The following is a 57443-nucleotide window of genomic DNA, read 5'->3' on the forward strand; positions in this document are numbered from 1 at the left end:
CTGAGATACGTAAGCGCACAACCCGTGTGGGAGCGGGCTTGCTCGCGAAGGCGGTGTGTCAGTCGACATCAATTCTGACTGTCCTGCCGCTATCGCGAGCAAGCTCGCTCCCACAGTGGATGTTGGTCGTGGGCTGGATTTGGTCGACACCAAACAAATGTGGGAGCGAGCTTGCTCGCGATAGCGGAGTGTCAGGCGCTATTGATGTTGGATGGAATGGCCTCTTTGCGAGCAAGCTCGCTCCCACAGTGGATGTTGGTCGTGGGCTGGATTTGGTCGACGCCAAACAAATGTGGGAGCGAGCTTGCTCGCGATAGCGGAGTGTCAGGCGCTATTGATGTTGGATGGAATGGCCTCTTCGCGAGCAGGCTCGCTCCCACAGTGGATGTTGGTCGTGGGCTGGATTTGGTCGACACCAAACAAATGTGGGAGCGAGCTTGCTCGCGATAGCGGAGTGTCAGGCGCTATTGATGTTGGATGGAATGGCCTCTTCGCGAGCAGGCTCGCTCCCACAGGGAAATTGCTATACATTTTCCGGCCGCCCCCTGCATGGTGAAACCGCTTCATGTCTCTCGCGCTCGAACGTCTAGTCGCTGGTACGCCCATCCCTTTCGCCGGCAATCGTGTCACCGTCGTCAGCCCCGAACTGGCGCAACGCTTCCAGCCCGGTGATCACCTGCTGGTGGAGCAGGTCAGCGGCGAGTTGTTGTTGATCCCCGTGGCGGACCAGCAAGCGGCCAACGTCGCGATCGAGCGCGCCCAGGCGGCGTTTACCGCGCTGTCGGCGGTGTCTGATCAAGCGATCAGCGCCTTCTTCGACCTGTTTGCCCAGCGCCTGGAAACCCCGGAATGCTGGACCTTGATCGAGGCCGCCAACCTGGCCGACATCGAGCGGGCCAAGGCGCGCGGCCGCTCGACCACCCGGTTGCTCGCCGATGAGCGCATGCGTCGCGACATGATCGCCGGCCTGCGCGCGTGGCGTGATGCGGCGGCCAGTCGGGGCAAGGTGATCAGCTGCGTCGAACACGATGGCTGGAAAGTCGAGCAAGTGGTCTCGCCGTTGGGCATTGTCGCGTTCGTCTTCGAAGGCCGGCCGAATGTGTTTGCCGATGCGGCCGGTGTGTTGCGCACTGGCAACACCGCCGTGCTGCGCATCGGCAGCGATGCGTTGGGCACGGCCCAGGCGATCGTTACCCATGCACTGAACCCGGCACTGAGCGACGCCGGCTTGCCGGCCGGTGCGGTGTCGCTGGTGGAAAGCGTCAACCACGCCGCCGGTTGGGCGATGTTCGCTGACCGCCGCCTGTCACTGGCGGTGGCTCGTGGTTCGGGGCGCGCCGTCAGCCAGTTGGGCAGCATCGCGCAGCAGGCCGGCACGGCGGTGAGCCTGCACGGTACTGGTGGCGCCTGGCTGATCGCCAACGCCGATGCCGACGCCCAGCGCTTTGCCGCCGTGGTGCGCAACTCCCTGGACCGCAAAGTCTGCAATACCCTGAACGTCTGCCTGATTCACCGCGACCGTGCCGCTGAACTGGTGCCGCTGTTCCTCGATGCACTCAAGCAGGCCGGCACCGCGCGGGGGCAGGGCTGCAAGCTGCACATCGTCGAAGGCAGCGAGTCGCACCTGGCGCAAGACTGGTTGACCGCAACGGTCGAGGTGTACCGCGCCGAAGGCTATCAGACCGAAGCCCAGGCCGAGCCGTTGCCGGAAGATCAATTGGGCCGCGAATGGGAGTGGGAAGAAACCCCGGAAGTCAGCCTGAAAATCGTCGACGACCTGGACAGTGCCATTGCCTTGTTCAATCGCTACAGCCCGCAGTTCACCGTGTCCTTGATCAGTGAAAGCGCCGAGGCCCAGGAGCGTTTCTACAACGCGGTCAACGCGCCTTTTGTCGGCAATGGCATCACCCGTTGGGTCGACGGCCAGTACGCGCTGAACAAGCCGGAACTGGGCCTTTCGAACTGGGAGAGCGGGCGCCTGTTTGCGCGCAGTGCGATTCTCTCGGGCGATGGCGTGTTCACCATCCGTAGCCGCATGACCCAGATCGATCTGGGCGTCAAACGCTGAGACAGTGGAACCGGTGACCGCTGCAAGGGCGGTCACTTTTTTCAACAACCGGTGGTTCCGGTCAAGCGGCTTTGATCGCCTTGGCCGATACCGCACAAGTGCCCGGATGCTCGACCAGCGACACGAAACTTCGGCTGTCGGCATCCAGCGCGTCGATCGAACCGGTCTCGATGTCGTAGACCCAGCCATGCAGGTTCAACAGGCCTTTTTCCTGGGCCAGGCGCACGCTCGGGTGTGTCTGGATGTTGGCCAGTTGGGCGATGACGTTTTCCCGCACCATCGAACTGACCTTGGCCGCTTCGCTGGCATGTGGCCGGGCTTCGTTGATCACTTTCGCCGACTCGGCGTGTTGCAGCCAGCCGCTGACGGCGGGCAGGTGATCCATGCAGGTGCACTTGGCCACCGCCGTCATGGCGCCGCAGTCCGAATGGCCGCAGATCACGATGTCGGTGACGCCGAGCACCGCGACGGCGTATTCGACCGTGGCCGATACGCCACCCGGATGCGGGCTGTAGGACGGCACGATGTTGCCGGCGTTGCGGATCACGAACAGTTCACCGGGCTCTTGCTGGGTCAGCAGTTCCGGCACGACACGGCTGTCGGAGCAGGTGATGAACAGCGTGCCCGGGTGCTGGGTGGTGGCCAGGTGTTTGAACAGGTCGGTACGTTGCGGAAAGGCTTCTTTCTGGAACTTCAAAAAACCGTCGATGAGCGCTTTCATGATCGCGTCCTCATGGGTGAGCAGGGAGTGGCCCGCACCGGTAATGCGGGCCGGTATCAACTTAGAAAGGGCGCAGCGGCAGGAACTTGCCGTCGAGGGTGATGACGGCGCGGGAGCCGCCTTCCGGATCTTCGACTTTCTTCATGTCGAGCTTGAAGTTGATCGCGCTGATGATGCCGTCGCCGAACTGCTCATGAACCAGGGCTTTGAGGGTGGTGCCGTAGATCTGGATCATTTCGTAGAAGCGGTAGATGGTCGGGTCGGTCGGCACACCCGAGAGGCTGCCGCGCAGCGGGATGATCTGCAACCGGGCCACGGCGTCGGCGTCCAGTTCGAGTTTGTCGCCGACCACTTTGGCGGCGCTTTCCGGCAGCGGGTGTTGACCGAGCAGGGCGGCTGTGACGTAGGCCAGGCTCAAGCCGGTGCCATCGGCGAGGTCCTGCCACGACAGGTTCTTGCGCGCCTTGGCATCAAGGACAGAAGTGGTCAGGGCCAGGCTTGGGTCGTTGTAGGCGTGGGACTGTTGCATGGTGATTCTCCTATCGGGAGTGGCGTTGCTTGGGTGTGGGGCCATCTTCTGCCGATCAATCCATAGCGTCCAAGACCGATATACAATGCAATGCATAAGCACTGCCTATAGATGGAGAGTCCAATGTTGCTTCGCCATTTGCGTTACCTGCTGGCGGTGGCCGACCAGGGTGGTTTCACCCGCGCCGCCGAGGTGCTGCATGTGTCCCAGCCGACCTTGTCGCAACAGATCCGCCAACTGGAGGAATCACTGGGTGTGAGCCTGTTCGACCGCACCTCGCGCTCGGTCAGGCCCACCGATGCCGGCCAGGCTTACATTGAATGCGCGCGGCGGGTACTGGTGGAGCTGGAGGCGGGCAGGCGTGCGTTGCATGACGTGAAGGATTTGTCCCGCGGCACCTTGCGCCTGGCCATGACACCGACCTTCATGGCTTATCTGGTAGGGCCGCTGGTGCGCGACTACGTGGCGCGCTACCCGAACATCCACCTGGAGATTTTCGAGTTGTCGATGGACGGGATCGAAGCCGGGCTGGCGGATGATTCGCTGGATATCGCGATTGCGTTTGATCAGGTGCGCAGCACCGACATCGAATCGATCCCGGCGTTTACCGAGACCCTGGGGTTGATGGTCGGGCGGGGTCATCCGCTTTACGAGCATCAGGACGCGTTGTCCGCGCAAGAGGTGGCTCAACTTGAGTTTGCGCTGCTGACCCCGGATTACATCACCCGCACATGCATCGATGAGTTTTTCGCCAAGGCGCAGATCACGCCCAAAGTGGTGATTGAAGTGAACTCGGTCAACACGCTGCTGGAAGTCATCCGGCACTCGACCATCGCCACCATCCTGCCGGAACCCATCGCCACGCAGGATCGGGCACTGCGCAAGCTTTCCATGCAGGGCACAGCGCCAGAGCGCGGGGCTGCGTTGCTGCGGCGCAAGAACAACTACCACAGTGCGGCGTCGGTGGCGTTTGTGGATCTGGTGTTGGGGGCGGATTTTTCATAACCACTACAAAACCCTGTGGGAGCGGGCTTGCTCGCGAATGCGGTGTATCAGTTGACATAGTGTTATCTGACACACCGCCTTCGCGAGCAAGCCCGCTCCCACAGTTGATCTTCGTACGGGCATAAAAAAAGCCTGCTCCTTATTGGGAGCAGGCCCTGTTTCTCAATAAGTCAGTGACGACTCATTCAATTAGTAGAACCGGTCAATCACCCGAACTTCGTTCTGATTCTGCATCGAGGCCCAGGCCTGTTTCAGGGTTTGCAGAACATTGCCGATGAAGTCCTTGTCGGCCGCGGCCTTCTTGCCGACATAGCCCTGGCCGCGACGGTACATCTTCAGTCGGGCAAGCAGGTTCTGGTTGTTCTGGTCGAACTCTGCTTCATGAGCGTGCGGCGACAGGGGGTCGATATGAACCTGGCCACACTTGCTGATCCAGAGAATATGGCTGTCGTGGCTGTCTTTCTTTGCAGCGAACATACGAGCCAGTTCATCGATAGTTGGTTGATTGTTCAGATTCATCATAAAGCCCCTTGACCAATTGGTGATCTTTCAAAGTTGATTCGCTAATACAGGTAGCCCATCGGTTAGTTGATCCCTGGCACCGAAACCAGGACGTCAGCGTTCGACCGCCTTATCGGGCGGGGTCCTGCGTCTGTTGCATGTAGTCGTGTTGAATAACTGCTACGCAATAGCGTCACAACGAAGAGAAGCGGCGAAAACCTTAAGGCCACTGCCGACATTTTCAGGGTCGGCCACAAGCATCATGAGGATTGCTCGCCAAGACTTCTCGCCCTTGTACTGGACGTTCAGGCCAGGTCAGCTTCTTCAATCTGCCTTGTGGGCAGCGTGTATCCGGGAAAAACAGCTCGGCGGTCAGACGAGCTTGCTCAAACGTGTTGCCTGTACTCCCGATCGGGGAGACGTCTGCATCATGCAAGGGCAAAACGGAGGCGTCAACGGTTTTGTAGTGATTATTTTCAGTCACTACATATTGTCGGACAAAGCTGTTCGGAATTAGCGAGGGGAGGCGAGGGTGTGTCGGTCAGGACGACAAAGGCGGACACTCAAAGCGGTAGAAAGTGCAGGCATGAGCGTCAACCACCTGCTGATGCAAGGTGAACGCGCCAACACCGAGCCCCGGCATCACGGTGGCCCAGAACAGGCGTGCCGGCTGATTCGCCTCGAGATGGAAAATCTGCCATTGACCGGGGAATTGACTCAAGAGGGTGGAAACGACAAATCGCGCGACACCCCGGCCACGAAAGCGTCGACTGACAAACAGATAGCCGATGTTGTAGTCGGCACCGGGGAGATGAGTCCGGTTATCCACGGTCACGAAGCCGGCCAGTTCCCCATCGACCTTGATCAGGAAAGGGCGGGTGGCCGGGTGTCGCCAGTACTCCGGCATGGGCAGGATGTTGAAGAATCCGGATTCACCCAGCTTTAGCGGCAACCATTCGCTGAAGTCGTAGGTGTAGAACTGCATCAGGTTTTCGATGGTTTCCAGTTCGTCGCGTTGGGCGGCGTGCAGTGCTATCGAAGACATACGGGGGTGGCTCCTGATCGGCCAAGGGACACCATCGATTATGGTCGGCATTGCACGAACTGTGGCGAGGGAGCTTGCTCCCGCTGGACTGCGCAGCAGGCCCATTCATTTTGTTAGGGAATGGGGCCGCTCTGCGGCCCAACGGGAGCAAGCTCCCTCGCCACAAAGGCTCAGTGTCAGGTTTACGTTTTGCCTGCCGGCTTTGCCCTGCGCTTGGTGCCACTCGATGCTTTGCGCGGGGCGCTCTTGCGCTTTTTCTTCCAGGGGGCTGCGGCGGATCCGCTGGGCGGTGGGCCGCTGATGGTCAGGCTCAGTCCGGCGCAACGGCTGACCTGCTTGCTCATCCACGCCGCCTGTTTGGTGACGAACTCCTCAAGGCTCATTTCCCCGCTTTGCACCATGTCCAGGGCCTGTTCCCAGATCGCCGTGGTGCCCGGGTCGGCAATGGCCCGCGGCACGGCGTCGATCAGGCTGAACGCGGCCGGCGTGGCGGCCAGGGCCTTGCCGTTCTTGACCAGATAGCCACGGTCGAGCAGGCCCTGGATGATCGACGCACGGGTCGCTTCGGTGCCGATGCCGGTGGTGTCCTTGAGCTTTTGCTTGAGCAGCGGGTCTTCCACCAGTTTGGCGACGTTCTTCATGGCCTTGATCAGATCGCCTTCGGTGAACGGCTTTGGCGGTTGCGTCCAGAGGTCCTTGAGTTGCACGCCGGCCACTGCGCAATCGATGCCTTCGGCCAGGTTGGGCAGTGTCTGTGGCGCTGGAGCTTCGCGTCCCTTGGTCGCAGCCAGTGCCTCGGGCAGGGCGCGTTTCCAGCCCTGCTCGATGATCTGCTTGCCGACAGCGCGCAAGGCTTGGCCTGCGCAATCGAAGTCGGCCTGGGTGCGGTCGTATTCGTGATTGGGCAGGAACTGCGCCAGATACCGCGCGCGGATCAGTGTGTAGACCGCGCGCTGCTTGCCCGCCAGCTTGTCGAGGTTCTTCGCCGCCGCGGTGGGGATGATGCCGTGGTGAGCGCTGACCTTGGCATCGTTCCAGGCCCGTGAGCGCCGTTGCGGATCAAGGTGATCGTGCAAGGTGTTCAACGCCGGGTCGGCCTGGCGCAGCGCCGCCAGAATGGCCGGTGCCTCGTTGTGCTGGCTGAGGGGCAAGTAGCCGCAATCGCTGCGCGGATAGGTGATGACCTTGTAGGTTTCGTACAGAGCCTGGGCGATGTCGAGGGTTTCCTGGGCGCCGAGGCCGAGTTTCTTTGAGCAGACCTCCTGCAGGGTGCCCAGGTCGAACGGCAGCGGGGCCACTTCGCGCATCCGTTCGGTGCGCAATTTGATCACCCGCGCACTGGCCGCGCCGCGCATGGCGTCTGCTGCTTGTTGGGCCAGCGCCTGATTCAGGCAGCGGTCCTGATCGTCGCAAACCTCGGATGCCGCGCGCCATTGCGCCGTGAATGCGGTGCCGTTGTGCAGCAGTTGCACATCGATGGCCCAATAGGGGACGGGCACAAAGTCGGCAATGCTGCGATCGCGATCCACTACCAGGCGCAAGGTCGGCGTTTGCACCCGGCCCACCGGCAGCACGCCTTGATAGCCGGACTGGCGCCCCAGCAAGGTGAACAGCCGGCTCATGTTCATGCCGATCAGCCAGTCGGCCCGGGAACGCCCCAGGGCCGAGTGATAGAGGCTGAACGTCTCGTTGCCCGGTTTCAGTGCCGCGAGGGCCTTGCGGATGGACGCATCATCCAGGGCCGACAACCAGAGGCGGCGGATCGGCCCGCGATAGCGGCAATGCTCCACCAGTTCCCGGGCGATCATCTCGCCCTCACGGTCGGCGTCCGTGGCAATGATCAGTTCGGATGCTTCACCGAGCAGGCGCTTGACCGCCTTGTACTGGCTGGCGGTGCGCGGCTTGACGGTCATTTTCCACTTTTCGGGAATGATCGGCAGGTCGGCCAGCACCCAGCGCTTGTAGCGCGCGTCGTAGGCATCCGGCGGTGCGGTCTCCAGCAGGTGGCCGATGCACCAGGTCACCGTGACGTCCGTGCCCAGCCAACAGCCATCGCCCCGGCGCCGGGCGCCGAGGACGGCCGCAATGTCTTTGGCCTGGGAAGGTTTTTCACAGAGGTACAGCCGCATAACCACCATCGTCGATCTATGTGTCAGGGGTGCACAGAATGGCGCTTGATGGGCGATGGAGCAATCTTTATCTGTATGGATGTACAGCTTGGTGTGTCGCTCCCGTTCGGCTGCGAAGCGGTCGCGAGGGTGAAACTTGGGTTATACCTGATAAACCGTGGTCACAGGTTTTGGGGCTGCTGCGCAGCCCATCGCGGGCAAGCCACGCTCCCACATCTTCGATTTGCAGGTCCATCACCGTCATGAGGAACGTTTTCCATGAAAAGCTCCGGTCCTAGCCCTGTCATCACCATCGCCGAGCAGCCTGGCTGTCTGCTGGTGAGGTTTCACGGCATTCAGGTCGCCGCTTCGGCGCGGGCCCTGGTGTTGCTGGAAGCCAACTACCCGCCGGTGTACTACGTGCCGCGGGAGGATATCGACGAGAAATATTTCGCCCGCACCGACCACACCAGCTATTGCCCGTACAAGGGCGATGCGAGTTATTTCAGTCTGCAGGTGCCGGGGCATGAGAGTGCCAATGCGGTGTGGAGTTATGAGAACCCCAAGATATCGGTGCAGCAGATACGCGAATACGTGGCGTTCTACCCGGATCAGGTGAAGTTTGAGTTGTTGGATGTGGAGGTTTGATGGGCGCCGTCAGCCAGCCGGGCGGATCAGTTTTTGTCGAGACCCACGTTACGCGTCTCTACGATCCAGGCAATGCGCTCTGGCTATACGGTTACAGCACTGCGTTGTGTTGCAAGCCGATGGCCGTTGGCTTGTAGGGGCCATGGTCGTTACAAACCTTCCGATAGAATCCGATCCACGCTGTCAGCGAAGTAGTCCACGCTTGCCCGTGTTGTGCACATCGCAGGCTTGATCTTCAGAATGTTCAGGTAGTCGCCGGTGGGCTGCATGAAGATTCCCCTCGGCCAGCGAGTGAAACGAGGGGGTGGCGAACGTTGCTGGTGCGTGGCATCGCCGATATCCCAGCCACGTTCGATGCGGGCTTCCAGTCTCAGTTGACAACGGTAATCGCGCCAATCGCGATGGCGGCCAACAGCATCACCAGAACTGTGCCGAGTGTCCATTTCAGGGAGACTCGCTGGTTATCGCCGTAATCGATATCAAGCAGGCCACATAACAAGTAGGTCGATGCAACCAGGGGGCTGAGTAGGTGAACGGGTTGGCCGATGAGCGAAGCAATCGCCATTTCGTTCGGGCTGATTCCATAGTGAGCCGCCGTTTCGGCGAGAATGGGTAGCACTCCAAAGTAAAATGCATCGTTTGTCAGTACATAAGTGAACGGCATGCTCAGCAGGGCGGTGACCAACGACATGTAATGGCCAGCCTGTTCCGGCAGGATTGTGATGATGTTATCCGAGATCGCCTTGATCATTCCGGTGCCACTCATGATGCCGACGAATATGCCTGCGGCGAAGATCAGCAGGGTGACCGCCATGACGTTGTCAGCATGACGAGCGATAACCTCTTTCTGCTGTTTCAGGCTTGGGTAATTGACAAGGCAAGCCAGGCCAAAAGCAAGCATGAACAGGATCGGCAGGGGCATCAGGCTGAGCATCATGCCGGTGATCAGCGTTAGCGTCAGCACGACGTTAAACAGGAACTTTGGGTCCTTGAGGCGAATATGTGCGTACCCCTCAAGCACGTCGTCTTCACTGACCGTTACCACACCCAGTCGGCGATATTCCATGCGCCCCAGCCACCAGGCGGCGAGGACAACCCAGGCCGCGCCGGCGATCATGATCGGTACCATCTCCAGAAACAGCTCAGTGATATCGACATGCATGGCGCTGGCTGCGCGAGAAAACGGTCCGGCCCATGGCAGGATGTTCATCACACCAATGGCCATCAGTAAAACGGTTGCCATCACCTGTAAGCGGATGCCGGTCAGTCGGTACAGCGGCAAGAAGGCAGCGGTGGCAATAATGTAAGTGGTCGCGCCGTCGCCATCGAGTCCGACACACAACCCCAGAACTGCAGTGCCCACGACGATCTTGCGAGGGTCGCCTTTTACCAGGCGCAACAGCACTTTGATCAGTGGATTGAACAGTCCAGCGTCAGTCATCAGGCAGAAATACAGAATCGCGAAGGTCAGCATGATGCCGGTGGGCGCCAGCATTTTCACGCCGTCGTACATCATGGCGCCGAGCTGAGTCGTAAAGCCGCCCAGGCATCCGAATACAACAGGGACGAGCAGTAGCGCGACCAGCGGTGACAGGCGCTTGCTCATGATCAAATACATGAAACAAGCGATCATGGCGTAGCTCAAGAAGATCAACATGGGTATCCCTTTTATTGGTGTTGTAGGGTACGGGCAGTGAGGGCGCGTTTTTTTCAGGCCGAACGAACCCCGTGCGCGATGCACACAGGCTTCAGCGCTTCATCGAGTTAGCTGTGGGAAAACATCGGCAGACCGGCGTGTTCGAGATCGGCAACCAATACGGTGCTGGTGGACGAGTCAGTGATGAATAATTGCTTGTTGCCCTCGCCACCAAACGCCAGATTGGTCAGGGTGCGTCCATCGGTACAGGACCGTATGCGATACAGCGGCACGGCGTGGGGATCGAATACCCAGACACAGGCGTTCCCGGCATCGCACACGTAAAGATTGCCGACGCAGTCCAATGCCATGCCATCGGCCCCACTGACACCCCCGGCCATTGCGGTGAAGATCCCCACTTTGCTGGTGCCTCCATCCTTCTGAATCGGTAGGCGCCAGATGGCATTTGCGCGCGTCATCGCGACGAACAGAGCACTCTGCTGGAGATCCATGACCAGTCCGTTCGGACTTGGGCCGTTGTCGATCAGTCGAGTCAGAATTTCCTTATCCATGTCGTAGGCGTACACCCTGCCAGTGGGATCCTGCTGGCCGGTCTGACCTTGATCGGTGAAGTAGAGCTTGCCGTTTCTATCAAAGAACAAGTCGTTTACACCCTTGAATCCTTCGCTACGGCTGTGGGTAAGAAACGGCGCGATCGAGCCGGTTTCAGGGTCGAGAACCAGTATTCCCTGCTTGTAGTCGGCGATGAAAATCCGACCATCGCGGTGGATCTTGAGTCCGTTGGGCCAGCCGTCATATTCAGTGACAAGGGTCCATTTGCCCTGTGGGTCTATTCGAAAAATACGCCCGTAGGGGATGTCCGTTACGTAGAGATTTCCCTGTACGTCGAAGGATGGCCCTTCCAGAAAGCTTTTGACCTTCTGCCCGGGTTTGTTGGCGCGCACCCAATCCGAGTCACCGTCCTTCCAAAAGGTTTCCGGCAACGTCGTAAACACTCGGGTCGATAAATCGCGCGGCGGGGCATACAGGCTCACAGGAGCAACTCCTACATAAGGCGGCGGAGAGAGCAGTCACCCGGTTGAAGGTGATTCGGCTTTTTCGCTGCATTGTTATTGTTCTGCCAGAAAGAACGCTGTTGTTTCTAGTAGAATAAATTTCGATGTAATTTTCATTCCTGTCAACCGCTTTTTCGCCGGAAGGCGCTATCAGCACTGCGCTTGAACTGGATGCTTTAAAGGAAGACAGGCCGTTTTTTCTGATTCGGAAGGAGGGATGTTGACACGTGAAATTGATGCGCTCATTATTTAAATCAGAACATCGTTCTGCACAGCAGAATATGCACAAATCAATACGCAGAGTACCGGCGATGAGTGACAAGAAGAACGTAGACATCCTGATCAGCGAGGTAGGCCCGCGTGATGGCCTGCAAAGTGTCAACGCGACGATGCCGACCGAGTTGAAGCTCAAGTGGCTGACAGCATTGGCGGATTCCGGACTCGGAGAAATCGAGGTGGGCTCATTTGTTTCGCCCAGGCTGTTACCGCAAATGGCGGACGCAGCCGAGTTGGTGGGTCACCTGCGTAAAAGACCTGATGTGTTCGTCACCGCCCTGGTGCCCAACCTCAAGGGGGCAGAGGCCGCCTTCAATTCCGGCGTGCAAAAAATCACGCTGCCCATTTCCGTCAGCGAGCCTCACTCACTGGCCAACATTCGAAAGACGCATGAGCAGGTTTACGAAGAGGTGCGCTCCATTGTCAGTCTTCGAAACGAGCGCTTTCCTCATGTAGAAATCGAGTCCGGTTTGTCGACGGTATTTGGTTGCACGATCCAGGGCGAAGTCCGCGAGCAGGACGTGATTGGCATGGCCTTGCGCATGGTCGAATTAGGCGTTGATGAGGTCGGGCTGGCCGATACCGTCGGCTACGCGAACCCCGCTCAAGTTCGCCGTCTGTTCAACCGGCTGCGCGGTGAGATAGGTGCAAAAGCGGGTAGCGCACATTTTCACAACACTCGTGGCCAAGGGTTGGCCAACGTGGTGGCCGCGCTGGAAGCAGGTGTCACCACCATTGATGCGTCGCAAGGCGGCCTCGGTGGCTGTCCCTACGCACCAGGTGCTTCGGGCAACATCGTGACTGAAGATCTGGTCTATTTGCTCGAATCCATGGGGCTGCGCACCGGTGTCGATATCGACAAACTCGTCGCCGCTCGTGAGTGGCTAAAACAGGGCCTGCCAGGAGAGCCGCTCTACGGCTTCATTCCTGACGCGGGTGTCGGTAAAAACTTTCACTATGCCGGGGGCGCGCGATGAGCAGGCAAAATCAGAACATCCAGACCTTGCCGTTGGCGGGTATCCGGGTTGTCGAGTTTGTGCACATGGTGATGGGCCCCGCCTGCGGTTTGGTTCTTGCCGATCTCGGCGCCGAGGTCATCAAGGTCGAGCCCACCCCAGAGGGCGATAACACCCGGCGCTTGACGGGTTCTGGCGCGGGTTACTGGATGACCTACAACCGGAACAAGAAGAGCTTTGCAGTCGATATCAAAACAACGGAAGGCATGGCCGCGGTCCGCAAGCTGATTGAAAGCGCGGACGTAGTCACAGAAAACTTTCGCCCAGGAGCGATGGAAAAACTCGGGCTGGGTTATGACGACGTAAAGGCTATCAAACCCGACATTATCTACAGCTCAATGAAAGGCTTTTTGCCTGGTCCATACGAACACCGCACGGCACTGGATGAAGTCGTGCAGATGATGACGGGGCTCGCTTACATGACCGGCCCTGAAGGTCGTCCGCTACGCGCCGGCGCTTCGGTCAACGATGTGATGGGCGGCATGTTCAGCGCCATCTCGATCCTTGCAGCACTTTGGCAGCGCAAGGCGACCGGTGAGGGGCAGTTTGTTCAGACCGGACTTTTTGAAAACTCGGCCTTTCTGGTCGGTCAGCACATGATGCAAATGGCGACCACCGGTAAGCCGGCAGCCCCGATGCCCAGCCGCCTTTCAGCGTGGGCTATCTATGACGTTTTCAGCACCCTTGATGATGATCAGGTCTTCATGGGCGTGGTGAGCGACAGTCAATGGGCCAGTTTCTGTCAGGCTTTTGGCTTTGAACAGTTGGGTCGTGACCCTGATCTCGCCAGGAACACACAGCGCGTTCAGGCTCGCTCGAAGATATTGCCTTTGGTCAAGGAGCGGCTCGCAACCCTTGGCAAGCAAGAGGTCATGGCGCTGTGCGAGCAGGCAGGCTTGCCGTTTTCGCCTATCCAGCGCCCGCAGGATCTATTCGAGGATCCGCACCTGAACGTGTCTGGAGGCCTGGCACATCTCGCCCTGGAAAACGGTGACGAAGTAAAGGTGCCCATGTTGCCGTTCGAGATGAATGGTCAGCGCATGGATGCTCGCCTGAATGTGCCTCGGTTAGGTAGCCATTCCGAGGCGCTACTCCAAGAGATGGGTTATGCGGCAGGGGACATTGAAGCCCTGCGCGGATGCGGCATCGTCCGCTGATTCTCCTGATCGACTGTGTAGCAAATTCGCTGATGGTTTTCTCGCCGTCCGCCATATAAAAATAAAGTTGAGGAACCCCGTCATGGCTATTGTCACGACATCTACCCAGCGGCCTAACGGCTTAACGGCGCAGCCGCTTGATGCGGAACAAACCCGCGTCCTTCACAAGGCCGCCTGGCGTCTGATCCCGTTACTTGCACTCGCCTACTTTTTCAATTATCTGGATCGCACCAGCGTCGGTTATGCGGCGTTGCAAATGACCGAAGAGTTGGGGCTGACGGCCACTCAATTCGGCCTTGGTGCAGGGATCATGTTTTTTGGCTACTGCTTGTGCGAGGTGCCCAGCAACCTGGCGATGTATCGATTTGGCGCCAAGCTGTGGATGGCCCGGATCATGATCACATGGGGCTTGGCCGCTGCCGCAACTGCATTGGTCGTCGGGCCTTACAGTTTCTATGTGGTGAGGCTGATCCTGGGTATCGCCGAGGCGGGTTTCTTTCCTGGCGTTATCTTCTTTCTGACGCTGTGGTTTCCGGCGCAGTACCGCACCAGGGTGCTTGCGTGGTTCACGGTGGCCACACCGATTTCATTCCTGGTAGGCGGGCCACTGTCCATTTGGCTCTTGCAAATGCATGGCTTCCTTGGCCTCGCAGGTTGGCAATGGATGTTCATCATCGAAGGGATGCCGGCCTGTATTCTGGGGCTGATCACGCTGAAGGTGCTGACCAACCACCCGGCAGAAGCCAAATGGCTGACACCCGGCGAGCGTGAGCTGATCGCGGGCATGCTGGCTGAAGAACAGAGCAAGGGCCATCACAGCCACGGTTTCAAGGCAGCGCTGAAGGATCCTCGCGTCTGGATTCTCAGCTCTATCACGTTCAGCTTCACGTTGGGTTCCTACGGGATCGGCATCTGGCTGCCGCAGATGCTCAAGGCGCATGGCGTCGAAGTCAGCATGATTGGTTGGGTAGCAGCGATTCCCTACTTTTTCGCAACCATTGGCCTTTTGATCTGGGCAAAACATGTCGATCGCACCGGTAAGGGCATTTTCAACCTCACGCTTGCGATGCTCCTTGCAGGCCTGGCGCTACTATTTGCGCTGCAGATGAATGCACTGGTTCCAGCACTGGCCGGTATCTCTCTGGCGTTGGTCGGTACGATCGCCGGCAAGACCATCTTTTACACGTTGCCAGGCAAGTTCCTTCGCGGCCAGGCAGCGGCGGGTGGTATCGCGTTGATCAACTCGATTGGTGCATTCGGTGGTTTCGTGGGGCCCTATCTGATGGGGTTTCTCAAGGATTACACCGGTTCATTCACCGCGGGGCTAATGGTGATGGGATGCATCATGTTTTTGGCCGCCGCGATGGTTGTGTCGTTACGCCTGTTCCTGCGAGAGGAGTGACACGCTGGCTCCATGGCTGTTCAGAAGGTATCTTAGGCCCACTAAAATTTTCTTGTGGGTGATCCAGCGGCTCCAGTGCTGCTGGATCGCCTGCGAGCTCAGACCTCACGTTGAGTGGCTATGAACACCGAATCCGACACAAGCCTTTCTAATCAGTCCAACAGTGCGGAAGGAGGCGGCGTCGCGGCTGTCGATCGCGCTTTTTCGATTCTCTCGGCCTTTCAAGCCGAGCAAGAAAGCCTGACGTTGGCCGAGCTCGCGAGGCGTACCGGGCTATATAAAAGTACGATCCTGCGATTGATTACTTCGTTGGAGAAGGCCGGATTTGTACGGCGCTTGAGCGATGGCAGTTACTCCGTCGGACCCGAGCCTCTTCGTCTGTCACAGCTGTACCAGGCATCCTTCCGTCTGCGCGATGTCATTTATCCATTACTGGAGTCCATTACCGAGGAGAGCGGTGAAACGTCCTCTTTCTATGTGCTCGAAAACGGTAGCAGAGTCGTGTTGTTTCGGGTTGAGCCTAAGCGAGCGGTGCGTGTTTCCGTACTCGAAGGCGCGCGCTTTCCATTGCAAGCAGGTGCATCAGGGAAGATTCTTCGTGCTTTTTCTCGACAGTCAGATCCCCTTTTGGCAGAGGTGCGTGAGCGCTTTTGGGCCTGTTCTTTTGGTGAAAGGGATCCGGAAACGACCGCTGTATCAGTACCGGTATTCTCCATGGGTTATGAGCTCAAGGGGGCGCTGACGCTGTCGGGTCCCTCAGACCGTCTCTTGCAAGAGCATATCCAGCATGCCGCGTCGATCCTTTTACGCAATGCTGCTATTGCAACGACCGCGTTAGGCGGCAGTGATACAGAATTGCGAAATGCGCTGAAAAAACTGAACCCGTAAGTGTCCTCCATTACTCAATGACCGCTTCACACCTGTGGATTCAACCGGTCGATGCCGCACACTAAATGTAAGCGTATGGCCAACACAGCTTGTGCGATTAACGGTCTGGTGAGCAGGTGTTAGGATCTGGGGGCCCAAGCCTGACCTGATGCAGGTGCGCGCGGGCGTTTTGCGACGTCAAATATCGAATCACCAGACGGGCCGGATGGTGCACTAATGTTTCTAAGTCTTGAAGTTCGCAGCTACGAGAGGGAAAACCCTAACCACCACCATCATGACCATACTCAATTGGTACTGCCGATTCATGGCCGAATGGAAATTGACGTAGACGGGCGCGGGGGCTGCATTGATCAGTCATTGGCAGCGCTTGTGACACCCGGCTCGGTGCATTCGCAGCTCACTAACGTCGATAGCCGCTTTTTGGTTTTGGATTGTGCGCCTACGACGTTGGAAACACTCCAGATCGGGCGTCTTGCTCAGAGAATATATGTGCCTATTCCCCCAGCGACACGTCGGCTTATCGAGTTCGCTGAGTTGATAGGCAACACGCAACTATCCATCGCGGCCTCACAGTTGGGCCCTCTGCTTTTGTCGTCCCTTAGCCCGGATACCTGCTGTTTATCAGACCCCATGGAGCAGTTGATCGCCCGTCTTCGGGCGAATCCTGGAGCTAACTGGAGCAACGAAGTGATGGCTCAAGTAACAAACATGAGCATGAGTCAACTGCACCAGCGATTCCGGCAATTGTTCGAGATGAGTCCTCAAGCGTGGCTGACTGATTTACGCATACAAGAAGCGCAGCGATGGTTGCGTGGAACCTCATTACCGATATCCGAGATTGCCTTGCGTGCAGGCTTCTCCGATCAGGCATCGCTGACCAGGACCATGCAACGTGTGAGCGCTACGACCCCGGCGGTTTATCGTAAAGCGCAAAAACAGTCTGGGTAAAAAATCCCACAGTTACCGACAATACTCCCCCGAGTCAGCTGCTCCAGACTTAATCCATTACGCTTTGGAGCGCGGGTGAAATGTTTGCTGATCGATCTCTGCTCAAGGGCATCGTCTACGGGGTTTGTGCGGGCCTGTGTTGGGGAGTGATTTTCCTCGGCCCCCAGCTAACCCCGGGGCTGAGTGGCCTGCAATTCGCCGTCCTGAGATTCCTCTGCTATGGCGCGATCTCGGCGGTCTTGCTTATGCCGCGCTGGAGGCGCGTTTGCGCCAATCTCACTATGGCCGATTGGAAGTCACTCTTCTGGCTTAGCCTGATAGGGAACCTCATCTACTACGCGTTGGTGGGCACCGGTGTGCAGTTGGTTGGCATTGCCACAACGTCCCTGATTGTCGGACTCATCCCGGTGCTCGTCACTTTGGCAGGTCGTCATGACGTCAACGCCGTTTCTTTGCGCAAGCTCGTCCCCTCGCTGTGCTGCGCTGTGGGTGGAGTCGTGCTTATCAGCTGGCATGCACTGATCAATGGAGACAGGCCCGATACATTGACAAACATCGCCGGGATTTTATGCGCGACGGGCGCATTAGTGACGTGGAGTTGGTTCGCAGTGAGCAACGCTCGTCGGTTGGTTCAGGTAGCAGGCGTTTCCTCGCATGACTGGGCACTGCTGACAGGGATCATGACTGGCGCTCAGTCACTGCTTTTGGCGGTGCCTGTCCTGGGTTTGCAGCCCGGGACGCATGGCAACTCCGAATGGCTGCATTTTTTCCTGGTGGCTGGTGGCGTAGCCCTTTTATCTTCGGTTGTGGGTGGCGCGTGCTGGAACCAGGCGAGCCGACTTCTACCGTTGGCACTTAGTGGGCAAGTGCTCGTGATTGAGACGTTAGCGGCGCTCGTTTTTGGATTTTTATGGGAATATCGGTTGCCCGAGTCATATGAAATGGTGGCGATTGCACTGCTGGTGACCGGTGTCGTCTGGTGCCTGAGTTGTCATCGTACTCCCCTTCATTCTCCGGTTGTTTAGCTCGGACAGTGACGCCAAGGCTTTTAGAGTAATGCTGACTGCCCCTGTCAATCCGATGCGGTGGCGTCCAGTGGTGCGGTAACAGCTCGGCGAGCTCACTTGCACGCTGCGTCGGCAGGCGTGTAAGACTTTCCTTCAAGTAAGCATACGGATCATGTCCGTTGAGCCGCGCCGACAGGATCAGACTCATGATCGCCGAGTCATTGGTTGGGCATTTTCGCTGGTCAATGACGCCTCGCCCGACAGCGTACTTTGGCCGCAAGCTCTATCTCTTTGACGTTGAGGTGTTTTTGTAACGCTCAGACTGTGGGGGCAATCGAAAGTAGTCAGCGCTCGTCAAATCACAGGACCGGAGCACGCAGAGGGCGGCATGCTCCGTCTATGCATCACGTTACTCAGGGTGATTCCAATTCATCATCAGAGAGAACGTATCGAGGTGCTGATTGCGCGGGCACACTTTATAACCGCTGGAGCTATCCGTCGCTGCGCCTCCTCTGAAGTCCATCGGCTGGTCGGCGCAACCACGTGCACCGAGGCCACTGGTTTATGCTGACTGTTGATGATAGGTGCTGCAATGGTCATATCTCCGAGGTAAAGCTCCTCCAGATTAACGGCATAGCCTTTATCTCTGATCGTCTGAATCTCGCTCACTATCTCGTCCACCCTTGTCAGGGTGTGTTGGGTATGACGCTTCAGATCACTGGCAGCCAGCACCTCACTAACCCCCTCATCGCTCAAGGCGCTTAGGTAAGCCCTGCCAGAAGCCGTGCAGTACATCGGTATACGACTGCCGATAGGCAGGTGGATCGGAATGAACTTGGGGGCTACGAAACGAGCCACGTAGATCATTTCCAGGTCGACCGGTTCGGTGAGGTTCGTGGATTCCCCCGTGAGCTCAGCCAATTCGGCGAGAAAAGGGTTGGCGACGTCCACCAGCGTATCTGCTGCCAGATAGTTGTAACCAATTTCCATGACGCGTGGAGTGAGCTGGAATCGCTTGGACTGAGGGTTTTTACACACGTACCCCAACGCCTCCAAGGTGAAAATCATGCGCTGTGCAGAGCTCTTGTTGATGCCGGCTGCCTCGGCAATTTCTGCCAGATTCATTGTCCGCTGGCGTGCGTTGAATGCACGCAGTACGGCTAGACCCTTCTCTAGAGACTGATTGAAGAGGCTGTTTTCGTTCTCGCTCATGGCGCCATCTCTTTTGCTGATTTTGATTTGAGTATCGATATGCGATATTTATAAATCTCTTTACGATTTTTGTAAATCGTATATATTTAATTCAAGGCCTTTTTTTGATGCGCAAAGGCTGTCCACCACTCACAACTACAAGAACCGCGTCAAATTGGAGTGTTCAACATGTATCCTCGCCTTCGTGTGTTCACCTGTGCCATTGCTCTGGTCGCTGGCTGTGCCGCTTCTCTCGTTGCTCAAGCCGAGACGTTCAAGGTCGGCGCCACCGCTACCGGAGCACCCTTCACCTTCCTGGATGTGAAAAGCAACAGTATCCAGGGCATGATGATCGACACCGTCGAAGCCGTCTCCAAGGCTGCTGGCTTCGAGGTGGATATTGCGCAAACCACCTTCGCTTCGCTTATCCCGTCCCTGACAGCCAGCAAAATTGACATCATCTCCGCAGCGATGGTGCGCACCCCGGAGCGTGAGAAAGTCGTGCAGTTCTCCGATCCGGTGTTCGAGTACGGCGAGGGCTTGGTGGTGCGGGCTGACGACAATACGTCGTACACCGGCATGGATGACTTCAAGGGTGAGGTGGTGGGTGCCCAGGTCGGCACCATCTTCCTCGATGCGCTCAATAAGCGCGGCATCTTCAAGGAAGTCCGTGGCTATGACTCGATCGCGGACCTCACCCGCGACCTATCTCTGGGACGGATCAAGGCCGGATTCGGCGACCGTCCCATCCTGGCGTACCAGATGTCTTTAGGCTCCCTGCAGAAGGTGCGGCTGGTTGACACCTATCAGCCTCAGATCAAGGGTGAGGTCTGCCTGATTCTGCGCAAGGGCGATGAGCAGGCGCTCGCTGAAGTGAATAAGGGCATTGCCAAGATCAAGGCAGATGGCACCCTCGCGCGCATTGTCGAGAAGTGGAAGCTTAACTAAGCGCCTTTTTTGGCTTGGTGCCCCCACCAGGCCTTGGTTGAACTCGCCTCATGGATAATCCTATGTTTCTCCAGAATGCTCTGGACTTCCTTCCCATTCTTTTGAGCGGGGCGGTGGTCACTTTGCAGGTTACGGTTGCATCCTTCCTGCTCAGTTCGGTCATCGGCCTGGTTTTGGCCTTGATGATGGTGTCAAAGGTCCGCACCATTTCGTTGTTCGCGATCACCGTGGTCAACTTGATCCGCGGTCTTCCAATCATCGTTCAGCTGTTCTACATCTATTTCGTACTACCTGAATTCGGCATTCAACTGACCGCAATGCAAGCCGGCATCATCGGTCTCGGTATCGCCTACTCGGCTTATCAGGCTGAGAACTTCAGGGCCGGCATACAGGCCATTCAGCAAGGGCAAATCGAAGCCGCGGAATCGCTAGGCATGCGCGGCTTCATGGTGATGCGCCGCGTTGTACTTCCGCAGGCTTTCCGTATCGCTTTGCCACCCTACGGCAACACCTTGGTCATGATGCTCAAGGACTCGTCGCTGGTGTCCACCATTACCGTTGTGGAGATGACCCGTGCAGGTCAACTGATCGCTTCATCCACATTCGAAAACATGACGATCTATACCCTGGTAGCGCTGCTCTACCTCTCTTTGAGCCTGCCGCTGTCCTTCGCGTTACGCCGCCTTGAGAAGCGGCTTGGAATGAGGAAAACGTCATGATCGAGATCAAAGCGCTGCGCAAGAGTTACGGCAATACCTGCGTGCTCGAAGGAATCGACTTACAAGTTAATAGCGGTGAGGTGGTTTGCCTGATCGGGCCGTCAGGCTCTGGTAAATCCACGCTTCTTCGGTGCATCAATGGCCTGGAGACATACGAGGGCGGGGACATCCTGGTGTCCTCCGAACGTGTTGATCGTCACGCGAAAAGCATCCACGAGATCCGCACTCAGGTTGCCATGGTTTTCCAGCGTTTCAATCTGTTCCCTCATCGCACCGCCCTGGAGAACGTGATGGAGGGCCCGATCTATGTGAAAAAGGAAAACCCTCAAGAGGCTCGCGAGCACGCTCGCCAGTTATTGGAGAAGGTTGGCCTTTCGCATCGTATCAATGCGTTCCCGGACGAACTTTCGGGCGGTCAGCAGCAGCGGGTAGCGATCGCGCGCGCATTGGCCATGCGCCCAAAGGCCATCCTTTTCGACGAACCGACCTCTGCGCTCGACCCTGAACTGGTGGGCGAAGTCCTGGCGGTAATGCGCAAACTGGCCGACGAAGGCATGACCATGGTGGTGGTGACTCATGAGATGGGATTTGCTCGCGAGGTCGCTGATAAGGTCTGCTTCCTTTATGGCGGTCGTATCGTGGAAGAAGGTCCTGCCCATGAAGTTCTGGGTGCACCCAAGCATGCGCGTACTCAAGATTTTTTGCGCCGTCTGCTCAACACCGATGAGGTGTCGGCATGACTGGACAGCAGTTGGCATTACCTCCTTCTCTCTGGGCATCTACGGCCGCTGCCGGGCCGGCGACACCGCAGCTGTGTGAAGACAAGCAGGTAGACGTTGCTATCGTCGGGGCTGGTTATACCGGCCTGGTAACGGCCCTGCACCTGGCAGCAGGTGGCGCGAAGGTGTGCGTTCTGGACGCAGCCGAGCCAGGCTGGGGAGCGTCGGGACGCAATGGAGGCCAGGTAATTCCGGGGCTTAAGCACGATCCGGATGATTTGCTAAAGATGTTTGGTAGTGAGCGCGCCGAGGCCCTGATCGATGTGGTAGGCAACGCGGCTGACGAGGTGTTCGAACTGATCGATCGCTACGGTATTGAGTGCGATGCCACCCGTAAAGGTTGGATACAACCCGCGGTATCCGCTACGGCAATGCGCAATATCGAGAGCCGGGCCGAGCAATGGCAACGACGCGGTGTGTCCGTGGAGATGCTTGATAAAGCCAGCGTGACCAAGCGAATTGGTAGCGATGATTACTTGGGTGCCTGGGTCGATCCACGCGCCGGTAGCGTGCACCCGTTGAACTATGCCCGTGGACTGGCTCGCGTCGCTCTCAACCATGGTGCTGAAATTCATGGTCGCAGCCCGGTCGTTAAGCTGGAGTCCAGGGACGGCCACTGGAATTTGACGACGGGCCAAGGTTGTAAGGTCCGGGCTCAGCAGGTGGTGCTGGCGACTAATGGGTACACCGACAACCTCTGGCCAGGTTTGCGGCAGACGGTTCTTGCCGCCAACAGCTTCATTATCGCGACCCGGCCTCTGCCCAAAAACCTTAGGGAAACGGTGTTGCCTGGTGGCGAAGTATGCTCCGACGCCCGTCGGCTGCTGATGTATTTTAAGCAAGATGCTCAAGGTCGAGTTTTGTTCGGTGGGCGTGGGCCATTCTCAGAGCCGACTTCAAACAGTGACTGGGCTCATCTGGAGCAAGCATTGGCAGGCGTCTTCCCGCAACTGGAGGGTGTGCCTTTGGAATATCGCTGGAGCGGTCGCGTAGCACTGACAAAGGATTTCCTGCCTCATGTCCATCAGCCCAAGCCGGGCTTGAGCATGTTGCTAGGCTACAACGGACGCGGTATTGCACTTTCAACAAGCCTGGGCCGCCATTTAGCCATGAACCTTCTCGGTAACAGGCAGGAGTTCCCTTTCCCGATCACCGGTATCAAGCCGATTCCGTTTCATGGCCTGCAGCGCGTTTATGTCGGCCTGGGTATCGCTTGGTACCGTATGCTCGACGCTTTGACCTGACGACCTGCTGGCGCCCCAGCTTCCTCAACATCTGGAGGGGGAGGGGCGCTAACCGATGTCGATCAAAATCCCCCTGCACCCTGCTCGACGTAAAACATCAAGGAGACCAGCATGTCAGTCGTCCGCATCCGTTTGCATGACCAAAGCACATTTTCCCCCCCAACTCCGGTCGGGCAGCCTATTGGAGAGCCCGTCGCGATGACCCGTACAGCCGAACACATGCCTCTGGAAGGCTACAACGCAGTTACAGGTTTCTGGGAGTGCAGCCCGGGGCAGTTCCGCCGTCAAGTGGCAGGCGCCGAGTACAGCTACATTGTCAGTGGTGAGGGCACGTTCACGCCGGATAATGGAGAAACCATCCAATTCAAGCCGGGCGATGCACTCTTCTTCGAGGCCAACTCCCACGGTACCTGGGATATTCGCGAAGCTGTGCGCAAGACTTATCTAATACTCAAATGATCGCCAATCCTACATAGAGACGTAAGCAATGGGATGGACGCCCCCGCCCATAATCGTATCGCTGTGCCAGAGTGAGTGGTGTCGCCATCCACTTGTGCAAAGGGGTAGTCAGCCATGGAAATCAAAACCGTTGGTATCGACTTAGCCAAAAACGTGTTCCAGATCCATGGCATGAACGAGCGAGGCAAGCCGATATTGCGCAAGCAACTGAAGCGCGATCAGGTAGTGGTATTTTTTGCTAATTTACCGCCCTGCCTGATCGGCATGGAAGCTTGTAGTAGCGCTCACTATTGGGCCCGCAAGCTTGAGGAACTGGGCCATACCGTGCGACTCATGGCTCCCCAATTCGTCAAACCCTATGTCAAGAGCAACAAAAATGACGCAGCAGATGCCGAGGCCATCTGCGAGGCTGTGACTCGGCCAACCATGCGGTTTGTGCCAATCAAGAATGTTGAACAGCAGTCTGTGTTGGCCCTGCACCGTGCGCGTCAGGGATTCGTGAAGGCGCGCACAGCTCAAGCCAATCCGTCCTCCGATGGCTATTGCTATGTCAATGCCGGCAAGGTGCGAGCCCGGGGCTTCGAAGCGGAAATCAGCGGTGAAGTCATTGAGCGCCTGCAACTGCCGACGGGCTACACCTACACCCAGACCAAGACCCTGGATGACATCGACGCCAGCCTGAACGGCGCTGCGCTCAACGGCAACAACCTGTTCGACAAGCGTTACTACACCACTATCGGAACCGAGTCGTTTGGCAATTACTACGGTGATCCACGCAACTTCATGGTGTCGGTCAAGGCCAGTTTCTGAGCCGGTCTTTGTAGGAGCGAGCTTGCTCGCGATGGACCTGAGAGCGACGCGTTTATCCAGAAAACACGCGTTATCGTTAACGTCCATCGCGAGCAAGCTCGCTCCTGCAAAGGTGGGGGGATCTTAGTTTTTGTCGAGATCCACGTTACGCGTCTCACGCAGGCAAATCATCCCCACCACCAGGCTCACCCCGGTGATCACCACCGGATACCACAGCCCGTAGAAGATGTCTCCGGTGTACACCACCAGCGCGAACGACACCGTCGGCAGGAAGCCGCCGAACCAGCCGTTGCCGATGTGGTAGGGCAGGGACATCGAGGTGTAGCGAATGCGGGTCGGGAACAGTTCGACCATCAACGCCGCCAACGGGCCGTAGCACATGGCCGAGATGATGATCAGCGCGACAATCAGTGCCACGATCATCGGTTTGTTGATCTGCTGCATGTCCGCCTGTTGTGGGTAACCGGCGAGAGTCACGGCACCGCGCAAGGCGGCTTCGTCGAAGCCATCGATCTTCACGTCACCGACGCTTACCTGCACGTCACTGCCGGCCGGGGCCGCTGCGCTCTGGTAGGGCAGGCCCTGCTTGACCAGGAAGGTCTTGACCTTGTCGCAGGGGCTGTCGAATTTCGCCTTGCCCACCGGGTCGAACTGGAAGGTGCAGGTGGCCGGGTCGGCCATCACGGTGATCGGTGCCTGGCGGCTGGCCTGGTCGATGGCCGGGTTGGCGTAGTGGGCCAGGGTCTTGAAGATCGGGAAGTACAGCGCGGTGGCCAGCAGCAGGCCGATCATCAGCACCGGTTTGCGCCCGACCTTGTCCGACAGCCAGCCAAAGAAAATGAAGAAGGGGGCGCCAATGGTCACGCTGACAATCAGCAAGCCGTTGGCCACGGCCGGGTCCATTTTCAGGAACTGGGTGAGGAAGAACAGCACATAGAATTGCGCAGCGTAGAAGGTCACCGCTTGCCCGGCATTGATGCTGAACAGCGCGATCAGCACCACCTTGAGGTTTTCCCATTTGCCGAAGGAGTCGCGAATCGGCTGTTTGCACAGCTTGCCTTCCTCTTTCATTTTCACGAAGGCCGGCGACTCGTGCAGGCTCAGGCGAATCCAGGTCGAGATGCCCAGCAGCACGATGGAAAACAGGAACGGAATGCGCCAGCCCCAGACTTCGAACTGGTCACCGGTGAAGTAGCGGCAGCCCAGCACCACCAGCAGCGAGAGCAGCAGGCCCAGGGTCGCGGTGGATTGAATCCAGCTGGTGTGGAAGCCGCGTTTGCCCATGGGCGCGTGCTCGGCGACATAGGTCGCGGCGCCACCGTATTCACCGCCCAGGGCCAGGCCCTGGAGCATGCGCAGCACCACCAGGATGATCGGCGCGGCGATGCCGATGCTGGCGTAGGTCGGCAGCAGCCCGACACAGAACGTCGCCAGGCCCATGAGGACGATGGTGGCGAGGAAGGTGTACTTGCGCCCGATCATGTCCCCCAATCGACCGAACACCAGCGCGCCGAACGGCCGGACGATGAAGCCGGCGGCGAAGGCCATCAGCGCAAAGATGAACGCCGTGGTGTCGTTGACCCCGGCGAAGAACTGTTTGCTGATGACCGCCGCGAGGGCGCCATAGAGGAAAAAGTCGTACCACTCGAAGACGGTCCCGAGGGACGACGCGAAGATGACTTTCTGGGTTTCCTGGCTGGTGCCCGCGCTGCGCACGGCTTCCAGGGTTTGAACATTTTCTGACATACCGGTATCCCTCACAGTGATTGTTTTTGTTGTTCCACTGTCGGCGCCAGTCTTGAGGGCTGGTGCCGCTGTTGCGATGTATCGGGCGTACTCGTTACTTGTAGGAGCGAGCTTGCTCGCGATGAACCTGAGAGCGCACGTGGGTGTCAGGTTTACAGCGTTATCGTTGACGACCATCGCGAGCAAGCTCGCTCCTACAGGGGGCGCGCAGGATTCAGAGGTGTGCGATCAGTTCCATTGTCGGTGTGGTGCTCCTTGTGGCGGAGTTGAGGATCAGTTGTGCCGCCTTCTCGGCAATCATCAGCGTCGGCGAGCAGGTGTTGCCCGAGGTGATGCGCGGCATGATCGAGGCATCGGCTATACGCAAGCCGGGGATGCCATGGACCTTGAGTTGCGCATCGACCACGGCGTCGGCGTCATTGCCCATGCGGCAGGTGCCCACGGGGTGGAAGATCGTGGTGCCGATGCGCGCGGCGGCTTCGTGCAGTTGTTCCTCGCTTTGAAGACTGGCGCCGGGCAGGTATTCCACTGGATTGAAGGCGCGCAGGGCCGGCGCGGCGACGATGCGCCGGGTCAGGCGAATGGCGTCGGCGGCGACCCGCAGGTCTTCCGGGTGGCTCAGATAATTGGGCTGGATCAGTGGGGCTTGTTGCGGATCGGCCGAGCGGATATCGACCCGACCACGGCTTTGCGGGCGTAGATCGCAGACCGATGCGGTGAACGCCGGAAAGGCATGCAACGGTTCGCCAAAGCGCTCCAGCGACAGCGGTTGCACGTGGTATTCAAGGTTGGCTGAAGTCTGTTCCGGCCCCGAGCGGGCAAAGGCGCCCAACTGGCTCGGCGCCATGGACAGCGGGCCGCTGCGGTCATACAGGTAGCGCAGGCCCATGCCCAGCTTGCCCCACAGGCTGCCGGCCATCTGGTTCAGGGTGCGGGCATTGTCCAGCTGGTAGATCAGCCGCAGTTGCAGGTGATCCTGCAGATTGCCGCCGACACCGGGCAGTTCATGGGCGACGCCAATGCCCAGCCGTTCCAGCAGTGGACGCGGGCCGATGCCGGAGCGTTGCAGGATGCCTGGCGACCCGACCGAACCGGCACAGAGGACGATTTCCTTGCGCGCCTTGAAGGTCTTCACCTCGCCTTGCCAGCGGGCGCTGACGGCAGAGGCGCGGCCATTGTCCAGCCGCACGCGGTCGACTTCGACCCCGGTCAGCACAGTGAGATTGGAGCGTTGGCGAATCGGTTTGAGAAACGCCTTGGCCGCGTTCCAGCGGATGCCGGCCTTCTGATTGACCTGGAAATAGCCGCAACCTTCGTTGTCGCCCTGGTTGAAGTCATCGATGCTGGCGATGCCGCTTTGTTCGGCGGCACTGCGGAAGGCGTCGAGAATCGGCCACGACAGGCGCTGGCGTTCGACTCGCCATTCACCCGCGTCGCCGTGAAATTCGGCGGCGCCGGCGAAGTGGTTTTCACTCTGCTTGAACAGCGGCAACACGTCTTGCCAGCTCCAGCCGGGGTTGCCGTCGGCGGCCCAGCGGTCGTAGTCACCGGCCTGGCCGCGCATGTAGATCATGCCGTTGATGGATGAGCAGCCGCCCAGTACCTTGCCGCGCGGATAGCTCAGGGCGCGACCTTGCAGGCCGGGTTGCGCTTCGGTCTTGAAGCACCAGTCGGTGCGCGGGTTGCCGATGCAGTACAGGTAACCCACGGGGATGTGAATCCACGCATAGTTGTCGCGGCCGCCGGCTTCGAGCAACAACACGCGATGTTGCGGGTTGGCCGACAGTCGATTGGCCAGCAGACACCCGGCTGGGCCGGCCCCGACCACGATGTAGTCGTATTCATCAACGGAAGGCTGCATCCCTGACCTCGTTTTGTTGTTCTTGTTGTCTGTCATCCTAGTTGTTAGCTTTCGTCAAAAGAATGTTAGTTTTTGCGCAGCCGCTGTGCGTTTTTAAACAGCATCCCGAACGGCAAAGAACAAGGACGCTTCATGTTCGACTGGAATGACCTGCGGTTTTTTCTCGAATTGCAGCGCAGCGGGCGTTTGCTGACGGCCGCCCGCCGCCTGAACACCACCCATGCCACCGTGGCGCGGCACATCGAGGCCATCGAAAAGAGCCTCGGTACGGCGTTGTTCGTTCAGCATGCCCAGGGCTATGAGATGACCCCGGCGGGCGAGGCGTTGCTTAAACACGCCGAGGCGATGGAGAACGTGGCGCTGCTGGCCCAGGAGGAAATCACCCAATCCACCGCGCCGCTGGGCAAGATCCGCGTCGGGGTGACCGAAGGCCTGGGCATCATGTTCCTCGCCAGTCGCATGAACGGCTTGTTCGAACGTTATCCGGGGCTGGAAGTGGAGCTGGTGGCGGTGCCGCGGTTTGTCAGCATTCTCAACCGCGAGGCGGAAATCAGCATCCACCTCGAACGCCCGGCCGCCGACATGCTGGTCACCCGCAAACTCACTGACTATCGCCTGGCGTTGTATGCCAGCCAGGACTACCTTGATCATTCGCCGCCGTTGCGCAGTCGCGAGGACCTGGGGCGTCACGCGTGGATCGGCTACGTCGATGATTTGCTGTTCAGCCAGGAATTGATGTTCCTCAACAGCTTCTGCCGCAACCCGCAGGTGGTGTTTCACAGCACCAGCGTGATCGCCCAGCAGCAGGCTGCGCGCTCGGGCCTGGGGATCGCGGTGTTGCCGTGCTACATGGCCAGTGCCGATCCGGGGCTGGTGCCGCTGTTGCCGGATGAAAGCATCCAGCGCAGTTACTGGATCAGTACCCGCCGGGAGTTGCACAAGTCGGTGCGGTTGCGGGTGCTTTGGGATTATGTGGTGGAGTTGTGTGAGCGGGAGCAGGGGTTGCTACTGGGTGGCTGACCTGACGCCATCGCGGGCAAGCCCGCTCCCACAGTGGTTCATGTCGTACGCAAGTGTTGTGTACACCCAAGATACCTGTGGGAGCGGGCTTGCCCGCGAAGGCGGCGGAACATCCATTATCCATCTTGAGGTTTAAACAACAATCTCAAATGCCGTGCTGGCCAGCCTCTCGCCATTGACCACGACATGCACCGCATGGCGCCCCGCATAATGCCGGCGTGTTGTCAGCTCCTTGATCTGCTGCCCACGGCTGACGGCCTCGCTGGCGTTGCCGGGCAGTGTCAGCGCCTTGAGCTTGAAGACCTTCGCCGAGGTGCTGCCGTTGGCCTTGACGTAATCGATGGCGTAGTCGATCACCAGGCGCTGGCTGCTTTCAACGGTGGATCTGATGGCAAACGACAGGGTGATCTTTTCTCCCAGGCCAATCACCGGCGGTTCGACTTTCACATCGACGATCTCGACTTCAGGCTTGCCGCCCGCGCCGATGATCGCCAGTGCCCGCTGGTTGCCCTGTTTGATCAGGCTGCGCAGGGCGTGCCTGGCGATCCAGGCGGTGTGCCGGTTGTCCAGCGACCAGCCTTCGATCCTGTCCAGCACCCAGTCGGGATGATCCTTGGTGATGTCGTTGAGGTGATTGGCCACGGATTTGCGCACGTACAGGCTGGTGTCGGCCTTGAGGTTGTCGAGGATTTTCGCGGCGAGTGTCGGGTCGGCCTGGACGGGTTCCAGGCGGAACGACCAGGGCAGGCGTGGCCGGCAGCCTTCACTGGCCAGGCGTCGTACGTGCTCGTTGTCATCCAGTGACCAGTCGTGCATCAGCTCGAGCGAACGTTCGAGGTCGCTGCGCAGAAAGTGGCGGATCGCGAATTCCGAAGAGCCGAAAGCGGTGAAGTACTTCAGCGCGTCCATCGACTGCTCGAACGCATGGGCGCCGTAGCGGGCGACGTAGTGCGGCAGGCACATGCTGACGAAACCGCTGTTCAGGCGCGGGGCGAGGGCGCGCAGCACCTGCAGCGATGCTTCATAGTCCAGCGGCAACACCGCGTGCAGGCATTCGCTGACCCGGGCCATGCGCTGCATGACGCTGAGGTCTGCCAGGCCGGATTGCGCCAGCTTGAGGAATTTCTTGCCGTCAAAATCGGGGTACACCGCCGTCATCTCTGTGGCGATGTGCTTTAGGCGCTCGGTGTTGAAGATTTCCTTGAGGGCGGGGGCAGGTTGGTCAGCCATGGTGGTTCCTTTGAAGTTGTGGTTATTCCGTCACACCGCGTTAGCGTTCTTCGCGAGCAAGCCCGCTCCCACACTGGATCTGAGGTGCTCACAAATATTGAGCCTGGCAGAGACCCCTGGTGGGAGCGGGCTTGCTCGCGAAGGGGCCCTCAAGTCCGCCTCATTTCTTGCCCGCTTGCTCCTGCAGGTGATCCGACTCGAACAACCTGGCCAGTTCCGCCCGGGCTTCCTGCGCCGTCTGCATCACTTTCACTGCGTCGTCATACACCGCGTGCTGGGCTTCGAGCACCACTTCGTCGTGCTGCTTGAAGCGCTTGATCCGCGCATCGGCCTGGGCCTGGGTCAATCCCAGTCCGATCAGGGTCTGCCGGCTCATTTCCAGGCTCGAAAAAAAGGTCTCGCGCACGGCGTGAGCACCGACGTCCATCAGCCGGTGCACATGCTGACGGTTACGGGCGCGGGCGATGATGTTCATATGCGGATAGAGCTTGCGCACCAGCTCGGCGGTCTTGATGTTGGTGTCCGGGTCGTCGGTGGCGATCACAAAAAACTCGGCTTCGCCGACCTTGGCCGCGCTGAGGATTTCCGGGCGCATCGGGTCGCCGTAGAACACCGGCACGCCACCGAAGCTGCGGGACAGTTCGATGGTTTCCACCGAGGTGTCCAGGGCCACGAACTTGATGTTCTGCGCGCGCAGAATCCGCGCAACGATCTGGCCCATGCGGCCCATCCCGGCGATCACCACCCGTGGTGCGTCGGTGTCGATTTCACGGAACTTCTCCGGTACTTCCACCGGTTGCACTTTCGGGCTGACCAGGCGTGCGCAAATCAACAGCAATAGCGGCGTCACGGCCATGGACAGGGTGATGGTCAACACCAGCAAGTCATACAGCCCGGCGGCGAACAGCCCATGGTCGCGACCGATCTTGAACACCACAAAGGCAAATTCACCACCGGCCGCCAACACGATTCCCAGGCGGATGGCACTGACGTTCTTCAAACCTCCGGCCAGGCGGCCGACAATAAACAGCAGCGGCAGTTTGATCGCGATCAGCAGCAGGGTCAGGCCCAGCACCGCGACCGGCATGCTCAGCAACAGGCTCAGGTTCGCGCCCATGCCGACGCTGATGAAAAACAACCCCAGCAGCAGGCCCTTGAACGGTTCGATCTGGGCTTCCAGTTCATGGCGATACTCGGAGTCCGCCAACAGCAGGCCGGCGAGGAAGGCGCCAAGGGCCATGGAAATACCCACCAGTTCCATCAACCAGGCCGTGCCGATCACCACCAGCAACGCAGTGGCGGTGGAGACCTCCGGCAACGCGGTCTTGGTCACCACGCGGAACACCGGCCGCAGCAGGTAACGCCCGCCGATCACCACCACGGCGATGCTGGCCAGCACTTGCAGGCCATGGTTCAGGTTTTCGCTGACGCTGGTGCTGTGATCGCCACCGGCCAGCAACGGCACCATGGCAATCAAGGGGATCGCGGCGATGTCCTGGAACAACAGGATTGCGAACGCCAATCGCCCGTGGGGGCTGGTCAATTCCTTGCGTTCAGCCAGGCTTTGCAGGCCGAACGCCGTGGATGACAGCGCCAGGCCCAGGCCCAGGACGATCGCGGTGTTCAACGGCTGGCCAAACAACCACAAAGCCACCACGCCAATCACCGTGCCGGTCAGCAACACTTGCGCCAGACCCACGCCGAACACTGATTTGCGCATCACCCACAAGCGTCGCGGCGACAGCTCCAGGCCGATGATGAACAGCAGCAACACCACGCCAAGTTCGGAAATGTTCGCGACGCTTTGCGGGTTGTCGATCAACCCCAGCACCGACGGGCCGATGATCACCCCGGCGAACAGATAGCCCAGGACCGCCCCCAGTTGCAGACGCTTGGCTAACGGAACGATGAGCACGGCCGCCATCAGGAACACGACAGCGGCTTGTAGCAGGTTGCTTTCATGGGGCATGGGCGAAATTCCAGGACTCGGGGCAGCGGGGGGTGTCAAGGATAAAGGTTGGGTTCTGTGAAGATCCACTGCGGGAGTGGTCTGTCATGGAGATTGATGGCGAATCTTGCCGGCCTCGCAGGAGCTGGGGGGTGATCGGGTTCTCATAAATCCGGAAAGAATCGGCGAATGACCTGTGCTGGAGTTTCGGGGCAAGGTCAGGCTGCGGCAACACGCCCGGCGTGTTGCCGCAGTCCTCAGTCGCCAGTGGACAGCCCATGCTTGTGTGCATAAGCGTACAGATCTACGCGGTTTGTCAGGCCTAGCTTGCTGTAGATCGATGTCAAATGGTTGCGCAGCGTGTGCTCGCTGATGTGCAGTTTCTCGGCCACCAACTTGCCTGGCGCTGAGGGGTCGCGGGCCAGCGATGCAATGGTTTGCTGCTCGCGGCGCGTTAGCTTGGCGATTTTTTGTTGCTCCGGGTCTATTTCGCGCTCGGCTTTCTTGCGCGCCAGTTCAAGAAAGATACGGCTGGTGGCATTGCGGTCAATCCAGAGTTCGCCGTCATGCACTTTTTCTATGGCTTTGAGCAATGTTGATGCGGAGGCCGACTCCCGCTTATCCACCACGCCACGTGCGCCCGCCAGCACCGCACTGTCATGCAGCGCCACGTCGCTCGACCCTGTCACGACCAGAATCCTGGCTTTGGTCTGGTTGTGCAAGTCGGCCAGCGACTCGATACAGCCCTCGCTGTCCAGGTCCAGCACCACCACATCCGGCGCGTATTGGTGCGGCGAAAGCAGGTATTGCGCCACCGACGACACCGAACCCGCCAGCGCCAATCTTGGTCGAGCGCTTTCCACCAGACGCTCAAGGCCCCAGGCCACGAGCGGTAGAGCTACTAACAGAACTTGAATTGGCATGCGTGTCGCTGCCCCTTTAGGCGGGTTGTGTTAGCTGATCATGATAGCAATCGTTGCAGTCCTTAGTGTTTTCAATAGCGCTGCAGTCCCCCCCCTCCCATGACATTTGTCCCGTAAAACACTGTTTTGATGGGTGATTGACTCCCAGAAAAAAAGGGATAGCGCGCTCATGTAATAAACAGCGGTGGTTTTTAGACTGCCGACATGAAAGACACACACCGCATTGAGCCCCGTGAACAAGTCACCCTGTCGCTGCAACTGATCGGCGGGGGCAACGGTGTCACCCGTGACATCAGCGCCTCCGGTTTGTATTTCGAAACCGATAGCGAGCAGCAGGTGGGTAGCTTGATTGACTTCGAGATCGAGCTCGACACTCCCGGCGGCCCCATGAAGTTCAAGGCGCGAGGACAAATCGTGCGCATTGAGCCGCTGGGCGGCAGGGCCGGGGTGGGCGTGAAGCTACTGGCCAGCCGGCTGGTAGCGGTGGAGTGAAGTGTTTGTGGAGTGAGCAAGAATCGGCTTGCGGCTGTTGGCGGCCCACAGCGGTTTTTTGCTCTGAGTGACATTCTTGGGAGAAAGACATGGCTAGCACCACCACTACCAGCGGCGGAACCGTTACCTCGTTTTCCAACACGCCACAGGCGAAGGATGACGTCTTTACCACCACTGAAAATCTGCTGGGGGTCATGTATTGGGACGTCATGTCCAATGACCTCGGCGGTAACGCGAAGACACTCTGGTCACTCGACAACGCGGAAAGTTCTTCTACTACCACCAAGGTTTCTGCTCCGGCCGACCTCCTGACCCAGGATACGGCGAGGGCTGAGGGGACGAGTTCTGACACCAGTGCGAATGGTGCAAAGATCTGGATCACCCTGGACGGCAAGGTCGGCTACGACGCCGCTACTTTCACCCCTGCTTTCAAGGCACAACTCCAGGCGCTTGCTGCTGGCGAGGTCCTGACGGACAGCTTTACCTATGCGATGCGTCTGGGCAACGGCACGCTCAGTTGGGCCACCGCGACAGTGCAGTTCTCGGGCATGAATGATGGTGTGACGATCAGCCTCGGCGAGCAGGCCGGCATGGTGACCGAAGACGCCGACACCACTGCGAGCGCGACCGACTCGCTGACGGCCAGCGGCACCATTGTCTTTAACGACGTCGACCTGAGTGACACGCACATGGCGACGTTCGCACCGGCGGCGGGCAACGCTACTCATCTTGGTACGTTCGTGCTCTCACCGGTAAGCGAAGCCGCGAACGCGGCCAACGGTTCGGTGCAATGGACGTACAACCTGAGCAATGGGGCGGCGCAGTACCTGGCCCAGGGACAGACAGTTACCGAAACCTACCTGGTCACCATCAGCGATGGTCATGGTTCGTCGGCAACGCAGAATGTGACTATCACCATCACCGGCACCAACGATGGACCGACGGTGACGGCGGCAGAAGTTGAAAGCGGTGCGGTGACCGAAGACGGCACCACGCAGGCCAGCGGCAGCTTCGCCTTCGGCGACGTGGACCTGGCCGATGACGCCCATGTGGCCACCGTGAGCGCGCCGGTCGGTGCGCTGGGTACGCTGGTGGCCACTGTGAACGACGAGAGCACGGGCGACGCGGCGGGCAGCGTGGGCTGGAGCTATACGCTGAACAACAGCGCGGCGCAGTACCTGGCCGAGGGTCAGACCAAGACCGAAGTGTTCACGGTGACGCTGACCGACGACTTCGGGGCGACGGTGACCAAGGATGTGACGATCACCCTGACCGGCAGCAATGACGCGCCGGTGCTCAGTTTCGCGACGGGCAATGATGCCGGTGCGGTGCAGGAAGACATCAAACTCAGCGTCAGCGGCCAGTTCAGCTCGGCCGACATCGATCACGACGCGACGGCGACCTGGAGCATCAATGGCTCGCCAACCGGCACCTACGGCTCGATCTCCGTCGACAACAGCGGCCAGTGGACCTACACGCTGGCCAACGGCACCGATGGCGTTGCCAGTGCGGTGCAGTCACTGAAGGCGGGCGAGAGTCACAACGAAGTGTTCAGCGTGCAGGTCAGCGATGGCCTCGGCGGTGTCGACACCCAACTGGTGACTATCACCGTCACCGGCAGCAACGACGCCGCCGTGCTGTCCTCGGCCAGCGTTACGCTGAGCGAAACCAATGCTCCGCTAACCACCGGCGGCAGCCTGACCATTAGCGATATTGACAGCCCGCAAAGCTTCCAGGCGCAGTCCAACACCGCCGGCAGCTACGGCCTGTTCTCCATCGGCACCGGCGGTGCCTGGACCTACGTCGCCGACTCCGCGCACAACGAGTTCGCCGCCGGCACCACCTACACCGACACCTTCGCGGTGAGCAGTGCCGATGGCACCCTCACTTCGGTCACCGTGAATATCCTCGGCACCAACGATGCGGCCGTGCTGTCCGCCGACATCGCCCACCTCACCGAGACCAATGCCGCCGTCGACATTTCCACCACCGGCACCCTGACCATCAGCGACGTCGACAGCGCCACAACCTTCGTCGCCCAAACCAACACCGCCGGCAGCTACGGCCAGTTCTCCATCGACACCGACGGTGCCTGGACCTACGTCGCCAGCTCCGCGCACAACGAGTTCGCCGCCGGCACCACCTACACCGACACCTTCGCGGTGAGCAGTGCCGATGGCACCCTCACTTCGGTCACCGTGAATATCCTCGGCACCAATGATGCGGCCGTGCTGTCCGCCGACATCGCCCACCTCACCGAGACTAATGCCGCCGTCGACATTTCCACCACCGGCACCCTGACCATCAGCGACGTCGACAGCGCCACCACCTTCGTCGCCCAAACCAACACCGCCGGCAGCTACGGCCTGTTCTCCATCGGCACCGGCGGTGCCTGGACCTACGTCGCCAGCTCCGCCCACAACGAATTCGCCGCCGGCACCACCTACACCGACACCTTCGCGGTGAGCAGTGCCGACGGCACCCTCACTTCGGTCACCGTGAATATCCTCGGTACCAATGATGCGGCCGTGCTGTCCGCCGACATCGCCCACCTCACCGAGACTAATGCCGCCGTCGACATTTCCACCACCGGTACCCTGACCATCAGCGACGTCGACAGCGCCGCCACCTTCGTCGCCCAAACCAACACCGCCGGCAGCTACGGCCAGTTCTCCATCGGCACCGACGGTGCCTGGACCTACGTCGCCAGCTCCGCCCACAACGAGTTCGCCGCCGGCACCACCTACACCGACACCTTCGCGGTGAGCAGTGCCGATGGCACCCTCACTTCGGTCACCGTGAATATCCTCGGCACCAATGATGCGGCCGTGCTGTCCGCCGACATCGCCCACCTCACCGAGGCTAATGCCGCCGTCGACATTTCCACCGCCGGTACCCTGACCATCAGCGACGTCGACAGCGCCACCACCTTCGTCGCCCAAACCAACACCGCCGGCAGCTACGGCCAGTTCTCCATCGGCACCGGCGGTGCCTGGACCTACGTCGCCGACTCCGCCCACAACGAGTTCGCCGCCGGCACCACCTACACCGACACCTTCGCGGTGAGCAGTGCCGATGGCACCCTCACTTCGGTCACCGTGCATATCGCCGGCAGCAACGACTCACCGACGATCACCTCCAACGGTGGCGGTGCGACGGCTTCGATCAATGTGGCGGAGAACACCACGGCGGTCTCGACAGTGGCGGCGACCGATGCTGATCTACCAGCGCAGACGCTGAGCTACTCGATCCTGAATACGGCCGGGACGGACTTCAGCAAGTTCTCGATCAGTTCGAGTGGGGTGCTGACGTTCAATTCGGCGCCCGATTACGAGAGTCCCCAGGATGTCGGTGGTACCGATGGCGACAACGCCTACGTTGTGGATGTTCAGGTGGCCGACGCCAGTGGCGGAATCGATACGCAGACGATTACGGTAAACGTGCAGAACGTCGTTGAAACTCCGATTGATACAACACCGCCAGCTTCACCGACTGGGCTGACTTACAACAACTCCGGTACAAACCATAAGCTTTCAGGGAGCGCCGAAGCCAATTCATTCATTAAGGTTTACCTGGACAATGGCAATGGCGTGTTTGGCGCCGGCGACACAGAAATTGGGACCGGAACGACCAATACCGGCGGTCAATTCGCCAATATTGATTTGGCTGGCAAGTTTACGGGTACCAAGACGCTATTTGTCACGGCTATGGACGCGGCAGGCAACGTTAGTGCTGCAACAAGCATTAGCCTGACTTACCCTGCGGGAGTGTCCGGAGAAGCAATTAACCTTGCGATTGCTGATCCATCGGCAGGCCTGAGCGATAGCTTTGTTGTCACAATTGCCGACGTTCCGTCAAATTGGACTCTAAACGCCGGAATCAACAACGGCGACGGCACCTGGACCGTGCAGACCAGCGATCCCGGAGCATTGACCGTGACAACACCAGAAGGCTTCGCGGGCGCTGCGGTACTCCACATCAACATGACCTGGACTAACGCCGACGGCAGTGTGGGCAGTTCCTATGTATTCAATAACGTCGAGGCCTTTGCCCCCGACACGCCGATCTTCGCCCTGTCCGCTGACGACAACCTGACCGGTTCGTCCGGTACCGACACCTTCGTCTTCGCCCAGCCGATCGGCAACAATCAGATCTACAGTTTCGATGCCACGGCAGACAAGATCGACATGATCGGCTTCACGGGCGTCACCGGCTTTGCTGACTTGAGTATCACTAACGACGCCAATGGCAATGCATTGGTCAGCATAAGCTCGGGTCAGACGGTCACCCTGAAAGGTGTCGATGCCGCGAACTTGAGCGAAGCGAACTTCCAGTTCGATGTCGATCCGCTCACCAACAACGCCGGCACCCTCACCATTGCCGACGGCGCGATCATGCCGTTCGGTGGCAGCATCCATAACAGCGGCACCATCGAGCTCGGCTCCAGCGGCAACGAGACCAGCCTTGAGATTCTGTTCCGTGGCGCGACCTTGACCGGTGGCGGCCAGGTGCTGCTATCCGACAACGCGCAAAACGTGATTTTCGGCGGCAGCGCCGACACGGTACTCACCAATGCCGACAACACCATCTCGGGCGCCGGTCAGTTGGGGGCGGGGCAGATGATGCTGGTCAACTCGGGCCTGATCCTTGCCGGCGGCGTCAATGCGCTGGTGATCGATACCGGCAGTAGCGCCGTCACCAACACGGGGGTGCTGCAAGCCAGTGGCAGCGGCGGATTGGTGATTGAAAGTGCGCTGGTCAACAGCGGTAGCCTGTGGGCGAACGATGGCAATATCACCATCCACGGAGATGCCCAAGGCGCGGGAAGCGCGACTATCAGCGGTTCGGCGATGCTGGAATTCGGTGCTGCCTCCGATCAGCATGTGACGTTTGACAGCGGCGCGGCAGGCACGCTCAAGCTTGATGTGTCGACGGCGTTCAGTGGCAGCGTCAGCGGTTTTGCCGCAGGTGACAAGCTGGACTTTGGCGATATTGCGTTCGGCGCCGATACGCAGATCACTTATGCAGCGAATGACACAGGCACCGGCGGCCTGCTGATGGTGAGTGACGGCGCACATGCGGCGCAGATCGCGCTGAATGGCCAATACGCAGCGGCCGGTTTGCAGGCGAACGCCGAGGGCAGCGGCAGTGAGCTGGCCTACGATGCCGCGGCGGCAAACCACAGGATGCTGGGCGGTCTGGCCAACGACACACTGGTCGGCGGTGCGGGTGACGATCTGTTCCTTGGCGGGCAGGGCAACGACACGCTCTACGGCGGCCTCGGCAACGATACCTTCATGTTTGCTGCGGCAGGCTTCGGCAACGACTCGATCCAGGACTTCGACATCAATTCGAGCGGAGAGCAGGACTTGCTCAATATTGCGGGGACGGGGATCAACAGCGAGACGTTCGCTGCCAACGTGAGCATTGCCGCTGACGGGGCGGACACGGTGATCGGGATCGGCGTGGACTCTATTCGCCTTGTCGGGGTCAGCAGTGCAGGTATCGATCAGGCGGACTTTATCCTGGCGGTATAATGCTTTTGCTGCCGGCCGCTCGTTGCTACGCGGTTGCAGGCCCCATCGCGGTTAAATCCACGACGGGGTCTGTAGGAGGTATTTTCAAGAACCTCGATGTGCGTTGACTGACTTGCTCAGCGCGTGAAGCGGCCATCCCATTGACGTCGGCAAAGGGGTTTCGATAACCCCCTCACTTTGGGGCAGCTCGTAATTTGGCACGACTACGTCGTCACCCCCTGTTGCAGTAGTCTGAATAAGGCTGTGATCCGGGGGCACGCTTGGCGATTACCCGGTCCTACAGACAGTACTGGCTGGTAGGCAGCACGTCGATCTTGTCGAAATCGATGAATCGGCTGCAGCTGTCCATCATCGTCGCCAGGTTACGCTGGAATTTCGCTTCGTCGCCCACTGCATCGAAAAAGGCCCGGGGATCGGTCATGGCAGCGGGTGGGAAACATTCTTCGACTATGGCATCGATCCTTGGCGCACCGTGCGACAGCGCCAACACCACCAGGTTTTGCACGTATTGGAAGTTGTCCTGCGTGTCTACGGCCACCTCAGTGTGATGGTTGCGCCAGATGTCCAGCCAGGCTTCGGGCGTCAGACGCGGAGGTCGGGTCAGCAGGGCCAACTGGGCGAACCCGTGAGTACGTTCACCGGGCGTTGAAGGGAAGCGAGTATTGGCGATGGCTACCGACTCGCATACCAGGTAGGCAGCCATGCGTGCCGTTGCGGCCGTGATGACGCTGTCGAAAGGACGACGGGCGGGCCCGTTGGCACTGTCCAGCCACAGCGACAGGCTGGCATCGGGCAGTGGTCGGTTGTTTTCCTGGCGCAGTCCGGCTGCGGGCTGCACATCGGCATCGGACAGGTTCAATTGCACACCACAGGCACCGAGTGCCAACAATTGCCCGGCGACTTCACTGCGCAGGCGATGGGTGAAGGTATCAGGACTGACTTGAGTATCACGCCACAGCAGATAGATGACTTTTTCCATAGCTATCAAGCGCCTCGTTGGGATTGTTGGATGAAGCAACCGTGCAGACACGTGGGGAAAATACGGGCTTCATGGTTGATCAAACTCAGCCCTCGGTAATACCTCAAACAGACTATTCAACAAAAAAACAGGCGGGGAGATGCCGGCGCTTTGGGTTCGGGCGCACGTTCGACTGTCCGCTTCTGGCTGTGGATTCAATCGATCGAGCTTCTGCTGCGCGTCATGTGTACCCAGTGAACATGACCGGCTCAGCCCATAAAGCTTTGCATCAATTGGTTACATTCATAGAATAAGCTGATCAATCTGCCTCGTTTCCGGGTAACGCCATGGCGATCAACTTCGACCTCAATGACCTGCAAGCCTTCCGTGCCGTGGTCGAGCAGGGCAGCTTTCGCAAGGCCGCCGATGCAGTGCGCATTTCCCAGCCCGCCTTGAGCCGGCGGATCGAAAAACTCGAAGATGCCCTTGGCGTGCGCCTGTTCGAGCGCACCACGCGCAAGGTCAGCCTGACCCAGGCCGGACGGGGTTTCATGCCCAGCGTCGAGCGCCTGCTGGACGATCTGGACGTGGCATTGCTGGGCATCAGCGAAGTCGCTTCGACCCGGCTCGGCCATGTCACGGTCGCCTGTGTACCCTCGGCGGCTTATTACTTCATGCCGCGGGTGATCGCGCACTATCACCGGCAGTTTCCGCGGATCAAGGTCAAGGTGCTGGACTCCAGCGCCCACGACGTCTTGAGCGCGGTGGTCAATGGCGAAGCGGATTTCGGCCTGAGCTTCATGGGCACGCTGGAGGCCGAAGTGGATTTCGAGCCCCTGGTGCAGGAAGGGTATGTCGTGGCGTGCCGGCGCGATCATCCGCTGGCGGGGCGAAGCAGTGTCACTTGGGATGAGTTCTATCGGCAGGATTACATCTCCCTGGATAAAACCTCGGGCAACCGCTTTCTGCTGGATCAGGCACTGACTGGCGTGGTGCCGCAGCGGTCGAGTATTTGTGAAACCCGTCATGTGACCACCATGATCGGTCTGGTGGAGGCCGGGTTGGGCGTGGCGGCGGTGCCGTTGATGGCGATGCCGGCGGCGGATCATCCGATCCTGACGCGGGTGCCGCTGACCGATCCGCAAGTGATGCGCAGCGTCGGTCTGATCAAGCGCCGGGGTCGAACCCTGACCCCGGCGGCATTGGAGCTGGAACGGCTGGTGGTGGAGATGAAAGTCCTGCAGCCGTCGGTCAACGACTGACAGAGTCCAGTCCGGTCGCCTTCACATCCGGTTGAGCCTGGGTCGAGGCCAGGTATTCCAGCAAGGCCTTGGCTTCGGCCGGGTGCTGTGCCCCTACCGGGATGCCGGCGGCAAACCGGGTCACCGATTGCACGGACTCCGGAATCTTCGCCACGAAACTGACCCCCGGCACCGGCAACAATTCGCTGACCTGCTGAAAGCCCAGTTGATAGTCGCCGGTGGCAACCACGGAGCCCACGGGGATTTTCGCCACCATGGTCGATTTGCGCTTGAGCTGGTCTTCGATCCCCAGGCGCTTGAACAGCTGCTGCTCGATGTACACGCCGCTGGCACTGTCGGAGTAGGCCACCGATTTCGCCTCGAGCAATGTCTTTTTCAGGCCCTCGACAGTGCTGATGTCCGGTTTCGGTGCACCTTCGCGCACGACCAGGCCAATGCGCGAATCCGCCAGTTCGACCCGTGAAGCAGGGTCGACCTTGCCTTGTTTGATCAGGTCGTCCAGTGCGTAGCCGACCATGATCACCACGTCCGCTTGCTCACCCCGGGCCAGGCGATTGGGAATCGCTTCCGGCGCCTTGCCCATGGAGGGACCGAGCGCGGTGTCGAGCGTGTTGCCGGTGGCGGCGGCGAACTTCGGGCCGAGGATCTTGTAGGCCGCCGTGAAGCCGCCGGAGGTCATCACACGGATCTCTTCGGCCCGAGCCAGGTTGCTCAGGCTAAAGGTGGCGACCAACACTAGGGCAGCGAATTTGAACGGTTTTTTCATGCTCAGGTTCTCGATAAAGGGCAGGTTCACGACGCCACTGGTTGCAGATGATTCGAGGCGCGGCGATAGAGCATGAGCGTCGCGCACAGCGCGCACAGTGCTGCAAAGCTCATCCAGTAGCCTGGCGCCGCCTTGTCGCCGGTGTACTGGATCAGCAAGGTCGACATCGCTGGCGTGAACCCGCCGAACACGGCCGTGGCCAGGCTATAGGCGAGGGAGAAACCGGCCACCCGGACCTCCACGGGCATGATCTCCGTCAGCGCCGGGATCATCGCGCCGTTGTACAGGCCGTAGATGAACGACAGCCACAACAGCACCAGCAGCATGTGGATGAAGCTGGGCGCGTTCACCAGGTAGGTCAGCACCGGGTAAGTGGTGGCGATGGCCAGCAAGGCCATGGCGATCAACACCGGGCGTCGACCGATGCGGTCCGAGAGTGCGCCGCCAATCGGCAGCCAGATGAAATTCGAAACACCCACCAGCAATGTCACCAGCAGCGCATCGGACGTGCTCAGGTGCAGGACGGTTTTACCGAAGGTCGGTGCGTACACCGTGATCAGGTAGAAGGCGGTGGTGGTCAGGGCGACCATCATCATGCCGGCGAACACGATCAGCCAGTTTTGCCCCAGGGTGCGGAACACCTCACCCATGCTCGGGCGGTGTTTACGGGTGGCGAACTCTTCGGTTTCTTCCAGGTTGCGGCGCAGCAGGAAGATGAAGGGCACGATCATGCAGCCGACGAAGAACGGAATCCGCCAGCCCCAATCGGCAATCACACTCGGCGCCATCCACTGGTTCAAGGCATAACCCAGTGCGGCGGCGACGATGATCGCCACTTGCTGGCTGCCCGACTGCCAACTGGTGAAAAAGCCCTTGTGGCCGGGTGTGGCGATCTCGGCGAGATACACCGACACACCGCCCAGTTCAGCACCGGCGGAAAAGCCCTGCAGCAGCCGCCCGATCAGCACAAGGACCGGGGCGAACAAACCGATGGTCTCGTAACCGGGCACCAGCACAATCAGGATGGTGCCGCTGGCCATGATCGACAGGGTCACGATCAAGCCTTTGCGTCGACCCACATCATCGATGTAGGCACCCAGCACCACGGCGCCCAATGGACGCATCAGGAAGCCTGCACCGAACACGGCGAAGGTCATCATCAGCGAGGCGAATTCGCTGCTGGCCGGAAAGAACACGGCAGCGATCTGCGTGGCATAGAAACCAAAAAGGAAGAAGTCGAACTGTTCGAGGAAGTTGCCCGAGGTGACCCGGAAAATCGCGCTGGCCCGGGAGCGACCGGCAGTCGCGGGCTGTTGGATTGATGCTGTCATTGACCTGTACTCCACCGCTTTTATGACGTGCGCCGGCTGGACGCGGCGCACGGTTGTTATTGGGGCGGATAGTGGAGCAGGGGCATCGATATGTTAATTGCATTGTTGGCATGCATTGATGTGCAAAGCGGATCAATGCATGCCAGGAGCAAACGCTATTCGCTGTGTGCCCGCACAATGCTCTCGGTGCCCAACCGATATTGATTGTTCCCGCTGCGCTTGGCTTCATACATCGCCAGGTCGGCAATGTGCAGCAAGCGGTCGATGCTTGACGCATGATCGGGGAACACGGCGACGCCCAGGCTGGTGCCGATGTGGCGCTGGTCGTTGCCGATGGTGACGGGCGGGGAGAGTTCGACGAGGATTTTCTGGCAGAGGGTGCGCACTTCGTCCTGCAGATTTTCGCCTTGGGGCAAGTCCTGGAGGATGACCACGAATTCGTCGCCACCGATCCGCGCGACGGTGTCGGTGCCGCGCAGAATGCGCTTGAGCCGGGTGGCGGTGGTGACCAGCACGCGGTCGCCGGCCGCATGGCCATAGCGGTCATTGATGGCCTTGAAACCATTAAGATCGACAAACACCAGCGCCACCCGCGTGGCGCTGGCGCGCGCCTGCTCCAGCGCTTCGCACAGGCGCTCTTCGAGCACCAGGCGATTGGGCAGACCGGTCAGCGGGTCGTAATGGGCCAGGTGCTTGAGGTAGTTGGCCGAGGCCTTTTCTTCGGTGATGTCGCGTACCACGCCCATCATCTTGATCGTTTCGTCGTGGTCATTCTTGACCACGTTGCCGGTTTCCCGCAGCCAGCGGATCGTGCCGTCGGGCCAGACCACGCGGTATTCCTCATCATGGTTTTCGCCGGTTTCCAGGCAACGCAGTTCGCCGGCCCGGACCCTCAGCCGGTCGTCAGGATGCACGCAGGAGCAGAACAGGGCGTAGGAGGGCGTCACTTCGCCGATCTTGAACCCGAACATGCCGAAAATCGCGTCGGACCAGTACAGGTGGTCGGTGTCGACATCCCAATCCCAGGTGCCGATGCGAGCGAAATACTGGCTGCGCTTGAAGCGCTCGGCGTCGCCAGCCTGATGGATGTTCCGGCCTTCGGACAGGCTGTTGATGATCGCGCGGTACTGCGCCAGTTGCTTGTGCTGCGAGCGTTCGCGCCAGACCAGCGCGACGATCAGGGTGAGCGTCATTGAACCAAGGATGACGCTGGTCCAGAGCAGGATCATTCGGGCATGGCCATCAGGGCGTTGAACCGTACGGGTAATCGTTGATTATTTTAGTTCAGCAAACCGCTTTAAACGCAGCGCGCGGAGACGGCAAGGGTTGCCAATCACGGGCAAATCTGGGAAAACGGCGCCCATCAGGCCCTTGAGGGCGAGTGAGCATACGAGTGAATTCAATGAATGACGAGCTTCAGATAATCGATCTGCAGTTGGGTGACGGAAAAGCCGCGGTAAAAGGCGCGTTGATCACCACCCAGTACCGTGGCTGGCTGGAGGACGGAACCGAATTCGATTCGTCCTACAGCCGGGGCAAACCCTTCCAGTGCGTGATCGGCACCGGGCGGGTCATCAAGGGCTGGGACCAGGGCATCCTGGGCATGCAGGTCAGTGGCAAGCGCAAGTTGCTGGTACCGGCGCACCTGGCCTATGGCGAACGCAGCATGGGCAAGATCACGCCGAATTCGAACCTGATCTTCGAAATTGAATTGCTGGAAGTGCTGACGCGGGATGATTGACCGGTGGGGGCGGGGAGATCTACAGCAACTGCCCCGTGTCCCAAAGATGGACCAGCTCTCCCGGTGCCTGGTCCTCCGGCACTTTAAGCACCATCCGGTCTTCCTGCTCGCCTGACCGATAGTTCACCTCTATCTGGTAAAAGCGCTGGTCGCCACGCCCGGATACCGTGCTGTCCAGGGTCAGGCAACCCTCCAGTACCGAACAGATGCGGGTGCGCTGGCTGATGTCGCATTGCGCAAACTCAATTTCCCGAGGGCGGCTCAAGGCGTGGATCGCCGCGAAACCACCCTGGCGGGAGAGGCGAACCCGGGCGTCTTCGCCCAATGCAGGCAGGGTTTTCATAGGGTCTCCGTGATTTCGATGCCCGTTTGAGCCCAGCCCTGGCGCACGGCCTCGACTTCTCGCGCACCGAAGCGTTGGGCGGCATGGTCGACGGTCAGCCGGGCGAAGGCATCGAAATCGGCGTCCGGATTCAGGCGTTTGTCGCACAGGGCGTCGTACCAGATCACCCCGGCTTTCTTCCAGGCGAACCCGCCAAGCGCTCTGGCCGCCAGATAAAACGCGCGATTGGGGATGCCGGAATTAATGTGCACACCACCATTGTCCTCCTGGGTGATGACGAATTCACGCATGTGATCCGGTTGCGGATCCTTGCCCAACAGCGGATCGTCGTAGGCCGTGCCCGGGTGGGACATCGAGCGCAGGCCTCTGCCATTGATCTTTGGCGTCAGCAAGTCAGCCCCGATCAGCCAGTCCGCCTGCTCGACGGTGTGGCCAAGGACGAACTGCTTGGTGAGGATGCCGAACACATCCGACAGCGACTCGTTCAAGGCCCCGGACTGGTTGGCGTAGATCAGCCCGGCCGTGCTTTCGGTCACGCCATGGGCCAGTTCATGGGCGACCACATCCAGCGAGCGGGTGAAGCGCTGGAAAATTTCCCCGTCACCATCACCAAAGACCATTTGCGCACCATTCCAGAAGGCGTTTTCATATCCCTGGCCATAATGCACGCTGCCGACCAAGGCAAATCCCTTGTTATCGATCGAGTCGCGGCGCAGCACCTTCCAGAAGAAATCATAGCTGGCTCCCAGTGCGTCGTAAGCTTCATCGACGGCCGCATCGCCTGTGGCCGGCTGGCCTTCCATTCGCACCGGCATACCCGGCAACAGCATTTTGTTCTGGGCGTCGTGCAGGCTGCGCTGGACCACTCCCGGCTTTCCGGGCGGCGGCAGAATCGCCCGCTCCGGCGGCCGCGAAGGTGGCCCGGGATTGGGCAGCAGGTTTTGCACATGATGCAGGGTGATCATCGCCGCCGTGCGCTGCGGTTCTGAGCCGTGGGCGATGATGCGGTTGAGAATGTAGGGCGGGATAAAACTGCGCAGTGCTGGTGAGTCGTTCATCCGTGCATCCCTGGCGTGACAGCGGTCGATACTGATGTGATCCGGGCACCGCGCGTTCGGTTCCGTACCGGGTCCATGTGCGAGCGGGTTCGCGATATCGACACGTCAGTCAACAATGATGTTGAATAGCACGCCATCGTCGCGAGCCCGCTCGCTCACACAGGTTTTGTGTTTGAACTCACCCGCCGTACAGGAAGCCCATGTCGCCAGCCAATGAATTTCTGGAGATGGTTCAACAGCTGGATGTCGCTTACCGGCACTGGACCGGTGCGCGCTTGCCGGCTCCGCAATCGCTGAGCGAAGACGAGCGCCTGGCCTGGCTGCATGCTCACGCGCCTTTTGCTTTGCTGGCCCATGGCACCGAGGCCGATCCGCTGTTTTATTACGCCAACGAGCAGGCCCTCGCCAGTTTCAAGTACCCGCGCGAGCAGTTCATCGGCATGCCTTCGCGTTTCAGTGCATCACCGCTGGACCGGGACATGCGCCAGGCGCTTCTGGAGCAGGTCACGGCCCATGGCATTGCCCATGGCTACAGTGGCTATCGGGTGGATCGGCAGGGCAATGCCTTCATGATTCATGAAGGCAAGGTGTGGACGCTGGTTGATCAGCAGGGTGTGCGTTTGGGGCAGGCGGCGTTGTTCTGGCCGGATGCTGCACGGGTTGGGCAGTTGGACTGATCGTCGATCAAGCCACTGGCCAATCCCTGAACAGCGGAATTCGTCCATTCGCGGACGGGCGGTAGTCCCAGGTCAGGCGGTCCAGTCCCGGCTTCAGCACCAGAATGTGCCGGATGGTAGCGCCGGCAATGCTCAACGCCAGAGTCTGTCCCGGACATTGATGGCGCCCCGCACCAAAAGTGAAGCTGCGCCGGTTCGGGCGGCCGAGCAGGAGCGCGTCGGGGTTGTCGTTGAGCTGTGGGTCGCGATTGGCCGAGGCCAGCAGCACCAGGATCATGTCCCCGGCATTCAGCCTTGCGCCGTCGATTTCGCAGGGGGCGGCGACGAAGCGGCGGGTGCTCTGTACCGGCGGGTCAAAGCGCTGCACTTCGGCCAGCAGATCTTCGACATGGGGTGATTGGCTGAGTAACGTCGGGTGTTGAATCAATGCCAGCACAGCGTTGCCGATCAGCCCGGCCGTGGCGTCGAACGTCTGGGAAAACAGGCCGATCAGGTTGGCGATCAGCATTTGCGGTGCACCGCCGGTGAAGCGCTGGCGGATGCCTGCAAGCAGACGGCTGTGGTTGTCCGGGTCAGCCAAAAGCTCGACACAATAACCGCTCAGTTGTTCGGCGGCGGCATGGGCGGCGGACAGCTGTGCCGAGGTACTCAAGGGCGACAGGCAAGCCACGAAGTCCGCCGTCAGTTCACTGATGATTCGGCCCTGAGCCGGAGTGAATCCCAGCAACGCCGCCACCACGCACACTGGCCCACGGAACATGGCGTTGTACAGGCCGACGGCGTCGGCGGAGATCAACCGGGCGCTGACCAGACTCTCGACTTCCCGCGTATCGATCAACTCCAGCCCCGGCGCAATCGCCGACCGTGGGTATTGCTGGCGCTCACCCTCATTCATGCGCATCAACTGGCCGAACACCTGGCCGGTCAGGCCATCGGCAATCGCCCTGGGGACTGGCTCCTGCGCGGGGCGAACCTGGCAATCGGCATGCGCCAGCACGGCAGCCACCGCCCGGGCGCTGCTGGCCACCCACATGTTCAGCTGCGGATGAAAAGCGAGCCCGCCCTCGGCACGCAGTTGTGCGTAGTAGGGATAAGGATCGGCATGGGTCGCAGCGATGATCGGGTCCATGGTTACAGCCTTTTGTTGTTGGAAAGTGTTGCTACTATCTCCAGTCCGAAAGAGCGTTGATTCGTCCGGGAGCGAAATATGAGCGCAGAACAGCACGACATCGGTGTCTCGCAAGTGGCGGCCGCTATCGCGGAGCCTGCACGGACGAAAATCCTTTGCTCGCTGATGGACGGTCACGCTCGCACCAGCACCGAACTCGCGGCCGTGGCCGAAGTCAGCGCGTCGACTGCCAGTGCCCACCTGGGCAAACTCAAGGAGATGGCGCTGATACGGCTGCACGTTCAGGGGCGTCACCACTATTACAGCCTGGCGGACAAACGTGTGGCCCAGGTCCTGGAAGCGCTGATGGTGATCGGCCAGAACAGCGCGCCGAGCTTCCAGTCGCGTACCCCGGATCGCCTGCAGTTTGCCCGCACCTGCTACGACCATATGGCGGGAACCCTGGCCGTGCTGTTGCATGACCGGATGCTCGAAGCGGGCTGGCTGGAGGAAACCGACGAACAGGCCTATCGCTTGAGTGACAGTGGTTCGGCAATGTTTCAGGGGCTAGGCATTGAAGTGCAGGATCTGAGTACGCTGCGCCGCCGTTTTGCCTGCCCGTGCCTGGACTGGAGCATGCGCCGGCCGCACCTGGGTGGATCACTAGGGGCGGCGTTGTTGCAAACGGCGCTCAAGCGCAAATGGGTGACCCAGGATCTGGACAGTCGGGCGTTGGCGTTGACGGCGTTGGGGCGCAAGGAGATGGCGGGGCGGTTTGGGCTTGAGTTGCCGCTGCTGGTTGAAGGCAATGGCAAAAGATTACCAATCGCGGCAGCGCCGACCACACCAGGTGCATCCATTAACGATCAATAGCATTTTTCCGGTTGCTTCTGTGGTGACTGACATACTGCCTTCGCGGGCAAGCCCGCTCCCACAGGGATTTTCAGTGTGCACAAGATCTGCGAACGACACAAAACCAGTGTGGGAGCGGGCTTGCTCGCGAAAGCGGTGTGTCAGGCAATGATGATGTCGAATCTGACGGCCCCTTCGCGAGCAAGCCCGCTCCCACAGGGGGGGACTCGTCAGTACGATGCAAACAAAAAGCCCCCCGTCGGTCACCCGATGGGGGGCTTTTGTGCTTCTGGCGTCAGGTCAGACCTTGACGATCCAGCCCACTGGCGCTTCGATGTCGCCGGTTTGCACGCCGGTCAGCTCTTTGTAGAGCTTCTGGGTGACCGGGCCGACTTCGGTTTCGCTGTGGAACACGTGCAGGTGGTCGTTGTAGTCGATGCCGCCAATCGGTGTGATCACCGCCGCAGTACCGCAAGCACCGGCTTCCTTGAAGTCGGAGAGCTTGTCGATGAACACGTCGCCTTCAACCACTTCCATACCCAGACGGGTCCTGGCCAGCTCGATCAGCGACAGACGGGTGATGCCCGGCAGTACCGATGGCGAGTTCGGGGTCACGAACTTGTTGTCGTGGGTGATCCCGAAGAAGTTGGCCGAACCGACTTCCTCGATCTTGGTGTGGGTCATCGGATCCAGGTAGATGGCGTCGGCAAAGTGGGCTTTCTTGGCCTTGGAGCCCGGCATCAGGCTGGCGGCATAGTTGCCACCGACCTTGGCCGCACCGGTGCCTTGCGGCGCAGCGCGGTCGTAGCTGGAGATCTGGAAGTTGTGCGGGGTCAGGCCACCCTTGAAGTAGGCGCCGACCGGGATGCAGAAGATCGAGAAGATGAACTCGGGGGCGGTACGCACGCCGATGTTGTCACCCACGCCGATCACGAACGGGCGCAGGTACAGCGCGCCGCCGGTGCCGTACGGCGGAATGAAACGCTCGTTGGCGCGGACCACGGCCTTGCAGGCTTCGATGAATTGCTCGGTGTCGACTTGCGGCATCAGCAGACGGGCGCAACTGCGCTGCATGCGCAGGGCGTTCTGGTCCGGGCGGAACAGGTTGATCGAGCCGTCCTTGCAACGATAGGCCTTCATGCCTTCGAAGCATTGCTGGCCATAGTGAAGGGCAGTGGAGCCTTCGCTGATGTGCAGCACGTTATCTTCGGTCAGGGTGCCCTTGTCCCATTCGCCATTGCGAAAGTACGACAGATAGCGCTTGTCAGTCTTGATGTAGTCAAAACCCAGCTTGTCCCAATTGATGCTTTCGTTACCCATGACACCCTCTATCACTTAACAACCGCCGAAACGGTTCAAGGCTTCTGACGTTTTTTGGATGGGGACAACAATACTTCATTCCGGGCCAATTTCGCAGCCCAGACTATCGGCTGATCGGCTGATCGGCTGATCGGCAGATAATTCGCGTTGACCTTGAGAATTCGCGAGCAAGCCCGCTCCCACATTTGAAATGCATTCCCCTGTGGGAGCGGGCTTGCTCGCGAAGAGGCCATCCCTGCCATCATCCCTCGCCCTGATTTACAGGTGCAACGCATGCCCCAGCGCACGCAACGCCGCTTCCTGCACAGCCTCGCCGAGCGTCGGATGCGCATGGATGGTGCCGCCGATGTCTTCCAGCCGCGCACCCATCTCCAGGCTTTGCGCGAACGCCGTGGACAATTCGGACACGCCGACACCCACCGCCTGCCAGCCGACAATCACATGATTGTCCCGACGGGCGACCACACGCACGAAGCCGCTTTTCGACTCAAGGGTCATCGCCCGGCCGTTGGCGGCGAACGGGAAGCTCGACACGATGCAGTCCAGACCCGTGGTCTTGGCCTCGTCCGGGGTCTTGCCGACCACCACCAGTTCCGGGTCGGTGAAGCACACGGCGGCGATGGCGGTCGGGTTGAACTCGCGGGATTTACCGCTGATCAGCTCGGCGACCATCTCGCCCTGGGCCATGGCCCGGTGCGCGAGCATCGGTTCGCCGCTCAGGTCGCCGATGGCATAGACGTTGCGCATGCTGGTCTGGCAGCGGTTGTCGATCTTGATCGACGAACCGTTCATGTCCAGGTTCAGCGCTTCGAGGTTCCAGCCCTGGGTGTTCGGCTTGCGACCGACGGCCACCAGCACCTGATCGGTTTCCAGGTTCAGGGTCGCGCCGTTCGGGGCTAGAACTTGCAAGGTATTTTCTTTCGAATCAAAGCCTTGCACGCTGTGTTTCAAGTAAAGCTTCACGCCGAGCTTTCTCAGTTCGTCGTGCACAGGCTGGGTCAGTTCGGCGTCGTAGGCCGGCAGGATGCGCTCCTGCGCTTCCACCACGCTGACCTCGACACCGAGCTTGCGATAGGCAATGCCCAGCTCCAGACCGATGTAGCCACCGCCGACCACAATCAAGCGCTTGGGCACGGATGTCGGCGCCAGGGCTTCGGTGGACGAGATGATCGGCCCGCCAATCGGCAACATCGGCAAGTTCACGCTTTTCGAACCGGTGGCCAGCACCAGGTGCTCGCACAGAATGCGTGTGTCGCCGACCTCGACGGTTTTACCGTCAACCACTTTGGCCCAGCCTTGAATGACCTGGACCTTGTTCTTTTTCAGCAGCGCGGCAACGCCGGTGGTCAGGCGATCGACGATGCCGTCTTTCCATTCGACGCTCTTGGTGATGTCGAGGGTCGGCGCCGAAACGCTGATGCCCAGGGCCGAAAGCTGATGGTGCTGCTGCGTCTGATGAAACTGCTCAGCGACGTGAATCAGTGCCTTGGACGGAATGCAGCCGATGTTCAGGCAGGTGCCGCCCAGGGATTGGCCTTCCACCAGGATGGTCGGGATGCCCAGCTGGCCGGCACGGATCGCCGTCACATAACCGCCAGGACCGCCGCCGATGATCAGCAGCGTGGTGTTCAGTGTCTGCATGACTTTCTCCACAAATGCTTAATCGACAAAGAGCGTGGCGGGTTGTTCGAGCAAGCCACGAATGGCCTGGATGAAGAGCGCCGCGTCCATGCCGTCGACCACGCGGTGATCGAAGGAGCTGGAGAGGTTCATCATCTTGCGGACCACGATCTGGCCTTTGATCACCATCGGCCGTTCGACGATCTTGTTCACGCCGACAATCGCCACTTCCGGCAGGTTCAGCACCGGCGTGCTGACGATGCCGCCCAAGGCGCCGAGGCTGGTCAGGGTGATGCTCGAGCCGGACAGCTCATCGCGGCTGGCCTTGCCGTTGCGCGCGGCGGTGGCCAAACGCGAGATTTCCGCTGCGCTGTCCCACAGGCTGCGGGCTTCGGCGTGACGCACCACCGGCACCATCAGGCCAATATCGGCTTGCGTGGCAATGCCGACATGCACGGCACCGAGGCGGGTGATGACCTGTGCCTCATCGTCATAACGAGCGTTGATCTGCGGGAAATCACGCAGGGCGACGACCATGGCGCGGACCAGGAACGGCAGCAAGGTCAGCTTGCCGCGAGTCGCGCCGTGTTTTTCGTTGAGGTGCGCGCGCAGCTCTTCCACGGCGGTGACGTCGATTTCCTCGACGTAGCTGAAGTGGGCGGCGCGCTGGGTGGCGTCCTGCATGCGCTGGGCGATCTTGCGGCGCATGCCGATCACCGGGATCTGCTGTTCGTCGGTGCGCTGGGTGTAAGCACTGCTGACCGTCGATGCATTCGACTGACCCTGAGCCAGGTAGGCGTCCAGGTCTTCATGCAGCACACGACCGGCCGGGCCGGTGCCACGCACCAGGCGCAACTGAATGCCCAGGTCCAGCGCATGCTTGCGCACGGCCGGGGAGGCCAGCGGACGTTCATCGGCCGCGCGAGCCACCATAGGGCCCTGGCATACAGCAACTTTCGGCGCTGGGGCAGCGACCGGTTTGCTTTCAACCACGGCTTCAACTTTTGGTGCGACCACCGGGGCTTCTTTAACGGGAGCCGGTTGCGCCGACTCCTTAACGTTGCCCGCGCCTTCGACTTCAATGCTGATCAGCACACTGCCAACCGCCATGACTTCGCCCGGCTGGCCACCGAGGGCAATCACCTTGCCATGCACCGGCGACGGGATATCGACCATCGCCTTGTCGGTCATGACATCGGCCAGCACCTGATCTTCGACGACCATGTCGCCGACCTTGACGTGCCAGACCGACAATTCAACTTCTGCAATGCCTTCACCAATGTCCGGCATTTTAATGACGTGCGTGCCCATTCAGACCTCCATGACCCGTTTCAACGCCGCGCCCACTCGGGACGGCCCTGGGAAATACGCCCACTCTTGCGCGTGCGGGTAAGGGGTGTCCCAACCAGTGACGCGTTCGATCGGCGCTTCCAGGTGGTGGAAGCAATGCTCTTGCACCAGCGATACCAGTTCGGCACCAAAGCCGCAGGTACGGGTCGCTTCGTGCACCACCACGCAACGGCCGGTCTTTTTCACCGATTTGACGATGGTTTCCAGGTCCAGCGGCCACAGGCTGCGCAGGTCGATGACTTCGGCGTCAACGCCGCTTTCTTCAGCAGCGACTTGCGATACGTACACGGTGGTGCCGTAGGTCAGCACGGTGACGTCCTTGCCCGGACGGGTGATCGCAGCGACGTCCAGCGGCACGGTGTAGTAACCGTCCGGGACTTGCGCGGCAGGGTGTTTCGACCACGGGGTTACCGGACGGTCGTGGTGGCCGTCGAACGGACCGTTGTACAGGCGTTTTGGCTCGAGGAAGATCACCGGGTCATCGTTTTCGATGGAGGCGATCAACAGGCCCTTGGCGTCGTACGGGTTGGACGGCATCACCGTGCGCAAACCGCAGACCTGGGTGAACATCGCCTCGATGCTCTGGCTGTGGGTCTGGCCGCCGTAGATACCGCCGCCGCAAGGCATGCGCAGGGTCATCGGTGCGGTGAACTCGCCTGCCGAGCGATAACGCAGGCGGGCGGCTTCGGAAATGATCTGGTCGGACGCCGGGTAGACATAGTCGGCGAACTGGATCTCGGCCACCGGGCGCAGACCGTAGGCGCCCATGCCCACGGCGACACCGACGATGCCGCTTTCGGAGATCGGCGCGTCGAACACCCGGGAGGTGCCGTATTTGTTCTGCAGGCCTTCGGTGCAGCGGAACACGCCGCCGAAGTAGCCAACGTCCTGGCCGAAGACCACGACGTTGTCGTCACGTTCAAGCATCACATCCATGGCCGAGCGCAGGGCCTGGATCATGGTCATGGTGGTCGTGGTCATGGCGGTTTCCAGCTCGATATTGTTGTTGTGATCGTTCATGTCAGATCCCCAACTCTTGGCGCTGGCGCTTCAAGTGCTCCGGCATCTCTTTGTAGACGTCTTCGAACATGGTCGCAGCGCTTGGAATCTGGCCGCCGGCGAGGGTGCCGTACTGTTCGGCTTCTTTCTGAGCGGCGATCACTTGGGCTTCCAGTTCGGCGCTGACCGCGGCGTGTTCCTCTTCGGACCACTGGCCGACCTTGATCAGGTGCTGCTTGAGGCGCGCAATCGGATCGCCGAGCGGGAAGTGGCTCCAGTCATCGGCAGGGCGGTATTTGGACGGATCATCGGAGGTCGAGTGCGGGCCGGCGCGGTAGGTGACCCATTCGATCATGGTCGGGCCGAGGCCGCGGCGCGCACGTTCGGCGGCCCAGGCGGAGGCGGCGTAGACCGCGTAGAAATCGTTGCCGTCGACCCGCAGGGAGGCAATGCCGCAACCGACGCCGCGACCGGCGAAGGTGGTGGCTTCACCACCGGCGATCGCCTGGAAGGTGGAGATCGCCCACTGGTTGTTGACCACGTTGAGGATCACCGGCGCGCGGTACACGTGGGCGAAGGTCAGGGCGGTGTGGAAGTCCGACTCGGCGGTGGCGCCGTCGCCGATCCAGGCCGAAGCGATTTTGGTGTCGCCCTTGATCGCCGAGGCCATGCCCCAGCCCACGCCCTGGATGAACTGGGTGGCGAGGTTGCCGGAGATGGTGAAGAAACCGGACTCCTTGACCGAGTACATGATCGGCAATTGCCGGCCCTTGAGCGGATCGCGCTCGTTGGACAGCAGCTGGCAGATCAGGTCGACCAGCGGCACGTCGCGGGCCATCAGAATGCTTTGCTGGCGGTAGGTCGGGAAGCACATGTCGTCGATGTTCAAGGCCAGGGCCTGGGCGCTGCCGATGGCTTCCTCGCCGAGGCTCTGCATGTAGAACGACATCTTTTTCTGACGCTGGGCGACCACCATGCGGTTGTCGTAGATGCGGGTCTTGAGCATGGCGCGCATGCCCTTGCGCAGGATCTCCACCGGCACGTTTTCGGCCCACGGCCCAAGGGCATTGCCCTGGTCGTCGAGCACGCGGATCAGGCCTCGGGCCAGGTCAGCCGTGTCAGCCGGTTCAACATCGATTGGGGGTTTGCGCACCGTGCCGGCATCGGTCAGATGCAGGTAGGAGAAGTCGGTTTTACAGCCGGGACGGCCCGAGGGTTCGGGGACGTGCAGGCGCAGCGGTTCATACGCTTGGGTCATGGCTTCTACGCTCGATCTTGTGAATTTCTTGTAGTGAGCTGACAGATTTCGTTCGGTAGAAGAAATCTTGTCCTACAACAATCATAGGCCCGCCCAAGAAGAATATTTCTCTCTGTTTCGTTGCGTTAAAGATCATTTGCAGATAAAAAACCTGCATAAGCATAAAAAACAGGTGGTTTTGTCTCATGCGCAAACTGGACCGTACCGATATCGGCATTCTCAACAGCCTTCAGGAGAATGCGCGCATCACCAACGCCGACCTCGCACGTTCGGTGAACCTCTCGCCGACGCCGTGTTTCAACCGGGTCAAGGCCATGGAAGAACTGGGGGTGATCCGCGAGCAAGTGACGTTGCTCGATGCCGACCTGCTGGGGTTGCACGTGAACGTGTTCATTCACGTCAGCCTGGAGAAGCAGGTGGAAGAGGCGTTGCAGCATTTCGAAGAAGCGATTTCCGACCGCCCCGAGGTGATGGAGTGCTACCTGATGGCCGGCGACCCGGACTACCTGATCCGGGTGCTGGTGCCGACCATCCAGTCGCTGGAGCGTTTCATGATGGATTTTCTGACCAAGGTGCCGGGGGTGGCGAACATTCGATCGAGCTTTGCGCTCAAGCAGGTGAGGTACAAGACCGCGCTGCCGTTGCCGGCCAATGGCCTGACGCTGGGCACCTGAAATAACGATCACCTTGTAGGAGCGAGCTTGCTCGCGATGGAGGTTAACGATAACGCGAGTCTTCTGAATAAACGCGTTGCCCTCAAGTCCATCGCGAGCGAGCTCACTCCTACAGGGTCAGAGTTTGTTCAGAGGGATTTTCAGGTAGGTCACGCCGTTGTCCTCGGCCGGCGGCAAGTTCCCCGCCCGCACATTCACCTGGATCGCCGGCAGTAACAGTGTCGGCATCCCCAACCCCGAATCGCGCCGGGTGCGCATTTCCACGAAGGCGTTTTCGTCGATACCGTCGCGCACGTGAATGTTGTTTTTGCGCTGTTCACCGACGGTGGTCATGCATTCGGGAGCGCGCCCTTCGGGCGGGTAGTCGTGGCAGACGTACAGGCGCACGCTGGCGGGGAAGGCCAGCAGCTTGCGGATCGAGGCAAACATCTGGTTGGCATTGCCACCGGGGAAATCGCAACGGGCAGAGCCGACATCGGGCATGAACATCGTATCGCCCACCAGAATCACATCACCGTCGATCAGGTAGGCCATGTCCGCCGGCGTATGGCCGGGCACGTGCAGGGCGGTCGCCTTGAGGTTGCCGATCATGAACGACTCATCGGGGGCAAAGAGGTGATCGAACTGCGAACCGTCGACGCGAAAGGATGGCTCCAGATTGAACAGCGCCTTGAACACGTCCTGGACCTTGCTGATCGACTCGCCGATGGCGATTTTTCCACCCAGCTGCTGGCGCAGATAGGGTGCGGCGGACAGGTGATCGGCGTGGGCGTGGGTTTCCAGCAGCCATTGCACTTGCAGTGTGTGGGCGCGGACGAAGGCGATGATTTTGTCAGCCTGGGTGGTCGCGGTACGCCCGGCCGCACCGTCGTAGTCGAGCACCGGGTCGACAATCGCACACTGCCCGCCATCGGCCTCGTAGACCACGTAGCTGTAGGTCGAGGAGGCGGGGTCGAGGAAAGCTTCAATCAGTGCGGGCATGGACACGAACCTGTGCAGGGGTGGAAAAGTCAGTTGCAACACTTTATGTAAAAACATAATGTTCGCAGCTTAAGTGACGTTGAAGGCATCCTGCAAATGCAATCCAGTCTGACCGAATGTGAAGTCGCCCAACTACGCGCCTCGGCCTCCAAGGCCTGTGCGCTGCTCAAGGCCCTGGCCAATGAGGACCGCCTGTTGATCCTGTGC

The 57443-nt window shown here is 59.8% G+C and carries 50 protein-coding genes and 2 pseudogenes (1 of these 52 running past the window's edge); 25 read left to right on the plus strand and 27 right to left on the minus strand.

Annotated elements, in window-relative coordinates; genetic code table 11:
• Positions 1–565: 565 nt before the first annotated feature.
• Positions 566–2068, plus strand: coding sequence for an aldehyde dehydrogenase family protein (locus BSF40_RS27020; protein WP_095967593.1), 1503 nt, complete (start codon positions 566–568; stop codon positions 2066–2068).
• A gap of 61 nt (positions 2069–2129) precedes the next feature.
• Here BSF40_RS27020 and BSF40_RS27025 read toward each other — a convergent pair whose 3' ends face one another.
• Both BSF40_RS27025 and cynS read right to left on the minus strand, forming a co-directional pair.
• Positions 2130–2789 (minus strand): carbonic anhydrase, encoded by a 660-nt coding sequence (locus BSF40_RS27025; RefSeq protein WP_095967594.1) that lies wholly within the window; start codon positions 2787–2789, stop codon positions 2130–2132.
• 61 nt (positions 2790–2850) lie between these two features.
• Positions 2851–3318: a cyanase gene (cynS, locus tag BSF40_RS27030; RefSeq protein ID WP_007971791.1), complete on the minus strand. Its 468-nt coding sequence runs from the start codon at positions 3316–3318 to the stop codon at positions 2851–2853.
• Positions 3319–3441: 123 nt separating this feature from the next.
• On the opposite strand from cynS, the gene cynR reads away from it, so the two are divergent.
• Complete coding sequence (cynR, locus tag BSF40_RS27035) at positions 3442–4323, plus strand: transcriptional regulator CynR (RefSeq protein WP_095967595.1); 882 nt, start codon at positions 3442–3444, stop codon at positions 4321–4323.
• Between the two features lie 189 nt (positions 4324–4512).
• On the opposite strand, the gene BSF40_RS27040 is transcribed toward cynR, so the two are convergent.
• The 3 genes from BSF40_RS27040 to BSF40_RS27050 form a co-directional block, all read right to left on the minus strand.
• Positions 4513–4842, minus strand: a complete 330-nt coding sequence (locus tag BSF40_RS27040; RefSeq protein ID WP_033047536.1) for a hypothetical protein — start codon at positions 4840–4842, stop codon at positions 4513–4515.
• 523 nt (positions 4843–5365) lie between these two features.
• Positions 5366–5869 (minus strand): GNAT family N-acetyltransferase, encoded by a 504-nt coding sequence (locus BSF40_RS27045; RefSeq protein ID WP_095967596.1) that lies wholly within the window; start codon positions 5867–5869, stop codon positions 5366–5368.
• A 182-nt stretch (positions 5870–6051) separates the two neighbouring features.
• On the minus strand, positions 6052–7998 hold the full coding sequence (locus BSF40_RS27050) for a DNA topoisomerase III (protein WP_256589608.1): 1947 nt from the start codon (positions 7996–7998) through the stop codon (positions 6052–6054).
• Positions 7999–8256: 258 nt separating this feature from the next.
• Between BSF40_RS27050 and BSF40_RS27055 the strand changes: the two genes are divergently transcribed.
• Positions 8257–8625 carry a DUF427 domain-containing protein gene (locus tag BSF40_RS27055; RefSeq protein WP_015095494.1) on the plus strand — a complete coding sequence of 123 codons (369 nt, stop codon included), beginning with the start codon at positions 8257–8259 and terminating at the stop codon, positions 8623–8625.
• A 370-nt stretch (positions 8626–8995) separates the two neighbouring features.
• On the opposite strand, the gene BSF40_RS27060 is transcribed toward BSF40_RS27055, so the two are convergent.
• Both BSF40_RS27060 and BSF40_RS27065 read right to left on the minus strand, forming a co-directional pair.
• Positions 8996–10282 carry a CitMHS family transporter gene (locus BSF40_RS27060; RefSeq protein ID WP_095967598.1) on the minus strand — a complete coding sequence of 429 codons (1287 nt, stop codon included), beginning with the start codon at positions 10280–10282 and terminating at the stop codon, positions 8996–8998.
• Between the two features lie 107 nt (positions 10283–10389).
• Complete coding sequence (locus BSF40_RS27065) at positions 10390–11316, minus strand: SMP-30/gluconolactonase/LRE family protein (protein ID WP_095967599.1); 927 nt, start codon at positions 11314–11316, stop codon at positions 10390–10392.
• A gap of 332 nt (positions 11317–11648) precedes the next feature.
• Between BSF40_RS27065 and BSF40_RS27070 the strand changes: the two genes are divergently transcribed.
• From BSF40_RS27070 to BSF40_RS27095, 6 genes are all read left to right on the plus strand, one after another.
• Entirely contained in the window at positions 11649–12590 is a 942-nt protein-coding gene (locus BSF40_RS27070) for a hydroxymethylglutaryl-CoA lyase (protein ID WP_015095491.1), read from the plus strand.
• On the plus strand, positions 12587–13786 hold the full coding sequence (locus BSF40_RS27075) for a CaiB/BaiF CoA-transferase family protein (RefSeq protein ID WP_095967600.1): 1200 nt from the start codon (positions 12587–12589) through the stop codon (positions 13784–13786). Before BSF40_RS27070 ends, BSF40_RS27075 begins: the two co-directional genes overlap by 4 nt.
• Positions 13787–13868: 82 nt before the next feature.
• Positions 13869–15188 carry an MFS transporter gene (locus BSF40_RS27080; protein WP_095967601.1) on the plus strand — a complete coding sequence of 440 codons (1320 nt, stop codon included), beginning with the start codon at positions 13869–13871 and terminating at the stop codon, positions 15186–15188.
• Positions 15189–15308: 120 nt separating this feature from the next.
• Complete coding sequence (locus BSF40_RS27085) at positions 15309–16076, plus strand: IclR family transcriptional regulator (RefSeq protein ID WP_095967602.1); 768 nt, start codon at positions 15309–15311, stop codon at positions 16074–16076.
• 216 nt (positions 16077–16292) lie between these two features.
• Entirely contained in the window at positions 16293–17024 is a 732-nt protein-coding gene (locus BSF40_RS27090) for an AraC family transcriptional regulator (protein ID WP_015095487.1), read from the plus strand.
• 80 nt (positions 17025–17104) lie between these two features.
• Positions 17105–18049: a DMT family transporter gene (locus tag BSF40_RS27095; RefSeq protein ID WP_095967603.1), complete on the plus strand. Its 945-nt coding sequence runs from the start codon at positions 17105–17107 to the stop codon at positions 18047–18049.
• Between the two features lie 61 nt (positions 18050–18110).
• On the opposite strand, the pseudogene BSF40_RS27100 reads toward BSF40_RS27095, so the two are convergent.
• Positions 18111–18248, minus strand: a pseudogene (locus BSF40_RS27100) (transposase domain-containing protein); the annotation flags it as partial.
• A 218-nt stretch (positions 18249–18466) separates the two neighbouring features.
• The gene (locus BSF40_RS27105) at positions 18467–19243 is read right to left on the minus strand and encodes an IclR family transcriptional regulator (RefSeq protein ID WP_095967604.1); all 777 of its coding nucleotides are present in this window, start codon (positions 19241–19243) and stop codon (positions 18467–18469) included.
• A 168-nt stretch (positions 19244–19411) separates the two neighbouring features.
• Here BSF40_RS27105 and BSF40_RS27110 point away from each other — a divergent pair, with 168 nt between their 5' ends.
• From BSF40_RS27110 to BSF40_RS33630, 7 genes and pseudogenes are all read left to right on the plus strand, one after another.
• Complete coding sequence (locus BSF40_RS27110) at positions 19412–20170, plus strand: ABC transporter substrate-binding protein (RefSeq protein ID WP_015095482.1); 759 nt, start codon at positions 19412–19414, stop codon at positions 20168–20170.
• 50 nt (positions 20171–20220) lie between these two features.
• Complete coding sequence (locus BSF40_RS27115; protein WP_083884576.1) at positions 20221–20889, plus strand: amino acid ABC transporter permease; 669 nt, start codon at positions 20221–20223, stop codon at positions 20887–20889.
• Positions 20886–21629: an amino acid ABC transporter ATP-binding protein gene (locus BSF40_RS27120; protein ID WP_015095480.1), complete on the plus strand. Its 744-nt coding sequence runs from the start codon at positions 20886–20888 to the stop codon at positions 21627–21629. The genes BSF40_RS27115 and BSF40_RS27120 overlap by 4 nt, the downstream gene beginning before the upstream one ends.
• Entirely contained in the window at positions 21626–22912 is a 1287-nt protein-coding gene (locus BSF40_RS27125; RefSeq protein ID WP_095967605.1) for an FAD-binding oxidoreductase, read from the plus strand. The genes BSF40_RS27120 and BSF40_RS27125 overlap by 4 nt, the downstream gene beginning before the upstream one ends.
• A 111-nt stretch (positions 22913–23023) precedes the next feature.
• Complete coding sequence (locus tag BSF40_RS27130; RefSeq protein ID WP_095967606.1) at positions 23024–23371, plus strand: cupin domain-containing protein; 348 nt, start codon at positions 23024–23026, stop codon at positions 23369–23371.
• A 114-nt stretch (positions 23372–23485) separates the two neighbouring features.
• Positions 23486–23896, plus strand: a pseudogene (locus tag BSF40_RS32400) (IS110 family transposase); the annotation flags it as partial.
• On the plus strand, positions 23870–24181 hold the full coding sequence (locus BSF40_RS33630) for a TonB-dependent receptor domain-containing protein (RefSeq protein ID WP_371918133.1): 312 nt from the start codon (positions 23870–23872) through the stop codon (positions 24179–24181). The pseudogene BSF40_RS32400 and the gene BSF40_RS33630, both read left to right, overlap by 27 nt.
• Before the next feature lie 123 nt (positions 24182–24304).
• Here the strand turns inward: BSF40_RS33630 and BSF40_RS27140 are convergent, their stop codons facing one another.
• Both BSF40_RS27140 and BSF40_RS27145 read right to left on the minus strand, forming a co-directional pair.
• Complete coding sequence (locus BSF40_RS27140; protein WP_095967607.1) at positions 24305–25927, minus strand: MFS transporter; 1623 nt, start codon at positions 25925–25927, stop codon at positions 24305–24307.
• A gap of 214 nt (positions 25928–26141) precedes the next feature.
• On the minus strand, positions 26142–27788 hold the full coding sequence (locus BSF40_RS27145) for a GMC family oxidoreductase (RefSeq protein ID WP_095967608.1): 1647 nt from the start codon (positions 27786–27788) through the stop codon (positions 26142–26144).
• A 132-nt stretch (positions 27789–27920) separates the two neighbouring features.
• On the opposite strand from BSF40_RS27145, the gene BSF40_RS27150 reads away from it, so the two are divergent.
• The gene (locus BSF40_RS27150; RefSeq protein ID WP_095967609.1) at positions 27921–28808 is read left to right on the plus strand and encodes a LysR family transcriptional regulator; all 888 of its coding nucleotides are present in this window, start codon (positions 27921–27923) and stop codon (positions 28806–28808) included.
• Between the two features lie 132 nt (positions 28809–28940).
• Here BSF40_RS27150 and BSF40_RS27155 read toward each other — a convergent pair whose 3' ends face one another.
• The 3 genes from BSF40_RS27155 to BSF40_RS27165 all read right to left on the minus strand — a co-directional run bounded on the left by BSF40_RS27155 (position 28941) and on the right by BSF40_RS27165 (position 32909).
• Positions 28941–30038 carry a DNA alkylation repair protein gene (locus BSF40_RS27155; RefSeq protein ID WP_095967610.1) on the minus strand — a complete coding sequence of 366 codons (1098 nt, stop codon included), beginning with the start codon at positions 30036–30038 and terminating at the stop codon, positions 28941–28943.
• 160 nt (positions 30039–30198) lie between these two features.
• Positions 30199–32007, minus strand: a complete 1809-nt coding sequence (locus BSF40_RS27160) for a monovalent cation:proton antiporter-2 (CPA2) family protein (protein WP_095967611.1) — start codon at positions 32005–32007, stop codon at positions 30199–30201.
• 236 nt (positions 32008–32243) lie between these two features.
• The gene (locus BSF40_RS27165) at positions 32244–32909 is read right to left on the minus strand and encodes a response regulator transcription factor (protein ID WP_095967612.1); all 666 of its coding nucleotides are present in this window, start codon (positions 32907–32909) and stop codon (positions 32244–32246) included.
• A gap of 204 nt (positions 32910–33113) precedes the next feature.
• On the opposite strand from BSF40_RS27165, the gene BSF40_RS27170 reads away from it, so the two are divergent.
• Together BSF40_RS27170 and BSF40_RS27175 are read left to right on the plus strand one after the other, a co-directional pair.
• Positions 33114–33401, plus strand: a complete 288-nt coding sequence (locus tag BSF40_RS27170) for a PilZ domain-containing protein (protein ID WP_095967613.1) — start codon at positions 33114–33116, stop codon at positions 33399–33401.
• Between the two features lie 89 nt (positions 33402–33490).
• Positions 33491–38938, plus strand: coding sequence for an S-layer family protein (locus BSF40_RS27175; RefSeq protein ID WP_095967614.1), 5448 nt, complete (start codon positions 33491–33493; stop codon positions 38936–38938).
• A 277-nt stretch (positions 38939–39215) separates the two neighbouring features.
• Here BSF40_RS27175 and BSF40_RS27180 read toward each other — a convergent pair whose 3' ends face one another.
• Entirely contained in the window at positions 39216–39917 is a 702-nt protein-coding gene (locus BSF40_RS27180; protein WP_095967615.1) for an EthD domain-containing protein, read from the minus strand.
• Between the two features lie 326 nt (positions 39918–40243).
• On the opposite strand from BSF40_RS27180, the gene BSF40_RS27185 reads away from it, so the two are divergent.
• Positions 40244–41158, plus strand: a complete 915-nt coding sequence (locus BSF40_RS27185) for a LysR family transcriptional regulator (RefSeq protein WP_095967616.1) — start codon at positions 40244–40246, stop codon at positions 41156–41158.
• Here BSF40_RS27185 and BSF40_RS27190 read toward each other — a convergent pair.
• The 3 genes from BSF40_RS27190 to BSF40_RS27200 all read right to left on the minus strand — a co-directional run bounded on the left by BSF40_RS27190 (position 41148) and on the right by BSF40_RS27200 (position 44484).
• On the minus strand, positions 41148–41924 hold the full coding sequence (locus BSF40_RS27190) for a substrate-binding domain-containing protein (RefSeq protein ID WP_095967617.1): 777 nt from the start codon (positions 41922–41924) through the stop codon (positions 41148–41150). The genes BSF40_RS27185 and BSF40_RS27190 overlap by 11 nt on opposite strands.
• Positions 41925–41950: 26 nt before the next feature.
• A complete protein-coding gene (locus BSF40_RS27195) occupies positions 41951–43255 on the minus strand; it encodes an MFS transporter (RefSeq protein WP_095967618.1) in 1305 nt (434 codons plus the stop codon).
• A 155-nt stretch (positions 43256–43410) separates the two neighbouring features.
• The gene (locus tag BSF40_RS27200; RefSeq protein WP_095967619.1) at positions 43411–44484 is read right to left on the minus strand and encodes a sensor domain-containing diguanylate cyclase; all 1074 of its coding nucleotides are present in this window, start codon (positions 44482–44484) and stop codon (positions 43411–43413) included.
• 173 nt (positions 44485–44657) lie between these two features.
• Between BSF40_RS27200 and BSF40_RS27205 the strand changes: the two genes are divergently transcribed.
• Entirely contained in the window at positions 44658–44996 is a 339-nt protein-coding gene (locus BSF40_RS27205) for an FKBP-type peptidyl-prolyl cis-trans isomerase (RefSeq protein ID WP_095967620.1), read from the plus strand.
• A gap of 19 nt (positions 44997–45015) precedes the next feature.
• On the opposite strand, the gene BSF40_RS27210 is transcribed toward BSF40_RS27205, so the two are convergent.
• Positions 45016–45339: a protealysin inhibitor emfourin gene (locus BSF40_RS27210; RefSeq protein WP_095967621.1), complete on the minus strand. Its 324-nt coding sequence runs from the start codon at positions 45337–45339 to the stop codon at positions 45016–45018.
• Positions 45336–46397, minus strand: a complete 1062-nt coding sequence (locus BSF40_RS27215; protein WP_095967622.1) for a M4 family metallopeptidase — start codon at positions 46395–46397, stop codon at positions 45336–45338. Before BSF40_RS27215 ends, BSF40_RS27210 begins: the two co-directional genes overlap by 4 nt.
• A 200-nt stretch (positions 46398–46597) precedes the next feature.
• Here BSF40_RS27215 and BSF40_RS27220 point away from each other — a divergent pair, with 200 nt between their 5' ends.
• Complete coding sequence (locus tag BSF40_RS27220) at positions 46598–47074, plus strand: MEKHLA domain-containing protein (protein ID WP_095967623.1); 477 nt, start codon at positions 46598–46600, stop codon at positions 47072–47074.
• Between the two features lie 7 nt (positions 47075–47081).
• On the opposite strand, the gene BSF40_RS27225 is transcribed toward BSF40_RS27220, so the two are convergent.
• Entirely contained in the window at positions 47082–48203 is a 1122-nt protein-coding gene (locus tag BSF40_RS27225; protein ID WP_095967624.1) for a cytochrome P450, read from the minus strand.
• Positions 48204–48281: 78 nt separating this feature from the next.
• Here BSF40_RS27225 and BSF40_RS27230 point away from each other — a divergent pair, with 78 nt between their 5' ends.
• Positions 48282–49055 carry a helix-turn-helix transcriptional regulator gene (locus BSF40_RS27230; protein ID WP_095967625.1) on the plus strand — a complete coding sequence of 258 codons (774 nt, stop codon included), beginning with the start codon at positions 48282–48284 and terminating at the stop codon, positions 49053–49055.
• A gap of 279 nt (positions 49056–49334) precedes the next feature.
• Here the strand turns inward: BSF40_RS27230 and BSF40_RS27235 are convergent, their stop codons facing one another.
• The 5 genes from BSF40_RS27235 to BSF40_RS27255 all read right to left on the minus strand — a co-directional run bounded on the left by BSF40_RS27235 (position 49335) and on the right by BSF40_RS27255 (position 55581).
• On the minus strand, positions 49335–50354 hold the full coding sequence (locus tag BSF40_RS27235) for a branched-chain amino acid aminotransferase (RefSeq protein WP_095967626.1): 1020 nt from the start codon (positions 50352–50354) through the stop codon (positions 49335–49337).
• Between the two features lie 258 nt (positions 50355–50612).
• Positions 50613–51995: a dihydrolipoyl dehydrogenase gene (gene lpdA / locus BSF40_RS27240; protein ID WP_095967627.1), complete on the minus strand. Its 1383-nt coding sequence runs from the start codon at positions 51993–51995 to the stop codon at positions 50613–50615.
• An 18-nt stretch (positions 51996–52013) separates the two neighbouring features.
• A complete protein-coding gene (locus BSF40_RS27245) occupies positions 52014–53285 on the minus strand; it encodes a dihydrolipoamide acetyltransferase family protein (RefSeq protein ID WP_095967628.1) in 1272 nt (423 codons plus the stop codon).
• Positions 53286–54344 (minus strand): alpha-ketoacid dehydrogenase subunit beta, encoded by a 1059-nt coding sequence (locus tag BSF40_RS27250; RefSeq protein WP_015095444.1) that lies wholly within the window; start codon positions 54342–54344, stop codon positions 53286–53288.
• A gap of 1 nt (position 54345) precedes the next feature.
• Positions 54346–55581 (minus strand): 3-methyl-2-oxobutanoate dehydrogenase (2-methylpropanoyl-transferring) subunit alpha, encoded by a 1236-nt coding sequence (locus BSF40_RS27255; RefSeq protein ID WP_007976592.1) that lies wholly within the window; start codon positions 55579–55581, stop codon positions 54346–54348.
• A gap of 185 nt (positions 55582–55766) precedes the next feature.
• Here BSF40_RS27255 and bkdR point away from each other — a divergent pair, with 185 nt between their 5' ends.
• Positions 55767–56255: a Bkd operon transcriptional regulator BkdR gene (gene bkdR, locus BSF40_RS27265; RefSeq protein ID WP_095967630.1), complete on the plus strand. Its 489-nt coding sequence runs from the start codon at positions 55767–55769 to the stop codon at positions 56253–56255.
• A gap of 117 nt (positions 56256–56372) precedes the next feature.
• Here the strand turns inward: bkdR and BSF40_RS27270 are convergent, their stop codons facing one another.
• A complete protein-coding gene (locus tag BSF40_RS27270) occupies positions 56373–57236 on the minus strand; it encodes an MBL fold metallo-hydrolase (RefSeq protein WP_095967660.1) in 864 nt (287 codons plus the stop codon).
• Positions 57237–57332: 96 nt separating this feature from the next.
• Here BSF40_RS27270 and BSF40_RS27275 point away from each other — a divergent pair, with 96 nt between their 5' ends.
• On the plus strand, positions 57333–57443 hold the 5' portion of the coding sequence (locus BSF40_RS27275; protein WP_007976596.1) for a helix-turn-helix transcriptional regulator. 231 nt of this gene lie beyond the right edge of the window; only the first 111 of its 342 coding nucleotides appear in the window; the start codon lies at positions 57333–57335; its stop codon lies beyond the right edge, outside the window.

The sequence above is a fragment of the Pseudomonas sp. ACN5 genome, from assembly GCF_002303975.1.
GTDB lineage: Bacteria > Pseudomonadota > Gammaproteobacteria > Pseudomonadales > Pseudomonadaceae > Aquipseudomonas > Aquipseudomonas laurylsulfatiphila.

Bases quoted from the DNA above. Each gene is read 5' to 3' on its own strand.
- BSF40_RS27225 (WP_095967624.1), bottom strand. From the start codon at position 48,203: ATGGACCCGATCATCGCTGCGACCCATGCCGATCCTTATCCCTACTAC.
- BSF40_RS27210 (WP_095967621.1), bottom strand. From the start codon at position 45,339: ATGAAAACCCTGCCTGCATTGGGCGAAGACGCCCGGGTTCGCCTCTCC.
- BSF40_RS27125 (WP_095967605.1), top strand. From the start codon at position 21,626: ATGACTGGACAGCAGTTGGCATTACCTCCTTCTCTCTGGGCATCTACG.
- BSF40_RS27150 (WP_095967609.1), top strand. From the start codon at position 27,921: ATGTTCGACTGGAATGACCTGCGGTTTTTTCTCGAATTGCAGCGCAGC.
- BSF40_RS27245 (WP_095967628.1), bottom strand. From the start codon at position 53,285: ATGGGCACGCACGTCATTAAAATGCCGGACATTGGTGAAGGCATTGCA.
- cynS (WP_007971791.1), bottom strand. From the start codon at position 3,318: ATGCAACAGTCCCACGCCTACAACGACCCAAGCCTGGCCCTGACCACT.
- lpdA (WP_095967627.1), bottom strand. From the start codon at position 51,995: ATGCAGACACTGAACACCACGCTGCTGATCATCGGCGGCGGTCCTGGC.
- BSF40_RS27085 (WP_095967602.1), top strand. From the start codon at position 15,309: ATGAACACCGAATCCGACACAAGCCTTTCTAATCAGTCCAACAGTGCG.
- BSF40_RS27120 (WP_015095480.1), top strand. From the start codon at position 20,886: ATGATCGAGATCAAAGCGCTGCGCAAGAGTTACGGCAATACCTGCGTG.
- BSF40_RS27255 (WP_007976592.1), bottom strand. From the start codon at position 55,581: ATGACCCAAGCGTATGAACCGCTGCGCCTGCACGTCCCCGAACCCTCG.
- BSF40_RS27140 (WP_095967607.1), bottom strand. From the start codon at position 25,927: ATGTCAGAAAATGTTCAAACCCTGGAAGCCGTGCGCAGCGCGGGCACC.
- BSF40_RS27165 (WP_095967612.1), bottom strand. From the start codon at position 32,909: ATGCCAATTCAAGTTCTGTTAGTAGCTCTACCGCTCGTGGCCTGGGGC.
- BSF40_RS27050 (WP_256589608.1), bottom strand. From the start codon at position 7,998: ATGCGGCTGTACCTCTGTGAAAAACCTTCCCAGGCCAAAGACATTGCG.
- BSF40_RS27160 (WP_095967611.1), bottom strand. From the start codon at position 32,007: ATGCCCCATGAAAGCAACCTGCTACAAGCCGCTGTCGTGTTCCTGATG.
- BSF40_RS27060 (WP_095967598.1), bottom strand. From the start codon at position 10,282: ATGTTGATCTTCTTGAGCTACGCCATGATCGCTTGTTTCATGTATTTG.
- BSF40_RS27045 (WP_095967596.1), bottom strand. From the start codon at position 5,869: ATGTCTTCGATAGCACTGCACGCCGCCCAACGCGACGAACTGGAAACC.
- BSF40_RS27055 (WP_015095494.1), top strand. From the start codon at position 8,257: ATGAAAAGCTCCGGTCCTAGCCCTGTCATCACCATCGCCGAGCAGCCT.
- cynR (WP_095967595.1), top strand. From the start codon at position 3,442: ATGTTGCTTCGCCATTTGCGTTACCTGCTGGCGGTGGCCGACCAGGGT.
- BSF40_RS27115 (WP_083884576.1), top strand. From the start codon at position 20,221: ATGGATAATCCTATGTTTCTCCAGAATGCTCTGGACTTCCTTCCCATT.
- BSF40_RS27190 (WP_095967617.1), bottom strand. From the start codon at position 41,924: ATGAAAAAACCGTTCAAATTCGCTGCCCTAGTGTTGGTCGCCACCTTT.
- BSF40_RS27145 (WP_095967608.1), bottom strand. From the start codon at position 27,788: ATGCAGCCTTCCGTTGATGAATACGACTACATCGTGGTCGGGGCCGGC.
- BSF40_RS27205 (WP_095967620.1), top strand. From the start codon at position 44,658: ATGAATGACGAGCTTCAGATAATCGATCTGCAGTTGGGTGACGGAAAA.
- BSF40_RS27215 (WP_095967622.1), bottom strand. From the start codon at position 46,397: ATGAACGACTCACCAGCACTGCGCAGTTTTATCCCGCCCTACATTCTC.
- BSF40_RS27040 (WP_033047536.1), bottom strand. From the start codon at position 4,842: ATGAATCTGAACAATCAACCAACTATCGATGAACTGGCTCGTATGTTC.
- BSF40_RS27110 (WP_015095482.1), top strand. From the start codon at position 19,412: ATGTATCCTCGCCTTCGTGTGTTCACCTGTGCCATTGCTCTGGTCGCT.
- bkdR (WP_095967630.1), top strand. From the start codon at position 55,767: ATGCGCAAACTGGACCGTACCGATATCGGCATTCTCAACAGCCTTCAG.
- BSF40_RS27200 (WP_095967619.1), bottom strand. From the start codon at position 44,484: ATGATCCTGCTCTGGACCAGCGTCATCCTTGGTTCAATGACGCTCACC.
- BSF40_RS27195 (WP_095967618.1), bottom strand. From the start codon at position 43,255: ATGACAGCATCAATCCAACAGCCCGCGACTGCCGGTCGCTCCCGGGCC.
- BSF40_RS27095 (WP_095967603.1), top strand. From the start codon at position 17,105: ATGTTTGCTGATCGATCTCTGCTCAAGGGCATCGTCTACGGGGTTTGT.
- BSF40_RS27230 (WP_095967625.1), top strand. From the start codon at position 48,282: ATGAGCGCAGAACAGCACGACATCGGTGTCTCGCAAGTGGCGGCCGCT.
- BSF40_RS27235 (WP_095967626.1), bottom strand. From the start codon at position 50,354: ATGGGTAACGAAAGCATCAATTGGGACAAGCTGGGTTTTGACTACATC.
- BSF40_RS27250 (WP_015095444.1), bottom strand. From the start codon at position 54,344: ATGAACGATCACAACAACAATATCGAGCTGGAAACCGCCATGACCACG.
- BSF40_RS27025 (WP_095967594.1), bottom strand. From the start codon at position 2,789: ATGAAAGCGCTCATCGACGGTTTTTTGAAGTTCCAGAAAGAAGCCTTT.
- BSF40_RS27175 (WP_095967614.1), top strand. From the start codon at position 33,491: ATGGCTAGCACCACCACTACCAGCGGCGGAACCGTTACCTCGTTTTCC.
- BSF40_RS27270 (WP_095967660.1), bottom strand. From the start codon at position 57,236: ATGCCCGCACTGATTGAAGCTTTCCTCGACCCCGCCTCCTCGACCTAC.
- BSF40_RS27220 (WP_095967623.1), top strand. From the start codon at position 46,598: ATGTCGCCAGCCAATGAATTTCTGGAGATGGTTCAACAGCTGGATGTC.
- BSF40_RS27105 (WP_095967604.1), bottom strand. From the start codon at position 19,243: ATGAGCGAGAACGAAAACAGCCTCTTCAATCAGTCTCTAGAGAAGGGT.
- BSF40_RS27155 (WP_095967610.1), bottom strand. From the start codon at position 30,038: ATGGCTGACCAACCTGCCCCCGCCCTCAAGGAAATCTTCAACACCGAG.
- BSF40_RS27185 (WP_095967616.1), top strand. From the start codon at position 40,244: ATGGCGATCAACTTCGACCTCAATGACCTGCAAGCCTTCCGTGCCGTG.
- BSF40_RS27130 (WP_095967606.1), top strand. From the start codon at position 23,024: ATGTCAGTCGTCCGCATCCGTTTGCATGACCAAAGCACATTTTCCCCC.
- BSF40_RS27090 (WP_015095487.1), top strand. From the start codon at position 16,293: ATGTTTCTAAGTCTTGAAGTTCGCAGCTACGAGAGGGAAAACCCTAAC.
- BSF40_RS27080 (WP_095967601.1), top strand. From the start codon at position 13,869: ATGGCTATTGTCACGACATCTACCCAGCGGCCTAACGGCTTAACGGCG.
- BSF40_RS27020 (WP_095967593.1), top strand. From the start codon at position 566: ATGTCTCTCGCGCTCGAACGTCTAGTCGCTGGTACGCCCATCCCTTTC.
- BSF40_RS27180 (WP_095967615.1), bottom strand. From the start codon at position 39,917: ATGGAAAAAGTCATCTATCTGCTGTGGCGTGATACTCAAGTCAGTCCT.
- BSF40_RS27070 (WP_015095491.1), top strand. From the start codon at position 11,649: ATGAGTGACAAGAAGAACGTAGACATCCTGATCAGCGAGGTAGGCCCG.
- BSF40_RS27170 (WP_095967613.1), top strand. From the start codon at position 33,114: ATGAAAGACACACACCGCATTGAGCCCCGTGAACAAGTCACCCTGTCG.
- BSF40_RS27075 (WP_095967600.1), top strand. From the start codon at position 12,587: ATGAGCAGGCAAAATCAGAACATCCAGACCTTGCCGTTGGCGGGTATC.